The sequence below is a fragment of the Pseudomonas sp. LM13 genome, from assembly GCF_041381355.1.
Classification (GTDB): domain Bacteria; phylum Pseudomonadota; class Gammaproteobacteria; order Pseudomonadales; family Pseudomonadaceae; genus Stutzerimonas; species Stutzerimonas frequens.
The window spans coordinates 1-53,366 of record NZ_JACBXH010000033.1; the positions used below are offsets into that span (position 1 = coordinate 1).

Annotated in this window: 55 protein-coding genes and 1 pseudogene; 34 read left to right on the forward strand and 22 right to left on the reverse strand. The window is 62.4% G+C overall.

What is annotated here, in order from left to right; genetic code table 11:
* Window positions 1-74 precede the first annotated feature (74 nt).
* Genes HZR81_RS17830 through HZR81_RS17840 form a run of 3 tightly spaced genes read left to right on the forward strand, consistent with a single transcriptional unit; the run spans window position 75 to window position 1,837 of the window.
* Entirely contained in the window at window positions 75-1,058 is a 984-nt protein-coding gene (locus HZR81_RS17830; RefSeq protein WP_500128878.1) for a M23 family metallopeptidase, read from the forward strand.
* Window positions 1,039-1,395 carry a hypothetical protein gene (locus HZR81_RS17835; RefSeq protein ID WP_152480882.1) on the forward strand — a complete coding sequence of 119 codons (357 nt, stop codon included), beginning with the start codon at window positions 1,039-1,041 and terminating at the stop codon, window positions 1,393-1,395. The genes HZR81_RS17830 and HZR81_RS17835 overlap by 20 nt, the downstream gene beginning before the upstream one ends.
* A gap of 16 nt (window positions 1,396-1,411) precedes the next feature.
* Window positions 1,412-1,837, forward strand: a complete 426-nt coding sequence (locus tag HZR81_RS17840; protein ID WP_063544365.1) for a bactofilin family protein — start codon at window positions 1,412-1,414, stop codon at window positions 1,835-1,837.
* A gap of 40 nt (window positions 1,838-1,877) precedes the next feature.
* Here the strand turns inward: HZR81_RS17840 and HZR81_RS17845 are convergent, their stop codons facing one another.
* The 6 genes from HZR81_RS17845 to gatC all read right to left on the reverse strand — a co-directional run bounded on the left by HZR81_RS17845 (window position 1,878) and on the right by gatC (window position 7,885).
* Window positions 1,878-2,963 (reverse strand): calcium/sodium antiporter, encoded by a 1,086-nt coding sequence (locus tag HZR81_RS17845; RefSeq protein WP_500128879.1) that lies wholly within the window; start codon window positions 2,961-2,963, stop codon window positions 1,878-1,880.
* Window positions 2,964-3,000: 37 nt separating this feature from the next.
* Window positions 3,001-4,086, reverse strand: a complete 1,086-nt coding sequence (locus HZR81_RS17850; protein ID WP_270052626.1) for a calcium/sodium antiporter — start codon at window positions 4,084-4,086, stop codon at window positions 3,001-3,003.
* Between the two features lie 63 nt (window positions 4,087-4,149).
* Complete coding sequence (locus tag HZR81_RS17855; RefSeq protein ID WP_102840560.1) at window positions 4,150-4,551, reverse strand: septal ring lytic transglycosylase RlpA family protein; 402 nt, start codon at window positions 4,549-4,551, stop codon at window positions 4,150-4,152.
* A gap of 123 nt (window positions 4,552-4,674) precedes the next feature.
* Window positions 4,675-6,120, reverse strand: a complete 1,446-nt coding sequence (gene gatB, locus HZR81_RS17860; protein WP_125868257.1) for an Asp-tRNA(Asn)/Glu-tRNA(Gln) amidotransferase subunit GatB — start codon at window positions 6,118-6,120, stop codon at window positions 4,675-4,677.
* Window positions 6,121-6,131: 11 nt separating this feature from the next.
* A complete protein-coding gene (gene gatA / locus HZR81_RS17865) occupies window positions 6,132-7,583 on the reverse strand; it encodes an Asp-tRNA(Asn)/Glu-tRNA(Gln) amidotransferase subunit GatA (protein ID WP_500128880.1) in 1,452 nt (483 codons plus the stop codon).
* A 14-nt stretch (window positions 7,584-7,597) separates the two neighbouring features.
* Entirely contained in the window at window positions 7,598-7,885 is a 288-nt protein-coding gene (gatC, locus tag HZR81_RS17870) for an Asp-tRNA(Asn)/Glu-tRNA(Gln) amidotransferase subunit GatC (protein WP_063544381.1), read from the reverse strand.
* A 318-nt stretch (window positions 7,886-8,203) separates the two neighbouring features.
* Here gatC and mreB point away from each other — a divergent pair, with 318 nt between their 5' ends.
* From mreB to tldD, 9 genes are all read left to right on the forward strand, one after another.
* Window positions 8,204-9,241: a rod shape-determining protein MreB gene (gene mreB, locus HZR81_RS17875; RefSeq protein ID WP_003292433.1), complete on the forward strand. Its 1,038-nt coding sequence runs from the start codon at window positions 8,204-8,206 to the stop codon at window positions 9,239-9,241.
* 145 nt (window positions 9,242-9,386) lie between these two features.
* Complete coding sequence (gene mreC / locus HZR81_RS17880; RefSeq protein WP_500128881.1) at window positions 9,387-10,325, forward strand: rod shape-determining protein MreC; 939 nt, start codon at window positions 9,387-9,389, stop codon at window positions 10,323-10,325.
* Window positions 10,322-10,810: a rod shape-determining protein MreD gene (gene mreD, locus HZR81_RS17885; protein WP_063544382.1), complete on the forward strand. Its 489-nt coding sequence runs from the start codon at window positions 10,322-10,324 to the stop codon at window positions 10,808-10,810. Before mreC ends, mreD begins: the two co-directional genes overlap by 4 nt.
* Window positions 10,811-11,001: 191 nt before the next feature.
* Window positions 11,002-12,138 carry a PEGA domain-containing protein gene (locus tag HZR81_RS17890; RefSeq protein ID WP_500128897.1) on the forward strand — a complete coding sequence of 379 codons (1,137 nt, stop codon included), beginning with the start codon at window positions 11,002-11,004 and terminating at the stop codon, window positions 12,136-12,138.
* A 94-nt stretch (window positions 12,139-12,232) separates the two neighbouring features.
* Window positions 12,233-12,823 carry a Maf family protein gene (locus HZR81_RS17895; protein WP_102840564.1) on the forward strand — a complete coding sequence of 197 codons (591 nt, stop codon included), beginning with the start codon at window positions 12,233-12,235 and terminating at the stop codon, window positions 12,821-12,823.
* Window positions 12,824-12,909: 86 nt separating this feature from the next.
* The gene (rng, locus tag HZR81_RS17900) at window positions 12,910-14,367 is read left to right on the forward strand and encodes a ribonuclease G (protein WP_063544389.1); all 1,458 of its coding nucleotides are present in this window, start codon (window positions 12,910-12,912) and stop codon (window positions 14,365-14,367) included.
* A 49-nt stretch (window positions 14,368-14,416) separates the two neighbouring features.
* On the forward strand, window positions 14,417-18,223 hold the full coding sequence (locus HZR81_RS17905; RefSeq protein ID WP_500128882.1) for a YhdP family protein: 3,807 nt from the start codon (window positions 14,417-14,419) through the stop codon (window positions 18,221-18,223).
* A gap of 43 nt (window positions 18,224-18,266) precedes the next feature.
* Window positions 18,267-19,112 (forward strand): carbon-nitrogen hydrolase family protein, encoded by an 846-nt coding sequence (locus tag HZR81_RS17910; RefSeq protein WP_500128883.1) that lies wholly within the window; start codon window positions 18,267-18,269, stop codon window positions 19,110-19,112.
* Window positions 19,113-19,114: 2 nt separating this feature from the next.
* Window positions 19,115-20,557, forward strand: a complete 1,443-nt coding sequence (gene tldD, locus HZR81_RS17915; protein ID WP_102840567.1) for a metalloprotease TldD — start codon at window positions 19,115-19,117, stop codon at window positions 20,555-20,557.
* Between the two features lie 42 nt (window positions 20,558-20,599).
* Here the strand turns inward: tldD and yjgA are convergent, their stop codons facing one another.
* On the reverse strand, window positions 20,600-21,121 hold the full coding sequence (yjgA, locus tag HZR81_RS17920) for a ribosome biogenesis factor YjgA (protein WP_125868261.1): 522 nt from the start codon (window positions 21,119-21,121) through the stop codon (window positions 20,600-20,602).
* A gap of 113 nt (window positions 21,122-21,234) precedes the next feature.
* Between yjgA and pmbA the strand changes: the two genes are divergently transcribed.
* Entirely contained in the window at window positions 21,235-22,581 is a 1,347-nt protein-coding gene (gene pmbA, locus HZR81_RS17925) for a metalloprotease PmbA (protein ID WP_063544398.1), read from the forward strand.
* Window positions 22,582-22,628: 47 nt separating this feature from the next.
* Here the strand turns inward: pmbA and HZR81_RS17930 are convergent, their stop codons facing one another.
* The 10 genes from HZR81_RS17930 to HZR81_RS17975 all read right to left on the reverse strand — a co-directional run bounded on the left by HZR81_RS17930 (window position 22,629) and on the right by HZR81_RS17975 (window position 29,635).
* Window positions 22,629-22,901, reverse strand: coding sequence for an HPr family phosphocarrier protein (locus tag HZR81_RS17930; protein ID WP_063544400.1), 273 nt, complete (start codon window positions 22,899-22,901; stop codon window positions 22,629-22,631).
* 13 nt (window positions 22,902-22,914) lie between these two features.
* Entirely contained in the window at window positions 22,915-23,772 is an 858-nt protein-coding gene (gene rapZ, locus HZR81_RS17935) for an RNase adapter RapZ (protein WP_500128884.1), read from the reverse strand.
* 15 nt (window positions 23,773-23,787) lie between these two features.
* Entirely contained in the window at window positions 23,788-24,252 is a 465-nt protein-coding gene (ptsN, locus tag HZR81_RS17940; RefSeq protein WP_063544404.1) for a PTS IIA-like nitrogen regulatory protein PtsN, read from the reverse strand.
* A gap of 9 nt (window positions 24,253-24,261) precedes the next feature.
* Window positions 24,262-24,570: a ribosome hibernation-promoting factor, HPF/YfiA family gene (gene hpf, locus HZR81_RS17945; protein ID WP_063544406.1), complete on the reverse strand. Its 309-nt coding sequence runs from the start codon at window positions 24,568-24,570 to the stop codon at window positions 24,262-24,264.
* Window positions 24,571-24,643: 73 nt separating this feature from the next.
* On the reverse strand, window positions 24,644-26,152 hold the full coding sequence (locus tag HZR81_RS17950; RefSeq protein ID WP_063544408.1) for an RNA polymerase factor sigma-54: 1,509 nt from the start codon (window positions 26,150-26,152) through the stop codon (window positions 24,644-24,646).
* A 146-nt stretch (window positions 26,153-26,298) separates the two neighbouring features.
* On the reverse strand, window positions 26,299-27,024 hold the full coding sequence (gene lptB, locus HZR81_RS17955; RefSeq protein ID WP_500128885.1) for an LPS export ABC transporter ATP-binding protein: 726 nt from the start codon (window positions 27,022-27,024) through the stop codon (window positions 26,299-26,301).
* Window positions 27,024-27,569 carry a lipopolysaccharide transport periplasmic protein LptA gene (gene lptA / locus HZR81_RS17960; protein ID WP_063544412.1) on the reverse strand — a complete coding sequence of 182 codons (546 nt, stop codon included), beginning with the start codon at window positions 27,567-27,569 and terminating at the stop codon, window positions 27,024-27,026. The genes lptB and lptA overlap by 1 nt, the downstream gene beginning before the upstream one ends.
* Complete coding sequence (lptC, locus tag HZR81_RS17965; protein ID WP_063544413.1) at window positions 27,556-28,128, reverse strand: LPS export ABC transporter periplasmic protein LptC; 573 nt, start codon at window positions 28,126-28,128, stop codon at window positions 27,556-27,558. The genes lptA and lptC overlap by 14 nt, the downstream gene beginning before the upstream one ends.
* Window positions 28,129-28,136: 8 nt before the next feature.
* Entirely contained in the window at window positions 28,137-28,661 is a 525-nt protein-coding gene (locus HZR81_RS17970) for a KdsC family phosphatase (RefSeq protein ID WP_063544415.1), read from the reverse strand.
* Window positions 28,661-29,635, reverse strand: a complete 975-nt coding sequence (locus HZR81_RS17975; RefSeq protein ID WP_063544417.1) for a KpsF/GutQ family sugar-phosphate isomerase — start codon at window positions 29,633-29,635, stop codon at window positions 28,661-28,663. The genes HZR81_RS17970 and HZR81_RS17975 overlap by 1 nt, the downstream gene beginning before the upstream one ends.
* A 279-nt stretch (window positions 29,636-29,914) precedes the next feature.
* Between HZR81_RS17975 and HZR81_RS17980 the strand changes: the two genes are divergently transcribed.
* From HZR81_RS17980 to hisC, 11 genes are all read left to right on the forward strand, one after another.
* On the forward strand, window positions 29,915-30,730 hold the full coding sequence (locus HZR81_RS17980; RefSeq protein ID WP_063544419.1) for an ATP-binding cassette domain-containing protein: 816 nt from the start codon (window positions 29,915-29,917) through the stop codon (window positions 30,728-30,730).
* Window positions 30,723-31,520, forward strand: a complete 798-nt coding sequence (gene mlaE / locus HZR81_RS17985; RefSeq protein ID WP_102840572.1) for a lipid asymmetry maintenance ABC transporter permease subunit MlaE — start codon at window positions 30,723-30,725, stop codon at window positions 31,518-31,520. Before HZR81_RS17980 ends, mlaE begins: the two co-directional genes overlap by 8 nt.
* Window positions 31,520-31,978 carry an outer membrane lipid asymmetry maintenance protein MlaD gene (mlaD, locus tag HZR81_RS17990; RefSeq protein WP_500128886.1) on the forward strand — a complete coding sequence of 153 codons (459 nt, stop codon included), beginning with the start codon at window positions 31,520-31,522 and terminating at the stop codon, window positions 31,976-31,978. The genes mlaE and mlaD overlap by 1 nt, the downstream gene beginning before the upstream one ends.
* An 11-nt stretch (window positions 31,979-31,989) precedes the next feature.
* Window positions 31,990-32,637 carry an MlaC/ttg2D family ABC transporter substrate-binding protein gene (locus tag HZR81_RS17995; RefSeq protein ID WP_063544426.1) on the forward strand — a complete coding sequence of 216 codons (648 nt, stop codon included), beginning with the start codon at window positions 31,990-31,992 and terminating at the stop codon, window positions 32,635-32,637.
* On the forward strand, window positions 32,630-32,944 hold the full coding sequence (locus tag HZR81_RS18000; RefSeq protein WP_102840575.1) for an STAS domain-containing protein: 315 nt from the start codon (window positions 32,630-32,632) through the stop codon (window positions 32,942-32,944). The genes HZR81_RS17995 and HZR81_RS18000 overlap by 8 nt, the downstream gene beginning before the upstream one ends.
* Before the next feature lie 15 nt (window positions 32,945-32,959).
* Complete coding sequence (locus HZR81_RS18005) at window positions 32,960-33,451, forward strand: phosphate-starvation-inducible protein PsiE (protein WP_500128887.1); 492 nt, start codon at window positions 32,960-32,962, stop codon at window positions 33,449-33,451.
* 91 nt (window positions 33,452-33,542) lie between these two features.
* Window positions 33,543-33,782 carry a BolA family protein gene (locus HZR81_RS18010; RefSeq protein ID WP_013981933.1) on the forward strand — a complete coding sequence of 80 codons (240 nt, stop codon included), beginning with the start codon at window positions 33,543-33,545 and terminating at the stop codon, window positions 33,780-33,782.
* 103 nt (window positions 33,783-33,885) lie between these two features.
* Window positions 33,886-35,151, forward strand: a complete 1,266-nt coding sequence (murA, locus tag HZR81_RS18015) for a UDP-N-acetylglucosamine 1-carboxyvinyltransferase (protein WP_063544432.1) — start codon at window positions 33,886-33,888, stop codon at window positions 35,149-35,151.
* Window positions 35,152-35,232: 81 nt separating this feature from the next.
* Window positions 35,233-35,865, forward strand: coding sequence for an ATP phosphoribosyltransferase (gene hisG / locus HZR81_RS18020; protein ID WP_500128888.1), 633 nt, complete (start codon window positions 35,233-35,235; stop codon window positions 35,863-35,865).
* Window positions 35,866-36,034: 169 nt separating this feature from the next.
* Window positions 36,035-37,342 (forward strand): histidinol dehydrogenase, encoded by a 1,308-nt coding sequence (hisD, locus tag HZR81_RS18025; RefSeq protein ID WP_125877178.1) that lies wholly within the window; start codon window positions 36,035-36,037, stop codon window positions 37,340-37,342.
* Between the two features lie 112 nt (window positions 37,343-37,454).
* A complete protein-coding gene (hisC, locus tag HZR81_RS18030; RefSeq protein WP_125850622.1) occupies window positions 37,455-38,501 on the forward strand; it encodes a histidinol-phosphate transaminase in 1,047 nt (348 codons plus the stop codon).
* Between the two features lie 46 nt (window positions 38,502-38,547).
* Here the strand turns inward: hisC and algW are convergent, their stop codons facing one another.
* Window positions 38,548-39,699: a Do family serine endopeptidase AlgW gene (gene algW, locus HZR81_RS18035; RefSeq protein WP_500128889.1), complete on the reverse strand. Its 1,152-nt coding sequence runs from the start codon at window positions 39,697-39,699 to the stop codon at window positions 38,548-38,550.
* A gap of 155 nt (window positions 39,700-39,854) precedes the next feature.
* Between algW and HZR81_RS18040 the strand changes: the two genes are divergently transcribed.
* The 3 genes from HZR81_RS18040 (at window position 39,855) to cysN (ending at window position 43,634) form a co-directional block, all read left to right on the forward strand.
* Entirely contained in the window at window positions 39,855-40,613 is a 759-nt protein-coding gene (locus HZR81_RS18040; protein ID WP_444816475.1) for a Nif3-like dinuclear metal center hexameric protein, read from the forward strand.
* A 192-nt stretch (window positions 40,614-40,805) separates the two neighbouring features.
* The gene (gene cysD, locus HZR81_RS18045; RefSeq protein ID WP_110777989.1) at window positions 40,806-41,723 is read left to right on the forward strand and encodes a sulfate adenylyltransferase subunit CysD; all 918 of its coding nucleotides are present in this window, start codon (window positions 40,806-40,808) and stop codon (window positions 41,721-41,723) included.
* 12 nt (window positions 41,724-41,735) lie between these two features.
* The gene (cysN, locus tag HZR81_RS18050) at window positions 41,736-43,634 is read left to right on the forward strand and encodes a sulfate adenylyltransferase subunit CysN (protein ID WP_500128890.1); all 1,899 of its coding nucleotides are present in this window, start codon (window positions 41,736-41,738) and stop codon (window positions 43,632-43,634) included.
* 99 nt (window positions 43,635-43,733) lie between these two features.
* Here the strand turns inward: cysN and HZR81_RS18055 are convergent.
* Window positions 43,734-44,152 (reverse strand): annotated as a pseudogene (locus tag HZR81_RS18055) (REP-associated tyrosine transposase).
* Between the two features lie 656 nt (window positions 44,153-44,808).
* The gene (locus HZR81_RS18060; protein ID WP_500128891.1) at window positions 44,809-45,294 is read right to left on the reverse strand and encodes a pilin; all 486 of its coding nucleotides are present in this window, start codon (window positions 45,292-45,294) and stop codon (window positions 44,809-44,811) included.
* A gap of 226 nt (window positions 45,295-45,520) precedes the next feature.
* Here HZR81_RS18060 and pilB point away from each other — a divergent pair, with 226 nt between their 5' ends.
* The 5 genes from pilB (at window position 45,521) to yacG (ending at window position 50,250) form a co-directional block, all read left to right on the forward strand.
* A complete protein-coding gene (gene pilB, locus HZR81_RS18065; RefSeq protein ID WP_500128892.1) occupies window positions 45,521-47,224 on the forward strand; it encodes a type IV-A pilus assembly ATPase PilB in 1,704 nt (567 codons plus the stop codon).
* A gap of 1 nt (window position 47,225) precedes the next feature.
* Window positions 47,226-48,443, forward strand: coding sequence for a type II secretion system F family protein (locus tag HZR81_RS18070; RefSeq protein ID WP_200600129.1), 1,218 nt, complete (start codon window positions 47,226-47,228; stop codon window positions 48,441-48,443).
* A gap of 2 nt (window positions 48,444-48,445) precedes the next feature.
* Window positions 48,446-49,315, forward strand: a complete 870-nt coding sequence (locus HZR81_RS18075) for a prepilin peptidase (protein WP_500128893.1) — start codon at window positions 48,446-48,448, stop codon at window positions 49,313-49,315.
* Between the two features lie 132 nt (window positions 49,316-49,447).
* Complete coding sequence (gene coaE, locus HZR81_RS18080) at window positions 49,448-50,056, forward strand: dephospho-CoA kinase (protein ID WP_500128894.1); 609 nt, start codon at window positions 49,448-49,450, stop codon at window positions 50,054-50,056.
* Window positions 50,053-50,250, forward strand: a complete 198-nt coding sequence (yacG, locus tag HZR81_RS18085; protein ID WP_500128895.1) for a DNA gyrase inhibitor YacG — start codon at window positions 50,053-50,055, stop codon at window positions 50,248-50,250. The genes coaE and yacG overlap by 4 nt, the downstream gene beginning before the upstream one ends.
* 24 nt (window positions 50,251-50,274) lie before the next feature.
* Here the strand turns inward: yacG and HZR81_RS18090 are convergent, their stop codons facing one another.
* Together HZR81_RS18090 and HZR81_RS18095 are read right to left on the reverse strand one after the other, a co-directional pair.
* Window positions 50,275-50,955: an energy-coupling factor ABC transporter permease gene (locus HZR81_RS18090; protein ID WP_500128896.1), complete on the reverse strand. Its 681-nt coding sequence runs from the start codon at window positions 50,953-50,955 to the stop codon at window positions 50,275-50,277.
* A 38-nt stretch (window positions 50,956-50,993) separates the two neighbouring features.
* A complete protein-coding gene (locus HZR81_RS18095; RefSeq protein ID WP_102840590.1) occupies window positions 50,994-52,031 on the reverse strand; it encodes an NADP(H)-dependent aldo-keto reductase in 1,038 nt (345 codons plus the stop codon).
* 444 nt (window positions 52,032-52,475) lie between these two features.
* Here HZR81_RS18095 and rplM point away from each other — a divergent pair, with 444 nt between their 5' ends.
* Together rplM and rpsI are read left to right on the forward strand one after the other, a co-directional pair.
* Window positions 52,476-52,904 carry a 50S ribosomal protein L13 gene (gene rplM / locus HZR81_RS18100; RefSeq protein WP_063544471.1) on the forward strand — a complete coding sequence of 143 codons (429 nt, stop codon included), beginning with the start codon at window positions 52,476-52,478 and terminating at the stop codon, window positions 52,902-52,904.
* 14 nt (window positions 52,905-52,918) lie between these two features.
* Complete coding sequence (gene rpsI / locus HZR81_RS18105; RefSeq protein WP_013981948.1) at window positions 52,919-53,311, forward strand: 30S ribosomal protein S9; 393 nt, start codon at window positions 52,919-52,921, stop codon at window positions 53,309-53,311.
* Window positions 53,312-53,366: the final 55 nt, after the last annotated feature.

Below are 53,366 nucleotides of genomic sequence, written 5' to 3' on the forward strand. Positions count from 1 at the left end.
CCCGTTTGCGTCAAATTGTCCCGATCGATCAACGGCTTGCCTGACAGGGGCCGTTCAGCGCTTCGGAAACTGCCATGTCCTTCTTCAAACCTTCGAACCGCTCGTTGACGCGGGACGGTATACGTATTGTCAGCCCACGCCGACTGCTGACCCCTGGGCTCGCATTGCTGCTGAGTCTGAGTGCTGGTGGATTCGCCTGCGGCGTCTGGGTAGGCGTCGAGCTGGGGGCACAACCAGCCGTGCAGGTGGCGGATGAAGCTGTGCTTGGCAACGAAGGACGGTTCGCCATTGCCCGCGTCGGCGAGGTCGTCGGGCGGCTGAAGTCGCTGGAGTCCGATCTGCTTGCCCTGCAGCGACTGATGGACGAGCAGCGCACGCTGCAGACCCAGCTGTCTGCGCTCGATCCTGCGCTGCTACCGGTGCTTGTGCCGGAACGCGAGAAGCAACCGCGCAATACAGGGCAGGGTGGTGTGTTGCTTCCCCCGCTCGGCTGCTCGGCAACCAGGCTAGAGCGCCCCGGCGTGACGCTGAGCGACCTGGAGAACACTGAGGCCTCGGCGCGCTGCATGCGGATCATGCTCGATGCGCTGTTGCAGCGTGCGGCCGAGCGCAACGCCGCGTTGATGGCCATTCCCTCTCGCCGCCCGGTAGGCGAAGCCCGCCTGGGCTCCGCCTTCGGCAATCGCATCGATCCCTTCCGCAAGACGCTGGCGTTCCATTCCGGTGTGGACTTCGCCCTGAAGTCCGGTTCCGACGTCGTCGCGGCGGCAGGCGGCCGGGTGCGCTTCGCGGGTTATCGCGGCGCCTATGGCAAGCTGGTGGAAATCGATCATGGCAACCGCTTGGTGAGTCGCTATGCGCATCTGTCGCGGCTCGACGTGCAACAGGGCGAGGTGGTCACCCCGGCGCAACGCATCGGAGCGGTCGGCTCCACCGGCCGCTCCACCGGCCCGCACCTGCATTTCGAAGTGCTGCACAAGGGGCGCTTCGTCGACCCGCAACGCTTCCTGGCCTTGAACGATCTGGAGCGCGTCGGCGATGGTCTGGCTGACGACTAGACGACCCACGACTCGCGAGCTGGTCCGCGCCGAGCACCGGCCACGGGCTGCGGCGGCCGGCGGCGTCGGTCGCTGGTGCATGCTCGCACTGCTATGCGTGATCGGTGCCCTGGTTTATCTGCGTGGCCACGAGCACGCGGTCCATGCACAGCGAATCGCTGAACTGCGGGAGCAGAGCGAAGCGCTCAACGCTGCGCTCGAGCGCAGCCGATTGCAGCGCCAGGAAACCCAGGCCACCGAAGAGCAGTTGCTAAAGCGTATTGCCACGCTGTCAGCGCAGGTCGAGCGCCTGCACACCGAGCTGGCCTTCTTCCGACAGCAGAAGAAGGCTCGTTAACCCTTTGGAGCAAGCGATGTTCAGCAAGAAGAAACCGGTGGCTCGCGTCACCATCGACCAGTTTTCCAGCCTGATCTCCGGCAACCTCACAGTGGCGGGGGACGTGACGTTCGAAGACGGCCTGAAGGTGAGTGGCGAAGTACGCGGCAATGTCCGTCACAAGCCGGGCTCGCACAGTCTGCTCGCGCTCAGTGCCGAAGGGCGGATCGAGGGTAATGTCAGCAGCCATGATGCGCTGATCGACGGTACCATCGTCGGCGATCTGACCGTGGAGCATCTACTTGAACTGCACTCCAACGCCCGGGTGCAGGGCAACATTCGCTATCGCCAGTTGAGCATGGAAAATGGCGCGGTGGTCGATGGAACGCTGAGTCGGATGGGTGACGAGGAAGAATCGGCGCAGGTCTTCGAGCTGCCGCGCCCGCAGCAGCGTGAAGGCTGAGCGATGAGCGCGCGGAACTGCGCGCCCGTCGCCTCGCCGCTTAGCGCTGGGTTTTCCAGGCGCGGCCAGCGATGACCAGCAGGGTGATGGCGGTCAACGGCAGGGCATAGCCGATCATCGCATCACCAAAGGTTTCGGCGAATGGCCGACCGGTGCTGGCCAGCACCAGGTACAGCGTGTACGCCACGTAGTAGGCCAGAAACAGCGCGCCTTCCCAGCGCTTGATGCAGTAGCCGGCGAAGAAGATCGGTAGGCAGGCCACAGCGACTGCGATCATCACTGGGAAGTCGAAAGCCAGTGCGTTCGACGACACCCCGATCGCCTGCGGCGAAACCAGCGAGGCCAGGCCGAGCACGCAGAGCAGGTTGAAGATGTTGCTGCCGACGATGTTGCCCACCGCGATGTCACGCTCGCCGCGGAAGGCCGCCATGATCGAGGTGGCCAGTTCCGGCAGCGAAGTGCCGACCGCGATCACGGTGAGGCCGATGACCAGTTCCGACAGGCCGAGCGCGCGTGCCAGCGCGACGGCACCCTCGACCAGGAAGTTGGACCCGACGACCAGCAGTACCAGTCCAGCGAGCACCAGGCCGGCATTGATCAGGCCGGCATGGGGTTTGGCCGGTTCGTCCAGGCCGAACTCCTTGGCGAACTCATCGTCGGCTTCCGCGGCCTTTTCGCGGCGACTGCTGATGATCAGGAACAGCGTGTAGGCCACAACCGCGGCGAACAGCAGCGCACCGTCGATACGGCTGAGTTCTCCGTCCCACGCCAGGCCGAAGGTGACCAGGCTGGCGCCGATCATGATCGGCACGTCGAGGCGGATCAACTGGCGCGACACCACCAGCGGCGCAACCAGTGCGGTCATGCCGAGAATCAGCAGTACGTTGGCGATGTTGCTGCCCACGACGTTACCGATCGCGATGTCACCGCTGCCATTGAGTGCGGCCTGCACGCTGACGGCCGTCTCCGGCGCGCTCGTACCGAAAGCGACCACCGTAAGACCGATGACCAGTGGGGAAATACCGAACTGGGCAGCGAGTTTGGCTGCGCCTCGCACCAGCACCTCCGCGCCGGCAACGAGCAGCACCAGGCCGGCAATGAGATAGACGAACGTCATCAGGGTCACGATAGAGGGCTCCGCAAGAGGCTGAAGAAACGGTGGATCAACGCTGGCGTTGCCAGGCGCGCAGGAAGATCACCAAAAGCGTCACGGCCGTCAAGGGGAAGGCGAACCAGAGCATCGCATCGCGGAGCAGGTCAATGGCGCCAAGGCCGGTCGCGAACATCACCAGATAGAGGGTGTAGGCCAGGTAATAGGCGAAGAACAGCAGGCCTTCCCAGCGGCGGATGCAATATCCGGAAAAGAAAATCGGCAGGCAGGCGACGAACACCGCCAGCATCACCGGGAAGTCGAACGCTTGCGCGTTCGGTGATATCGACAGGCCCTCGGCTGACACCGCGGCGCCAGCGCCGAGCACCAGCAACAGGTTGAATATGCAGCTGCCGACCACGTTGCCCACCGCGATGTCGCGCTCGCCCTTGATTACCGCGAGCACCGAGGTGGCCAGCTCCGGCATCGAGGTTCCGACCGCGACCACGGTCAGGCCGATGATCAGTTCCGACAGGCCCAGTGCCCGCGCCAGATCGACCGCCCCTTCGATGAGCAGATTCGAACCGCCGACCAGCAGGCTGAGGCCGAGCAGGATCAGTAGAAGCTGCCACACCCAGGCGAAGGGCTTGTCGCTATCGCCGGGGCCGAACTCGGTGGCGAACTCATCCACCCCCGCCACGGCTTTTTCCTTTTGACTGGCGATGACCAAGAACACCGTATAGCCCACCAGGGCGGCCAGCAGCACGGCGCCATCCAGCCGACTGATGCTGCCGTTCCAGGCCAGTGCGTAGCAGAGCAGGCCGGCACCGATCATCACCGGCACGTCCAGGCGGATCAGCTGGCGAGACACCAGCAGCGGTGCGATGAGCGCCGAGAGGCCGAGGATCAACAGGATGTTGGCGATATTGCTGCCGATCACGTTGCCCACCGCGATGTCGCCGCTGCCGCTCAGGGAGGCCTGCACGCTGACCGCCGTTTCCGGTGCGCTGGTGCCGAAGGCGACCACGGTCAGGCCGATGATCAGCGGTGGAATGCCAAAGCGGCTGGCCAGCCGGGCGGCGCCGCGGACCAGGGCTTCGGCGCCGACGACGAGCAGCACCAAGCCGCCGATGAGATAGGCGAAGGTCATCAGCGACATGCTGCCGCTCCAGTCGCAATAAGGTTGTTCGCAGGCGTCATGCAGCCTCGGTATTGGCTTGGTTCATGGGAGGGTTTCGATGCGGACGCGGACCACGCCACGCTCCAGCATGTCCAGTTGCGCAGCCGCGGCGCGGGACACATCGATGATGCGGCCACGACGAAATGGTCCGCGGTCGTTGATGCGCACGATCACTTGCTTGCCGTTCTGCTGGTTGGTCACCCGCACGCGCGTGCCGAACGGCAGGCTGCGATGGGCTGCGACCAGTGCGTTCTGGTCGTGCGTTTCGCCATTGGCCGTGCGCTGCCCGTGGTGCATGCGCGCGTAATAGGACGCCTTGCCGCTCTGGGTGAAGCGTTCCTGGGTGGTGGCTGGTGCTTGCGGTGGCTGCGTTGGCTGGCGTTCGGCACAGCCCGCGGCCAGCAGAATCAGTGTCAGCAGGGTTACGAGGCGAGGCATTCGCATGAAATGTCCTTCCGTTGGGCAATCGCTTGGACGACAACCCGCGGCAGGCATGGCGAAGTACTGGCGGTGCCGGAAGCGATCATGGGGCACTGCGCGGCTCGACCGCGCAGTGCCGTGCTCAGCTTAGCCTTCGAGCTTCTTCTTCAGCAGTTGGTTCACCTGGCCGGGGTTGGCCTTGCCCTTGGAAGCCTTCATCGCCTGGCCGACGAAGAAGCCGAACATCTTGCCGCGCTTGGCTTCGTCGCTGGCCCGGTACTGCTCGACCTGCTCGGCGTTGGCCGCCAGCACCTCGTCGAGCATCGCTTCGATGGCGCCGGAGTCGGTGACCTGCTTGAGGCCCTTCTTCTCGATGATCTCGTCGGCCGAACCTTCGCCGGCGGCCATGGCCTCGAAGACCATCTTGGCAATCTTGCCGCTGATGGTGTTGTCCTTGATGCGCAGGATCATGCCGCCCAGCTGTTCGGCTGTTACCGGCGACTGCTCGATTTCCAGGCCTTCCTTGTTGAGCAGGCTGGACAGCTCGCCCATTACCCAGTTGGCGGCCAGCTTGGCATCGCCGCAGGTGGCATTGACCTGTTCAAAGTAGTCGGCCATCTCGCGACTGGCGGCCAGCACCGTGGCGTCATAGGCCGACAGGCCGAACTCGCGCTCGAAGCGTTCGCGCTTCTGCACCGGCAGCTCCGGCAGGCTGGCGCGCACCTCGTCGAGGAAGCTCTGCTCGATCACCACCGGCAGCAGGTCGGGGCAGGGGAAGTAGCGGTAGTCGTTGGCTTCTTCCTTGCTGCGCATGGAGCGCGTCTCGTCCTTGTTCGGGTCGTACAGGCGGGTTTCCTGCACCACCTTGCCGCCGTCCTCGATCAGTTCGATCTGCCGCTGCACCTCGTGGTTGATCGCCTTCTCGATAAAGCGGAAGGAGTTGACGTTCTTGATCTCGGCGCGGGTGCCGAACTCGGCCTGGCCCTTGGGCCGTACCGAGACGTTGCAATCGCAGCGCAGCGAACCTTCGGCCATGTTGCCGTCGCAGATACCCAGGTAGCGCACCAGCGCGTGGATCGCCTTGACGTAGGCGACCGCTTCCTTGGCGCTGCGGATGTCCGGCTCGGAGACGATCTCCAGCAGCGGCGTGCCGGCGCGATTCAGGTCGATACCGCTCATGCCGTGGAAGTCTTCGTGCAGGCTCTTGCCGGCGTCCTCTTCCAGGTGTGCACGGGTGATACCGATGCGCCGCGTGCTGCCATCTTCCAGAGTGATGTCCAGGTGGCCCTTGCCGACGATGGGATGATCCATCTGGCTGGTCTGGTAGCCCTTGGGAAGATCAGGGTAGAAGTAGTTCTTGCGCGCGAAGACGTTCTTCGGCGCGATCTCGGCGTCGATCGCCAGGCCGAACTTGCAGGCCATGCGCACGGCTTCGGCATTGAGCACCGGTAGGGTGCCGGGCATGCCGAGGTCGACCAGGCTGGCCTGGGTGTTGGGCTCGGCGCCAAAGGTGGTGGCGCTGCCGGAAAAGATCTTCGACTGGGTCGCGAGCTGTGCGTGAATCTCCAGCCCGATCACGGTTTCCCATTGCATCTTCAATCTCCTCAGAATCCGGCCGGGGCGCGCATGTGCCAATCGGTGACTTGTTGATACTGGTGCGCCACGTTGAGCAGGCGCGCTTCCTGGAAGTACGGCGCCAGCAGTTGCACACCCACCGGCAGGCCATCGATGAAGCCGGCCGGCATCGACAGTCCGGGGATGCCCGCCAGGTTGGCGGTGATGGTGTAGATGTCTTCCAGATAGGCGGAAACCGGATCGGCGTTCTTCTCGCCCAGCTTCCAGGCCAGGTTCGGCGTGGTCGGGCCGAGAATCAAATCGACCTCATCGAACGCGCTGACGAAGTCGTTCTTGACCAGTCGGCGAATCTTCTGCGCCTTGAGGTAGTAGGCATCGTAGTAGCCGGCCGACAGCGCATAGGTGCCGACCATGATGCGCCGCTTGACCTCGTCACCGAAGCCTTCGGCGCGCGAGCGCTTGTAGAGGTCGGTGAGGTCGGCCGGGTTCTCGCAGCGATAGCCGAAGCGCACACCGTCGAAGCGCGACAGGTTGGAGCTGGCCTCGGCCGGCGCGATCACGTAATAGGAAGGGATCGCGTGCTGCATGTTCGGCAGGCTGATGTCCTTGACCGTGGCGCCGAGCTTCTTCAGTTCCTCGACGACCGCCATCACCGCGTCGGCGATCTTCGGGTCGAGGCCGGCACCGAAGTATTCCTTCGGCAGGCCGATGCGCAGGCCGGCGAGCGGCTGGCTCAGTGTTGCGAGGTAGTCGTCCAGTGGCTGGTCGACGCTGGTCGAGTCTTTCGGGTCGAAGCCGGCCATTGCCGAGAGCAGCAGCGCGCAGTCTTCGGCGGTGCGCGCCATCGGACCGCCCTGGTCGAGGCTCGAGGCGTAGGCCACCATGCCCCAGCGCGAGACGCGTCCATAGGTCGGCTTGAGACCGGTGAGGTTGGTCAGCGCGGCCGGCTGGCGGATCGAGCCGCCGGTGTCGGTGCCGGTCGCGGCGGGCAGCAGGCGCGCCGCAATGGCCGCGGCGGAACCGCCGGAAGAGCCGCCCGGTACCCGGGTCAGGTCCCAAGGGTTCTTCACCGGGCCGTAATAGCTCGACTCGTTGGCCGAGCCCATGGCGAATTCGTCCATGTTCAGCTTGCCGAGGGTGACCGTGCCGGCCGCTGCCAGTCGTTCCACCACGGTGGCGTCATAGGGCGCCTTGAAACTGTCGAGGATCTTCGAGCCGCAGCTGGTGCGAATGCCCTGGGTGCAGAACAGGTCCTTGTGGCCGATCGGCGCACCGAGCAGCGCGCCGCTCTCGCCGGCGGCGCGGCGTGCATCGGCAGCCTGGGCTTGGGTGATGGCGAGCTCACTGGTGACGCTGATGAAGCTGTTCAGCTGCGGATCGAGCTGCTCGATACGGGTGAGCAGGGTGCGCGTCAGCTCTTCGGCCGAGAAGCGCTTTTCGCTGAGGTTGCGGGCGATCTCGGCAAGTGTCAGGTTGTGCATGTCGGTGTCCTTCATCACTCGATCACCCGCGGGACCAGATAAAGTCCGTTTTCCACCGCCGGGGCGATGGCCTGATAGGCGTCGCGCTGGTTGCGCTCGGTGACCTCGTCGGCACGCAGGCGCTGCGTGGTTTCCAGCGGGTGGGCCAGCGGCTCGATGCCGGTGGTGTCCACTGCCTGCATGCGGTCGATCAGGCCGAGAATGTTGTTGAGGGTTTCGGTGGTGCGAGGCAGGTCGGCTTCAGACAGGCCCAGGCGGGCCAGATGAGCGATCTTTTCCACCTCGGTGCGTTCAAGCGCCATCGGATATCTCCAGCGGAAAGCGAATCGGGCTGCGCCTTCCGTCGACTGGACGGGGCGCATGGCGGCACAGGGCGCGCCGCGGCAAGGGCTTTCAGGCCCGGAAAAGCCATCAATCTTACATGCCCGGGGCGTCGACCGGTAGCGCGGGGCGCGGCGAGACGCGCCTGATTGCGGCTTGAGCCCTGGCTTGCAGGCGATGCGCGCAGTGGCTCACGTCTGGCGCTATGCAGGCAGACTCGCGCCTTGCCCTAAGTTCGCACCATTGTTAGAGTTTGCGGCACTTTTTTCCCCACGCGTTTGCCCCAGGGCCCTTTTCCCATGTTCAAGAAACTGCGTGGCATGTTTTCCAGTGATCTGTCGATCGACCTGGGCACTGCCAATACCCTTATTTATGTGCGCGATCGCGGCATCGTTCTCGACGAACCCTCTGTAGTTGCCATTCGCAGCCACGGCAACCAGAAGAGCGTCGTCGCTGTTGGTACCGAGGCCAAGCGCATGCTGGGCCGCACCCCGGGCAACATCAATGCGATCCGTCCGATGAAGGACGGTGTGATCGCCGATTTCAGCGTCTGCGAGAAGATGCTGCAGTACTTCATCAACAAGGTGCACGAGAACAGCTTCCTGCAGCCCAGCCCGCGCGTGCTGATCTGCGTGCCTTGCAAGTCGACTCAGGTCGAGCGCCGGGCCATTCGTGAATCTGCACTCGGTGCCGGTGCCCGCGAAGTGTTTCTGATCGAGGAGCCGATGGCTGCGGCGATCGGTGCCGGTCTGCCGGTCGACGAGGCGCGTGGCTCGATGGTCGTGGACATAGGTGGTGGCACCACCGAGATCGCACTGATCTCCCTCAATGGCGTGGTCTATGCCGAATCCGTGCGAGTCGGTGGCGATCGTTTCGATGAGTCCATCGTCACCTATGTACGCCGTAACTACGGCAGCCTGATCGGCGAATCCACCGCCGAGCGCATCAAGCAGGAAATCGGTACCGCATTCCCAGGTGGCGAGCTGCGCGAGGTCGATGTACGTGGTCGCAACCTGGCCGAAGGCGTACCGCGCAGCTTCACGCTGAACTCCAACGAGGTGCTCGAGGCGCTGCAGGAGTCGCTGGCAACCATCGTCCAAGCGGTCAAGAGCGCGCTGGAGCAGTCGCCGCCGGAGCTGGCTTCTGATATCGCCGAGCGTGGCCTGGTACTCACCGGGGGCGGTGCCTTGCTGCGTGATCTGGACAAGCTGCTGGCGCAGGAAACCGGCCTGCCGGTAATCGTCGCTGAAGAGCCGCTGACCTGCGTAGCCCGCGGCGGCGGCCGTGCGCTGGAGATGATGGATCGGCACGCGATGGACCTGCTGTCCACCGAGTGAGGCGCTGCGCGCCGTTGATGACAAGCCGAAAGATCCGGTCACGCCGGCTTTCGGCTTGTCGCGTTCAGTCTGAAGCTTCAGCCGCGAGGTAGTCGCAATCAAGCCGCTATTTGCCAAGGGACCTCTGCTCGGTGGACGCCTGCTGGTGTTCGTCGTGCTCTGCGTCGCGCTGATGGTGGTGGATGCACGTTTCGATGCGCTGAAGATGGTGCGCAGCCAGATGGCGCTGGTGCTGACCCCGTTCTACTGGGTCGCCGAAATGCCGGTGCGTATCTGGAGGGGTGCAACCGAACAGATCGCCAGCAGTAGCAGCCTGATGGCCGAGAACGAGAAGCTCAAGGCCGAGGCATTGCTGATGCAGCGGCGCCTGCAGAAGCTGGCGATGCTGACCGAGCAGAATGTGCGCCTGCGCGAATTGCTCAATTCCGCGGCGCTGGTGGATGACAAGGTCATCGTCGCCGAGCTGATCGGGCTCGACCCAAACCCGTTCACCCATCGCATCCTGATCGACAAGGGCGAGAGGGACGGCGTCTTCATGGGGCAGCCGGTGCTCGATGCCAGTGGGCTGATGGGGCAGGTTGTCGAAGTGCTGCCCTATGCGGCGCGGGTATTGCTGCTCACCGATGTGACCCACAGTATTCCGGTGCAGGTCAACCGCAACGGGTTGCGTGCAATCGCCGTGGGTACCGGCAATCCAGACTACCTGGAACTTCGCCACGTGGCGGAAACCGCTGATATCAAGGAAGGTGACCTGCTGGTCAGCTCCGGCCTCGGTCAGCGCTTTCCCAGCGGCTATCCAGTGGCTCAGGTGACCGAGGTGGTGCATGGCTCCGGTCAGCCATTCGCGATCGTTCGTGCGGTGCCTACGGCGATGCTCAACCGCAGCCGCTATCTGATGCTGGTCTTCAGCGACTCGCGTACGCCAGAGGAGCGCGCCGCCGCAGCTGCGCAGGCGCAGGTGGATGCCGACCGAGAAGCGGCTGCCGACGCTGAGGTGGCTCCTCCTGCCGCGGAGCAGGCGGCCGGTAATGCCGCTGCGCTGGGTGATGCCCCGGCGCCCTCGCCAGTCGAGGAGGCGCAATGATCAGTGGACGGCCGAACAATGGGTGGGTGATCTGGTGCAGCCTGACGATCGCCCTGTTGCTCAGCATCGCTCCCATGCCGGGCAGCGCGGAGCTGGCTCGCCCGCTGTGGCTCGGTCTGGTAATCGCCTTCTGGTCGCTGACGCTTCCGCATCGCGGGGGGCTTGGCGTCGCATTCTGCTTCGGCCTGGCTCAGGACGTGCTGGCGGGCACGCTGTTCGGTCAGAGTGCCTTGCCACTGATCCTGATTGCCTTCCTGGTGTTGAGTCTCCAGCAACGCCTGCGCATGTTCCCGCTGTGGCAACAGAGCATGGTGCTGCTGGTGGTGCTGGGTCTCGCGCAGCTGGTTCAGCTATGGCTCAACACGCTGACGGGCAATCGTCCTCCTACGCTGCTGTTCCTCGTGCCGGTGCCGATCAGTGCCTTGCTCTGGCCGTGGCTGTTCGTCGCACTGCAAGGGTTGCGGCAACGCTTCGCCGTCTACTGAAATTGCTGTTTCACTACTCCCGCGCCGGCAGAAAGCGAAAGTCATGAGTTTCGTGTGGATTTGCGCGGAGCGGCACGGCCTATGCCTTGCTGCTCCGGGGCAATTCTGAAATCATGCGCCCCTCATGGCGTTCAGCCATTACTGTGATCTGCTTCAGACAAACGACAAGCACAACAGCACGGGCGATGAGTATGGAAGCTGGCGTTTCGATTCTTTCCACGCGGCGATGGGGGCGGGGTGTGCGCACCGTGCTTGTAGCGAGCGCAGCCGCCTCGCTGCTGCTGGCGCTGATTGCGAGCAGCGACTACTCCCAGGCCGACAGCGCACCGCAGGCCACCCGGCCGGCCCAACCTGCGGCTTCCGATGCGCCCGCCGCGGCGCCCGGCACCATCGATTCCTCCCGCAGCGAGCAGCTGGCCAGCAAGCTCGCCGAGCTCGACGCCATTGTGCTGGAGAAGCAGAAGCTCGAAGAGGCCTTGCGTGCGCAGAAGAGCGAACTGGCCGCGATCCAGTTGCAGCTGGCGAACACCAAGAAGCTGATCCAGGCCGAAGTTGACGATTTCCTCGGACAGGGCATCGAGCGCGAGCGACTCGACGAGTTGCTCGACGAGCACAAGCGTAGCGCCGATGCCGCGGCTGCTATTGGTGAGCGTGTCGAGGCTCTGGAAAAGGATCTGGGCAGCCAGCATCTGAAGCTCTCCCTGGCGAGCCGTGATGCGGAGCGCCTCAAGGCCCAGCTCGCCGCCGAGGCTCGCGAACGCAACAGCAAGAACATCCAGGCGATTGCACGCAAACTGGACAAGACCATCCGCTTCGATCAGGACGTCTCGTTCCGCTGCTCGGCGAGCAAGAGCCTGGCCGCCTGTCTGGCCGAGTTCCGCGGCGACAGTCAGATGTCACAGTGGGTGCTGGGCCACTATCAGCGGGTCCTGGCCGAGGACATCCGTGATCAGGTGGCGGAGCTGGCGTTGGATACTGCCTGGTACCGCTATCGCACACGTACGGACTTCGCGCAGGCAAGCATGAGCCTGGACGGCACCGTTCATGCACGGATGAATATCGAGGCGACCATCACCGCGAAGAAGATGATGCCCTGCGCGATCCTCGATGTGCCTTACGAGCAATGCGACAGTCAGACGCATTCCCTGATCGTGCGCAGCAACAAGTACGACGACCGGGTTCGTATCAATGACCAGGACCACGGCGCGACGCCGGTGTCGCTGGTGCTGGATAGCGGTGTCTACGACATCCAGGTGACCTCTGGCGGTATCACCCAGAAGCGTACCCTGTCACTGAAGGGCGATCAGGTACTCAACTTCAGGTTCTGACAGCCCCGCGCCGGTGTGCCGCCAAGCCCTCCGCGCCTTTCTCGACGCCCCCTGAATATGCGACGCTGTCGCTTATTCACGTTGAGGACTTGCCATGGGCACTCTGTTTCTCGCCTCGGCATCACCCCGCCGTCGCGAACTGCTCGCGCAGATAGGCGCTCCGTTTTCCCTGATCAGCGTCTCCGTCGACGAGACGCCTTCACCGACCGAATCCCCAGAGGCCTATGTCGAGCGTGTTGCGCGGGACAAGGCCCTCGCCGGATTGGCAGTGCTGGGTGAGCGCGATGGCTGCGTGCTGGGCGCCGACACCAGCGTGGTGCTCGATCAGCGCATCCTTGGCAAGCCGGTCGACCGCAATGAAGGCCTGGCAATGCTGGCGGCACTTTCGGGCCGTACCCACCGGGTGATGACCGCGGTGGCGCTTGCCAGTCGCTCGGCCTGCGAAGCGCGTGTGGTCATCAGCGAAGTGACCTTTCGCAGCATCGATGAAGCGGAGGCCGAGCGCTACTGGAACAGTGGCGAGCCGCTGGACAAGGCGGGCGGCTATGCCATCCAGGGTTGGGGCGCTGCCTTCGTCAGCCAGCTGCATGGCAGCTATTCGGCGGTGGTCGGCCTGCCGCTGTGCGAAACCACGCAGCTGCTCGATGTGTTCGCTCTCCCACGTTGGACCAAAGGCTCACGCTAGAGCCTGTGGCTTCGACGCGCCGGGCGGTTAGAATCGACCGGAACCATCAGCTAGCGCTGCACATCAAGCCACCGCCGAGAACAACAATGAGCGAAGAAATCCTGATGAACATCACCCCCATGGAGTCGCGGGTGGCGGTGGTGGAGAACGGTGTCTTGCAGGAGGTGCACGTCGAGCGCACCCAGCGCCGCGGCATCGTTGGCAACATCTACAAGGGCAAGGTGGTGCGGGTGCTGCCAGGTATGCAGGCGGCCTTCGTCGACATCGGGCTGGATCGCGCCGCGTTCATTCATGCCTCGGAGATATCCAGCCGCGAAGGCAACGCCGTCGAGCCGATCAATGCACTGGTGCATGAGGGCCAGAGCCTGGTGGTGCAGGTCACCAAGGATCCTATTGGCACCAAGGGCGCACGCCTGACCACGCAGCTGTCGATCCCCTCTCGCTACCTGGTCTACATGCCGCGTACCAGCCATGTCGGGATCTCCCTGCGTATCGAGGATGAAGCCGAGCGCGAGCGACTCAAGCAGGTCGTAGCCGAATGCGTGGCGGCCGAAGGCATTCAGGAGGCCGGCGGTTTCATCCTGCGTACCGCGGCAGAAGGTGCCGGCAGCGAAGAGATCCTGATGGATATCCGCTATCTGCGCCGCCTGTGGGAGCAGATAGCGAGCCAGATCAAGACCGTCGAAGCGCCGACGGTGATCTACGAAGATCTCTCTCTGGCCATGCGCACGCTGCGTGATTTGGTCAACCCGCGGATCGAGAAGATCCGCATCGACTCGCGGGAAAATTTCCAGAAGGTCAGGCAGTTCGTCGGCGAGCTGATGCCCGAGCTGGGCGATCGTCTCGAGCATTACCCGGGCGAGCGCCCAATCTTCGACCTTTATGGCGTCGAGGACGAGATCCAGAAGGCGCTGGAGCGCAAGGTCATGCTCAAGTCCGGCGGTTATCTGATCATCGATCCGGCCGAGGCGATGACCACCATCGACGTCAACACCGGCGCCTTCGTCGGCCACCGGACGCTGGAAGAAACCATCTTCAAGACCAATCTCGAGTCGGCCACCGCCATCGCACGCCAGCTCCGGCTGCGCAATCTGGGCGGCATCATCATCATCGACTTCATCGACATGGAGGACGAGGAGCATCGTCGCCAGGTCCTGCGCACGCTGGAAAAGCAGCTGGAGCGCGATCACGCCAAGACCAACATCATCGGCATCACCGAACTTGGCCTGGTGCAGATGACCCGCAAGCGCACCCGCGAAAGCCTCGAACAGGTGCTGTGCGAACCCTGCATGTGCTGTCAGGGGCGTGGCAAGCTGAAGACGCCGGAGACCGTCTGCTACGAGATCTTCCGCGAGATCCTGCGGGAGGCGAGGGCCTATCAGGCCGAAGGCTACCGGGTGCTGGCCAATCAGAAGGTGATCGATCGTCTGCTCGACGAGGAGTCGGGCAATGTCGCCGACCTGGAGGCCTTTATCGGTCGCTCGATCAAGTTCCAGGTGGAAAGCATGTACTCCCAGGAACAGTACGACGTGGTGTTGCTCTGAACAAAGGTAGACCGGGCCGCAAGGCCCAGGATGACCGGAGCGCATCCAGATGAACCGCCTCGCTGCTTTCCTCCTGACACTGTCGCGCCAGCTGTTCTGGATAATTGCGTTTGGCCTGATTCTGGCCGCGTTCTACGTCAGCCTGGGGCGGCAGCTGGTGCCCTTGGTCGCCGAATACCGCGCCGAGGTGCAGGAGAAAGCGCAGGCGGCGCTGGGCATGCCAATCACGCTGGGCAGGCTCGAAGGTCGCTGGGAGGGCTTCGCGCCGCGTTTGCTGGCGCATGACGTGCTGCTCGGTGAAGGGGACAGCGCGATGCGCCTGGACCGTATCGCTATCGTGCCGGACCTGGCGGGCAGCCTCTGGGCCCGAGCATGGCGGCTGAACCAATTGGAACTCAGCGGCGTGCAGCTGTCTGTCGCTGAAGATGCCGAGGGCAAGTGGCGGGTGGAAGGCTTGCCGACCCGTGCCGAGCAGAAACCGCCCGAGCCACAGAAGATGCTCGAGTCGTTGCAGCGGGTACGTGGGTTGGTGGTGCGCAACAGCCAGATCACGCTGGAACCATTCGGTGAGTCGCCGCTGACCTTGAGCTACACCGATCTGAGCTTGCGCGTCGACGGCGAGCGGCTCCGCTTGGACGGGCGCAGTATCCTGCCAGATGGTCAGCCGCTGGCCTTGAACATTCAGGGGAGGGTGCAGCCGCAACGCTGGCAGCACGCCGAGGCGCAGGTTTACCTCAGCCTGCCACAAAGCGATTGGGCCGCCTGGTTGCCACGCCGGCTGACTGCCGATTGGCATCTGCAGACGCTGAAGATGGGTGGCGAGCTGTGGGTGAGCTGGCGCGAACAGGCGCTGGAGCGTGCTGTTCTACGGCTGAACGCGTCGCAGCTGAGCATGTCCTTTGCCGATCGTGCGCCCGTTCAGCTCGAGGACCTGGGGGGCGAGGCGTATATCGATCGTAACGAGCAGGGCTACCGGCTGCTGCTGGACCGGCTGGCATTCGATCTCGACGGCGAGCGCTGGGGCGATGCGCGAATCCAGCTTCAGCAGGATCAGGCCCAGCAGTACTGGCGCCTGCAGGCGGATCGGCTGGCTATCGCGCCGATCGCCACGCTCGTTCGTGCACTGGCGCCGTTGCCGCCGACTGCCGCCGAGACGCTGACGGCGCTGCAACCCAACGGAACATTGCGCAACCTGCAGCTCGACTACTACCCGCAGATGGAGTCGCCGCAGCGCCTGCAGTTCGCTGCCAATCTGGACCGCATCAGCATTGCTGCGCAGAACTGGATACCGGCGGTGGGGAACGCGAGTGGCAGCATTCGTGGTGACCTGGGCGGCGGCGAGTTGCGCGTGGACAGCGACGACTTCAGCCTGCAGCTTGCGCCACTTTATCCCGAGCCGTGGCACTACCGACACGCCGGCGGGCGCCTGACCTGGGCGCTGGATGAGCAGGTCTTCACGCTGGCGGCGCCCTATCTGCGCATCGACGGCGAGGAAGGCAAGATCGCCGGAGATTTTCTCATCCGACTGGCTCGGGACCCCGCTGCAGAAGATTACATGGACCTGCGGGTCGGCTTGAGCGAAGGCGATGCGCGCTTCACCGAGAAATACCTGCCGACACGCTCGCCGGCGTTGAGCCCGGCGCTGGTCAGCTGGCTCAGGGAGGCGATCCGCAGCGGGACGGTCGAGCAAGGTTATTTCCAGTACCAGGGGGCATTGAACAAGGGCGCTTCCGATAGCGCGCGCGCCCTGAGCCTGTACTTCAAGGTGCGTGATGCGGAGCTGGCGTTTCAGCCCGGCTGGCCCCTGCTGCAACAGGGCCGCGGCGAGGTGCTGATCGAAGACAGTGGGGTGCGTGTCCGGCTCGCGGAAGGGCGGATCCTCGACAGCCAGGTGCGGGATGCGACAGCGGAGATACCTCGCGCCGGGGCCGGAAACGTGCCGCAGCTGGCGGTGAAAGGACAGGTCAGCAGCAGCCTGGCGGACGCCTTGAAGCTGCTGCAGGAGGCGCCGATCGGGACTGCCGAGCTGTTCGCCGGCTGGCAGGGGCAGGGTGCGCTCAGCGGCACGCTTGACCTGCAGATCCCGCTGGGCAAGGGCACTCCGCGGGTCATCGTGGATTTCGCCAGCGACGATGCGAAACTGAAGATTCCCGAGCCGGAGCTTGCCTTCGAGCAGCTCAGCGGCAATTTCCGCTACGACACCGCACGGGGCTTGAGCGCAGAGGCCATCCAGGCGCGTCTGTTCGGCGCTCCGGTCAAGGGCAAGGCGGTCGCGACAGGCGCGCCCGGCAAGCCAGCCTCTCGCCTGGAGGCACAGGGCACCGTGGGGTTGCAGCGTCTGGTTGAGTGGCTCGCTATCGGGCAATCGCTGCCCGCCAGCGGTGAACTGCCCTATCAGTTGCGTCTGGATCTGGCGGGTGAGGATAGTCAGCTGCAAATCGACTCGTCGCTACAGGGGCTGCGCATCGATCTGCCAGCGCCGTTCGGCAAGTCTGCCGGCGAGCGCCGCGATACCTCGTTGCGGATGTCTCTGCAAGGGGCCGAGCGTCACTACGGCGTCCAGCATGGGGCGCTCGCCGCGCTGGCGTTCGCCGCGCCGCCGGGTGCCTGGGCGCAGGGTCGCGGTGAGCTGCGTCTGGGCCCCGGTGCGGCTAATCTTCCGGCCCGTGCCGGGCTTTACGTCAGAGGCCGCCTGCGGGAACTCGACTTGAAAGCCTGGCAGGCTGTGCTCGAGCAACATGGCAAGGCGGACGCGCAGCAGACGACTGGCTCGCTGCTGCGCCGTGCGCAGGTCGATATCGGTCGTTTCGATGGTTTTGGCACCCGGATCGACGACCTTGGCTTGGACCTGCGGCGACTGAGCGATGCGTGGGACCTTGGCCTTCGCAGTTCGACCATCGGCGGCTCGGTTCGTCTGCCGGATGCCGAGGGTGGCACCATCGTTGCTGATCTCCAGCACCTGCGCCTGCCGGCTCCGGCGCAAACCGGCGAAGCAGCATCCAAGGCGCGGCCTGATCCGCTGGCCGATGTCGACCCGCAGAGCCTGCCGGCGATGGATGTCGCCATCAAACGGATATCCCTGGGCGACGATGTGCTTGGCGCCTGGACGTTGAAGCTGCGGCCGGTCAGCGCCGGAATCGAGTTCCGCGACATCGCTCTGGACCTCAAGGGCCTGAAGATCACCGGAAGTGGCGGTTGGGACGGCGCGCAGACCTGGTACAAGGGCCGCCTCGAAGGGCGCAACCTCGCCGACGTACTGCTTGCCTGGGGCTTTGCGCCCTCGGTGACCAGCGACAGTTTTCGCCTGGATGTGGATGGGCAGTGGCCCGGCTCACCAGCCTGGTTCGCCATGGCGCGCTATTCCGGCAGCATGCAGCCACGGCTGCGCAAGGGACAGTTCGTCGAGGTCGACGGCAGCGCCCAGGCGCTACGGGTGTTCGGCGTGCTCAATTTCAATTCGATAGGGCGTCGCCTGCGACTGGATTTCTCCGACCTGTTCAGCAAGGGGCTCAGTTATGACCGGCTGGATGGTCGGCTGCTGGCCAAGGAAGGCGTGTTCAACACTCGCGAGCCCATCACCGTCAGCGGTCCGTCGACCAACCTCGAGCTGGATGGCACGCTGGACATGGCTCGCGACCAGATCGATGCGAAACTGCTGGTCACGCTGCCGATCAGCAACAACCTGCCGCTGGCTGCGCTGATCGTCGGCGCGCCAGCGATTGGCGGGGCACTTTTCGTTGTCGACAAGTTGCTGGGCGACCGTGTGGCGCGCTTCGCCAGCGTACAGTATGACGTCAAGGGACCTTGGCAATCGCCGAAGATCAGTTTCGACAAGCCGTTCGAGAAGCCCAATTGACTGGCCGGTGTCGCGCGGCCATCGCAATTCGACGGGAGCATTCATGTCGCTGTCGGTAATCCAGATGACCAGCCAGGCCGATGTCACCGGCAATCTAGCTGCCGCCCGGCGCCTGCTCGAGCAGGCTGCCGCGGCCGGGGCCCGCTTGGCGGTGCTGCCAGAGAACTTCGCCGCCATGGGCTGCAGTGACCCACAGCAGCTGGGGCGCGCCGAAGCGGAAGGCCAAGGGCCTGTTCTGCCCTGGTTGAAACGTACCGCGCGCGACCTCAGATTGTGGATTGTCGCTGGAACCGTGCCGCTGCCACCCGACGACCGTCCGCAGGACAGGCCCAATGCCTGTTCGCTGCTTATCGACGAGCACGGACAGCGGGTCGCGCGTTATGACAAGGTGCACCTGTTCGACGCCGATGTGGCCGACAGTCGGCAGCAGTACCGCGAATCCGATACCTACGGGGCAGGGCAGCGGCTGGTCGTGGCCGACACGCCGGTTGGACGGCTGGGCATGACCGTCTGCTACGACTTGCGCTTTGCCGAGTTATACATGGCGCTGCGCGACGCAGGGGCCGAACTGATCAGTGCGCCCTCTGCCTTCACCACCGTGACCGGTGAGGCACACTGGACGACTCTGATCCGCTGCCGCGCCATAGAGACGCAGTGCTACGTACTGGCTGCCGCTCAGGTCGGTACGCACGCCGGCGGTCGCGTCACTTATGGGCATTCGTCTATCGTTGACCCCTGGGGTCGGTTGTTGTGCGAGCAGGCGGCTGCTGAGACAGCGCTGCTCGCCGAACGAGATGTGCCCGAGCAGGCGGCCATCCGCCAGCGCATGCCGGTGCAGCGCCACCGCCGTTTTTCCGTCCCGTGCTTGATCACGGACTGTCTGGAGTGAATATGAGTGAACTGCTGTTACCCGTAACCGAGCGTCTGCTGACGCCGGGTGGCCTGACCATCGACGATCTCCCAGCGCTGCTGGGCGAGCTCGCCGGTCCTGGCGTGGATGCTGCTGATCTGTATTTTCAGGATCAGGTATCCGAGTCCTGGGTACTGGAAGATGGCATCGTCAAGGAAGGCGGTTTTCACATCGAACAGGGCGTCGGCGTTCGGGCGCTTTCCGGTGAGAAGACCGGGTTCGCCTACAGCAACGCGATCACGGCCGATGCCTTGCGTCAGGCGGCCCAGGCCGCGCGGTCGATTGCCCGCAGCGGCAAGCAGGGGCAGGTCGGTGTGCTGTCCCGGGCAGCATTCGAGCCGCTCTACGGCCGCGATAATCCGCTCGACGGTCTGAGCCGGGGCGAAAAGGTGGAGCTGCTCAAGCGCATCGATGTCGCGACGCGAGCGCTCGATCCGCGGATCAAGCAGGTCACGGTGAGCCTGGCGGGTGTCTGGGAGCATGTTCTGGTTGCCGCGCTGGACGGCGGCATGGCTTCGGATATCCGCCCGCTGGTGCGTTTCAACGTCAGCGTGATCGTCGAGCAGAACGGCCGTCGCGAGCGCGGTGGGCAGGGTGGCGGCGGACGTACCGGCTACCAGTATTTCCTCGATGAGGATCGCGCCATGGGCTATGCGCGCGAAGCGCTGCGGCAGGCGCTGGTCAATCTCGAGGCGGTGCCGGCGCCTGCTGGGTCACTGCCGGTGGTGCTCGGCCCCGGGTGGTCTGGTGTACTGCTGCACGAGGCGGTCGGCCATGGGCTGGAGGGTGATTTCAATCGCAAGGGCAGCTCGGCCTACAGCGGCCGGATCGGGCAGAAGGTGGCGTCCAGCCTGTGCACCATCGTCGATGACGGCACCCTGGCGGATCGCCGGGGTTCGCTCAGCGTCGACGACGAAGGCACGCCGACGCAATGCACCACGCTGATCGAGAACGGCATTCTCAAGGGGTATATCCAGGACAAGCTCAACGCCCGGCTGATGGGCGTCGCGCCGACCGGCAACGGCCGTCGCGAATCCTATGCGCACCTGCCGATGCCGCGCATGACCAACACCTACATGCTGGCCGGCGAGAGCGATCCGCAGGAAATCATCCGCTCGGTGAAAAAGGGTATCTACTGCGCCAGCCTCGGCGGCGGCCAGGTCGACATCACCAGCGGCAAGTTCGTCTTCTCCACCAGCGAGGCCTATCTGATCGAGGATGGCAAGATCACCGCGCCGGTTAAGGGCGCGACGCTGATCGGCAACGGCCCTGAAGTGATGAATCGGGTGTCGATGGTAGGCAACGACCTGGCGCTGGATAGCGGTGTCGGCACCTGCGGCAAGGATGGCCAGTCGGTGCCGGTGGGCGTCGGTCAGCCGACGCTGAAGATCGACGAGATCACCGTGGGAGGGACGGGCGCTTGAGCAGGCGCGCGTCGGATCGTGACCGGTGGCCTGGAGCTGACTTCAGCGCAGGCCGCGCTTGGTCTCATCCAGGTCACGGATGTATTTGAAGATCTTCCGGCTCGCCGCCGGCGGCTTGTTGCGTGCCGCTTCATGCTGCGCATGGCGGATCAGGCCGCGCAGGTGCTGGCGGTCGGTCTCCGGATACTCGGCGACGAAGGCTTCCAGGGTGCTGTCGTCGCCAGCGATCAGGCGGTCACGCCAACGTTCCAGCGCATGGAACCGTTCGTTGTACTGGCGGGTCGAGGCGTCGAGCTGGTCGACCAGGGCCAGGATCGCGTCGACGTCCTGGTCGCGCATTAGTTTGCCGATGTATTGGATATGCCGTTTGCGTGCGATGTGTGCCTTGTGTTTGGGCGCGTCGGCCAGCGCTTTTTGCAGTGCGTCGCTGAGCGGCAGGCGAGCAATGAGATCGGGCTTGAGCGTGGTCAGACGCTCGCCGAGTTCCTGCAGCGCCAGCAGTTCGCGCTTGACCTGGGATTTGCTTTTTTCGTCGAAGCCGTCGACGTCGGAGTGTTCAGACATGGGGATGGTCCACTAGGAAATGCCGCCATGATAACAGCAGCCCCGGCAGCCGGCTCAGCGTAGCTGATGTCGGGCTGCTACTTGAATAGATTGCAGTGGTTTTGGGAGAGCTTATGAGTGAAGTAGAGGGCATCGGACCGCATGCGCTGCCCGGCTTGCGCGATAAGGTCGAGCGCATCATCGAAGAGGCGCGTCGGCAGGGCGCCAGCGCCAGTGAGGTTTCGGTCTCGATGGAGCAAGGCCTGTCCACCACGGTGCGTCAAGGCGAGGTGGAAACGGTCGAGTACAATCGCGACCAGGGCTTCGGTATTACGCTCTATGTCGGCCAGAGCAAGGGCTCGGCCAGCACCACCGGCAGCGGAGATGCCGCCATTCGGGAAACCGTGGCGGCCGCCTTGGCCATTGCCAGACATGCGTCGGAGGACGAGTTCGCCGGCCTGGCTGATGCCTCGCTGATGGCGCGCGAGCTACCCGAACTCGACCTCTACCACCCGTGGGCGATCACTCCCGAACAGGCGATCGAGCAGGCGCTGAGCTGTGAAGGTGCGGCCTTCGCCTTCGACCAGCGGATTCGCAACGCCGACGGCACCAGCCTCAACACCCATCAGGGCTGCCGGGCCTACGGCAACAGCAACGGCTTCATCGGCGGTTATTGCAGCAGCCGGCACAGTCTGAGCTGCGTGATGATCGCTGAAAGCGATGGGCAGATGCAGCGGGACTATTTCTATGACGTGAACCGGATCGGCGAGGCGCTGATCGATCCGCTGACCATCGGTCAGCGTGCGGCTGAGCGAGCAGTTCGGCGGCTGGGCGCGCGTCCGATCCCGACCTGCGAGGTGCCGGTGCTGTTCGCGCCGGAGCTGGCTACCGGGCTGTTCAGCCATTTCATCGCAGCGATTTCCGGTGGCAACCTCTACCGCAAGGCATCGTACCTGGAAGGCGCGCTGGGGCAGACGCTATTCCCCGAGTGGCTGAGCCTGGACGAGCGCCCTCACATCCCGCGGGCGCTGGGGAGCGCCGGTTACGACGGCGATGGCTTGGCGACCTATGCCAAACCCTTCGTTGAGGGTGGCCGCCTGCTGTCGTACGTGCTGTCGACCTACTCGGGACGCAAGCTGGGCATGCCGAGCACGGCCAATGCCGGCGGCGTGCACAACCTGTTCGTCAGTCACGGCGACGAGGATCAGGCGGCACTGATCCGTCAGATGGGGCGCGGGCTGCTGGTAACGGAACTGATGGGGCAGGGGCTGAATCTGGTGACCGGGGACTACTCGCGCGGCGCAGGCGGCTACTGGGTCGAGAATGGCGAGATTCAGTTCCCGGTGCAGGAAGTGACTATCGCCGGCAACCTGCGTGACATGTTCCGTCAGATCGTCGCGGTAGGTTGTGATATCGAGACGCGTGGCAATGTGCGCACCGGCTCGGTGCTGATCGAGCGGATGACGGTGGCGGGCAAGTAGCCTCGCCCAGCCGGCGTGGTCATCATCCGCGCCGGCCGCTCGAGGCCTTATTCGCCTTCTTCGAAGTAGTCGTCGATCAGTGCGACCAGGGCTGCCAGGGCTTCGTGCTCCTGCTCGCCTTCGGTGTGCAGGTGCAGGGTCGAGCCCTTGCTGGCGGCAAGCATCATGACCGCCATGATGCTCTTGCCGTCCACCAGCGTGGCCGGGCAGCGGCCGACACGGACGGCACACGGATAGCGGTTGGCAACGCCGACGAACTTGGCCGCCGCGCGCGCATGCAGACCGAGCTTGTTGATGATGGTGACTTCGCGGGCAGGCATGGGGCAGGTATTCCTAGGCGAGGTCCCGGTGACGGACCTGCAGATTCTTCAGCGGCTCCCTGAGCGCTTGGCCCAGGCGCTCAGCCAGATAAACCGAGCGATGATGGCCGCCGGTACAGCCGATGGCGATGGTTACGTATGCGCGGTTGCTGGCGGCGAAGCGGGGCAGCCATTTGCTCAGGTAGGCATGGATGTCCTCAAACATCTCCTCTACGTCGGGCTGGGCGGTCAGATAGTCGATGACCGGTTGATCGAGCCCGGAGAAGTCGCGCAGCTCGGCTTTCCAGTAGGGGTTGGGCAGGCAGCGCACATCGAACACCAGGTCGGCGTCGACCGGCATGCCGCGCTTGAAGCCGAACGACTCGATGAGAAATGCGGTGCCGGGTTCGGGTTTGTTCAGCAGGCGCAGCTTCAGGAAGTCGCGCAGCTGGTAAAGATTCAGGTGCGTGGTGTCGATCTTCAGGTCGGCATGGTCGATGATGGCTGCCAGTAGCAGCTCCTCGTCGCGGATCGCCTCGGCGAGGGAGCGGCTCTCGTTGGTCAGCGGATGACGCCTGCGGGTTTCCGAGAAGCGCTTGAGCAGGGTTTCGTCGTCCGCGTCCAGATACAGCACGTCGCACTGGATATGCCTGGCGCGAACCTCTTCGAGCAGTTCCGGAAAACGCTTCAGTTGACTGGGCAGGTTGCGCGCGTCGATGGAAACGGCGACCTGCGGATGCAGCAGCTCGGTGTGCAGCAGCGCGCGTTCGGCAAGCTCGGGAAGCAGACCCGCCGGCAGGTTGTCGATGCAGTAGAAACCGTTGTCTTCGAGCACGTTCAGCGCGGTGCTCTTGCCCGAGCCCGAACGGCCACTGACGATGATCAGCCGCATCTGGCCCCCACTCCGCTAGGCGCCATTCTGGACGTCGACGACGACCTGATAGAGGCTCTCATTGGTGGGTGCCTGGCGCAGTCGCTGGCGCACCTCTTCACGGTCAAGCATGCTGGCGATCTGGCGCAGCAGCTCGAGGTGCTCGTCGGTGGCCGCTTCCGGTACCAGCAAGACGAACAGCAGGTCTACCGGTGCGCCGTCGATGGCGTCGAAGTCCACCGGCGTTTCCAGGCGCAGCACGGCGCTCAGCGGGGCGTTACAGCCGACCATGCGGCAGTGAGGGATGGCGATGCCGTTGCCAAATCCGGTCGATCCCAGCTTCTCGCGGGCAATCAGGCTTTCGAATATGGTCTGGGAGTCGAGGTCTGTGAGGTCCTGGGCGATGACCTTGGCGATCTGTTCCAGGACGCGTTTCTTGCTACCGCCCGGGACGTTCACCAGGGAACGTCCGGGGGTCAGGATGTTTTCGAGTCGGATCATGTCTGGGAGTCAGCGGGAGATGGCGCCCTGGGTATGGTCGAGCTGCTTTTCCTTGTGCTTGATCAGCTGGCGATCGAGCTTGTCGACCAGCAGGTCGACGGCAGCATACATGTCTTCGTGTTCCGAGTTGGCGACCACTTCGCGGCCAGCGACATGCAGCGTCGCTTCGGCTTTCTGCTTTAGCTTCTCGACCTGCAGGATCACCTGGACGCTGATGATGCGGTCGAAATGACGGGCAAGCCGATCGAATTTCTCCTCGATGTAGTCACGCAGGGCATTGGTTACTTCCAGATGAACACCGCTGATATTGACTTGCATACTGCTATCTCCTTTGCCTTGTGCGAAGAGCAGGTCCGAAGCCCTGCCGCCGGGACGTTTCGGCCTTGGCCGATCACAGTAATCGTTTGCGCTCGCTGGATGGCGCGATACCGAGCGACTCCCGGTATTTGGCGACTGTGCGGCGGGCTACCTGAATGCCCTGCGCTTCCAGTAAACCAGCGATCTTGCTGTCGCTCAACGGCTTTTTCTGGTTTTCCGCCGCAACCAGCTTCTTGATGATCGCGCGGATCGCGGTGGACGAGCATTCCCCGCCTTCGGCCGTGCTGACGTGGCTGGAGAAGAAGTACTTGAGTTCGTAGATGCCGCGCGGTGTGTGCATGTATTTCTGGGTCGTCACGCGCGAAATGGTCGACTCGTGCATGCCCACCGCTTCGGCGATGTCGTGCAGCACCAGCGGTTTCATGGCCTCGTCACCATGCTCGAGAAATGCACGCTGGTGCTCGACGATCTGCGTGGCGACCTTCATCAGCGTTTCATTGCGGCTGAGCAGGCTCTTGATGAACCAGCGTGCTTCCTGCAGCTGGTTGCGCATGAAGGTGTTGTCGGCACTGGAGTCGGCACGTTTGACGAAGCTGGCGTACTGCGCATTGACGCGCAGGCGTGGCATGGCGTCCTGGTTCAGCTCTACCAGCCAACGGTCGTTGTGCTTGCGGACGATCACGTCAGGCACCACGTATTCCGGCTCGCTCGCTTCGATCTGAGAACCAGGGCGCGGGTTGAGCGTCTGGATCAGCTCGATCACCTGGCGTAGCTCGTCCTCCTTGAGCTTCATCCGGCGCATCAGCAGGTTGTAGTCGCGGCTGCCGAGGACATCCAGGTAATCGCTGGCCAGGCGCTGCGCTTCGCTCAGCCAGGGAGTTCGCTCGGGCAGCTGACGCAGTTGCAGCAGCAGACACTCGCGCAGATCGCGCGCGCCGATCCCGGCGGGTTCGAACTGCTGGATGCGATGCAGCACGACTTCGACTTCGTCGAGTTCGATCTCCAGTTCTGGGTCGAACGAGTCAGTGATTTCCTCGAGCGATTCTTCGAGATAACCCTGGTCGTTGATGCAGTCGATCAGCGTGGTGGCGATCAGTCGATCGGTATCGCTCATCGGCGCGAGATTGAGTTGCCAGAGCAAGTGGCTCTGCAGGCTGACGCCAGGTGACGTGCGGCTGGTGAAGTCCCACTCGTCATCATCGTTGCTGGGCAGGCTGCTGGCGCTGGTCTGGTAGATGTCCTCCCAGGCGGTGTCGACCGGCAGCTCGCTGGGAATGCGTTCACCCCAGTCAGCGTCGTCGAGGCTTTCGCTGCCGTGCGCTGGCTCGTCGTAGGTGCTGTCCTGTGTGGCGCTTTTCTCGCTGGTGGCCTCACCTGGGCGGTCGGCAGCTTCAGCCATCGGGTCGGAGCTGTCGAAGTCGTCGCCGTCTTCCTCGCGCTCGAGCATGGGGTTGGAATCCAGCGCTTCCTGGATCTCCTGTTGCAGATCGAGGGTGGATAGCTGGAGGAGGCGTATGGCCTGTTGCAGCTGCGGTGTCATCGTCAGCTGCTGGCCCATCTTCAGGACTAGCGATGGTTTCATGGCAGAGGACTTCAAACCTTTTATGCCGGCGCAACCGCGCCCGTTCCGACATGTGGCGCGCCAGGCGCCAACAGAAAGCAAATTATATGCCTGCCGAGGAAGCCTTTGCCTAGGGCCGATTTGCCGAGCTGCGCAAAAAAACGGCTCTACAGACGGAATTCGTAGCCCAGATAGACTTCCTTGACCAGTTGGTTGCTCAGGATTGTTTGGGCGTCGCCCTCGGCGATCAGTTGGCCATCGTTGACGATGTAGGCGGTTTCGCAGATGTCCAGGGTTTCACGGACATTGTGGTCGGTGATCAGTACGCCGATGCCCTTGGCCTTGAGGTGGTGGATGATCTGTTTGATGTCGCCCACCGATATCGGATCGACGCCAGCGAAAGGTTCGTCGAGGAGGATGAATTTGGGCGCAGTAGCCAACGCACGGGCGATCTCCACGCGGCGACGTTCGCCGCCGGACAGGCTCATGCCGAGGCTGTTGCGGATATGGTTGATGTGGAACTCCTGCAGCAGGCCTTCCAGCGCCTGCTGGCGGCCGCTACGGTCCAGATCCTTGCGGGTCTCGAGAATCGCCATGATGTTATCGGCGACCGAGAGCTTGCGGAAGATCGAAGCCTCCTGCGGCAGATAGCCGATCCCGGCGCGCGCGCGACCGTGCATCGGCAGATGGGTCACGTCGTTCTGATCGATCAGCACTCGGCCCTGGTCGGCATTCACCAGGCCGACGATCATGTAGAAACACGTGGTCTTGCCAGCCCCGTTGGGGCCGAGCAGGCCGACGATCTGCCCACTTTCGATGGACAGGCTGACATCACGGACGACCTGGCGGCTCTTGTAGCTCTTGGCCAGATGCTGGGCTTTGAGGACGGCCATTACTCCGCCTGCTCCGCTGCCTGCCCGTTCTTGCGCGGCTGGATGACCATGTCCACACGTGGGCGCGGCGTGGTCACATCGGCGTTGGTGGCGCGGCCAGCATTGACGATCTGGCGACGGGTGTCATAGACGATCTTCTCGCCTTCGAAGGTGTTGCCTTCCTGAACGACCTTGGCCTGATCGATGAGCACGATCCGCTCGTTGGCGGCGAAGTACTGGATGGTCAGGCCGTAGGCTTTGACGATTTCCTTGTCCGCCGCAGGCTTCTGCTCGTAGTAGGCCGGTTTGCCGATGGAGGTGAAGACTTCGACGTCGCCGTTCTCGTCCTGAGTGATGGTCACCGTGTCGCCGGTGATCTTCATCGTGCCCTGGGTGATGACCACGTCGCCGCGGTAGACCGCCACGCCCTGTCGGTCGTCCAGCTCGGCGGTGTCGGCTTGAACGCGGATTGGCTGTTCACGGTCCTCGGGAAGCGCCCACGCGCTGGCGCCTAGCCAGAATGCGCTCAAACCGAGCAGGAGGGGGAGAGTCTTAACGCAGCTCATGCTGGCCTCTTACGTTGGACAGCAGGAGCATCCTGCCGTCATCCATGTACGCTTTCATGCCGGTTGCCGTGGTCACGCCATTGGCGGCCTCGATTCTAACGGCTTGCTTTGTCTCGGCATAATCCTTCTCCGGCCACACCGTCAGGCGGCTGGTGGTAAGGATCGTCGGGCGGCCCTTGGCGTCGGTGCGCTCGACCTTGACCTGATCGATCAGCAGCACTTCGTCGCCTTCGGCCGATACTTCGCCGCGCTCACTACGCACGTGCCACGGCAGTTCGGTGCCGCGATAGGACAGCAGATCCGGCTTGGTCAGCAGACTGATGTCGCTCGCCTTGATGTGCTCGAGCTTGTCTGCGGTCAGTTCGTAGTTACGCTTGCCGTCGGGCTGATATTGCACCGTGCGGGAATTGATCACGTAGAAGTCGACATCAGGCGTTGCGCCGCTGGCGACGGATGGCTCCTGCATGAAACTTTCCGGGCGGATGTTCCAGTAGCCGACCGCCACCAGCAGGGCGGCGATCAGCGTAAGCAGGACAGCGAAGCGCATTTTGCGAAGCATGCAGACCTCTACAGATATGCGTTTTGCGCGGCGGCCAGAGTGCCCTGCGCGCGCATGATCAGTTCGCAGAACTCACGCGCCGCCCCCTCGCCACCGCGGGCCTGGGTAACGCCGTGGGCGTGCTCGCGGACGAAGCTGTCGGCGCTGGCCACAGCCATGCCGAGGCCAACCCGGCGAATCACCGGCAGGTCGGGCAGGTCGTCGCCCAGATAGGCCACTTCAGAGTAGTTCAGCCCGAGTTCGGCCAGCAGCTCGTCAAGCACCACCAGCTTGTCTTCGCGACCCTGATACAGGTGCTGGATGCCCAGGTTCTGTGCCCGTCGCTCCACCACTGGCGTCTTGCGGCCGCTGATGATGGCGGTGCGTACGCCCGAGTTGATCAGCATCTTGATGCCGTGGCCGTCCAGCGTATTGAAAGTCTTGAACTCGCTGCCGTCGGTCAGAAAGTACAGGCGCCCATCGGTCAGCACGCCATCCACATCGAAGATGGCCAGGCGGATGTCGCGTGCGCGCTGCAGAAGATGTTCGTGCATTACATGACCCCCGCACGCAGCAGGTCGTGCATGTTCAGCGCGCCGATGGGCAGCTCCTGCTCATCGATCACCACGAGCGAGCTGATCTTGTGGTCTTCCATGATCTTCAATGCCTCGGCTGCCAGCATCTCGGCATTAGCGGTCTTGCCGTGAACGGTCATGACTTCATCGATACGGGTCTCGCGCACGTCCACGCCCTTGTCCAGCGCGCGGCGCAAGTCGCCGTCGGTAAAAATGCCGGCCAGGCGGCCATCGGCCTCGACGATCACCGTCATGCCCAGCCCCTTCTGAGTCATCTCCAGCAGTGCGTCGCGCAGTGAGGTACCGCGTTGCACTTTGGGCAGGCGACCGCCGGTGTGCATCACATGCTCGACCTTGAGTAGCAGGCGCCGACCCAGTGCGCCGCCGGGGTGGGAGAAGGCGAAGTCCTCGGCGGTGAAGCCGCGGGCCTCGAGCAGGGCGATCGCCAGGGCATCGCCGAGCACCAGGCTGGCGGTAGTGGAGGAAGTCGGTGCGAGGTTCAGCGGGCAGGCCTCGATGGCCACGCTGGCATCCAGGTTCACCGCGGCGGCCTTGGCCAATACCGAGTTGGGGTTGCCGGTCATGCTGATCAGGGTAATGCCAAGGCGCTTGATCAGTGGCAGCAGCGTGACGATCTCGCTGGTGGTGCCGGAGTTGGACAGGGCAAGAACGACATCGTCCTGGGTAATCATGCCCATGTCGCCATGGCTGGCCTCGGCGGGATGCACGAAGAATGCGGCGGTGCCGGTGCTAGCCAGGGTGGCTGCGATCTTGCGGCCGATGTGGCCGGATTTGCCCATGCCGACCACGACGACCCGGCCCTTGCACGCAAGGATCAGGTCGCATGCCTTGACGAAAGAGGCATCGATCCGTGCGTTCAGCTGCTCTACTGCCTCGATTTCCAGGCGAATGGTGCGTTGCGCGGTTTCGATCAGTTGGCTGCTCTGGCTCATGGCTGGCGGGGTCGTCCGATTAAAAGGCGTGGATTATAGCGAGAAACCGTCTGTGGCTCATCGAAAATGTCGGTGCTGCTCGGCTACGTTCGGTTGATTCGATCATTGTTGGCTGAACCGAAGCTGAACGAGTCGTCGCCAGGTCATTGCTGGAAGCGCTCCTCGGTTGGGCGCTTTCGGGCGCGGTGCTATAGTGCGCCGCCGAAAACGGTCAGGGCAGAAAGTATCCCGGCGTCATCGGGAGCCGTCTGTTTCGCAGACTGCATGCAAGGAGACCAGATGAGCGCCTGCAACGACTACGCGGTCGAGCTGAAGGGAGTAACCTTCATGCGCGGCGAGCGGAGTATCTTCAATAACGTCGATATCGCCATTCCGCGAGGGAAGGTAACGGCCATCATGGGGCCGTCGGGATGCGGAAAGACGACGCTACTGCGGCTGATCGCCGCCCAGCTGATGCCTTCGCGCGGTGAGGTCTGGGTGACCGGGCAGAACCTGCCGAGCCTCTCGCGCAGCGAGCTGTTCGACATGCGCAAGCAGATGGGCGTGCTGTTCCAGAGCGGTGCGCTGTTCACCGATCTCGATGTGTTCGAGAACGTCGCATTCCCGCTGCGCGTTCATACCCGGCTGCCGGACGAAATGATCCGCGACATCGTGCTGATGAAGCTGCAGGCCGTCGGCTTGCGTGGTGCCATCGAGCTGATGCCGGACGAGCTGTCCGGTGGCATGAAGCGACGTGTTGCGCTGGCGCGGGCGATTGCCCTCGATCCGCAGATTCTGATGTATGACGAGCCTTTCGCCGGACAGGACCCGATCGCGATGGGGGTCTTGGTGCGCCTGATCAGGCTGCTCAACGATGCGCTGGGAATAACCAGTATCGTGGTATCGCACGACTTGGCAGAGACTGCCTCCATCGCCGATTACATCTATGTCGTGGGTGATGCCCAGGTCCTGGGGCAGGGTACGCCGGCGGAGCTGATGGAATCGGATAATCCGCGTATCCGGCAGTTCATGAAAGGTTCGGCGGATGGCCCGGTTCCATTCCATTTCCCTGCGCCGGCCTACGCTGATGATCTGCTGGGAGGTGGTGATGCGTAAGCGTTCGCTGTTGGATCGGATTGCTCTGCTCGGGCGTGCCGGTCTTGATGTCGTGGCGGCGTTGGGGCGCTCGACGCTTTTTCTCATGCACGCCCTGTTCGGTCGCAGCGGGCTGCGCAACGGATTTTCCCTGCTGGTCAAGCAGCTCTATTCGGTGGGGGTGCTGTCGCTGGCTATCGTGGTGGTGTCCGGTATCTTCATCGGTATGGTGCTGGCGCTGCAGGGCTACAACATCCTCAGCAGCTACGGGTCCGAGCAGGCTGTCGGTCAGATGGTCGCGTTGACGCTCCTGCGTGAGCTGGGGCCGGTAGTGACTGCATTGCTGTTCGCCGGTCGCGCCGGGTCGGCCTTGGCGGCCGAGATCGGCAACATGAAGTCAACCGAGCAGTTGTCGAGCCTGGAGATGATCGGTGTCGACCCGCTGAAATACATCATCGCGCCGCGCCTGTGGGCTGGTTTCATTTCCCTGCCGTTGCTGACGCTGATCTTCAATGTGGTCGGCATCTGGGGCGGAGCGATGGTCGCCGTTGACTGGCTCGGCGTATACGAAGGCTCGTTCTGGGCCAACATGCAGAACAGTGTCGACTTTCACTCGGATGTGCTCAACGGCGTGATCAAGAGCGTCGTATTCGCCTTCGTCGTGACCTGGATCGCTGTCTTCCAGGGCTACGACTGCGAGCCGACTTCCGAAGGGATCAGCCGCGCCACGACCCGAACCGTGGTCTACGCCTCGCTGGCGGTGCTTGGGCTCGACTTCATTTTGACCGCATTGATGTTTGGAGATTTCTGATGCGTATCCGCACTCTGGAGATGGGCGTCGGCCTGTTCCTGCTCGCCGGCCTGCTGGCCCTGCTGCTGCTGTCGCTGCGAGTCAGCGGGCTGAGCGTGGCCGACACCGATACCTATAAGCTGTATGCCTATTTCGACAATATCGCCGGATTGACGGTCCGATCAAAGGTGACCATGGCTGGCGTAACCATCGGCAAGGTCACCGCGATCGATCTGGACCGCGACAGCTATACCGGACGGGTGACCCTGGAAATCCAGGAGGATGTGAACATCCTGCCGGCCGATTCCACGGCCTCGATCCTGACGGCCGGCCTGCTCGGAGAGAAGTATGTCGGAATCAGCGTGGGCGGCGACGACGAAGTGCTCAAGGATGGTGACACCATTCAGGACACCCAGTCGTCGCTGGTGCTCGAGGACCTGATCGGCAAGTTCCTGCTCAATTCAGTTAATAAAGAGTAAAGGAGAAGCGAATGATGACTGCCCTGCGTCGCGGCCTGCTGGTTCTGCTGGCCGTATTGCCCATGTTCTCCCATGCCGCGCTGAGCGCGCATCAGGTGATCCAGAAGACCACCGACGAACTGCTGGCCGACCTGAAGGCCAACAAGGAGCAGTACCGTAACGATCCGTCGGCGTTCTACGATTCGCTCAATGAGATTCTCGGTCCGGTAGTCGATGCGGACGGCATCTCTCGCAGCATCATGACCGTCAAGTACTCGCGCAATGCCTCGCCCGAGCAAATGAAGCGTTTTCAGGAAAACTTCAAGCGCAGCCTGATGCAGTTCTATGGCAATGCCTTGCTCGAGTACAACAACCAGCAGATTCGCGTGCTGCCGCCCAGCGGCAAGCAGGACCCCAAACGCACCAGTGTCGGCATGGAAGTGGTGGGGCGGCAGGGCGAGATCTATCCGGTGTCCTACACCATGGTCAACGATGGCGAGTGGCGCGTGCGCAACGTGATCATCAATGGCATCAACATAGGCAAGCTGTTCCGTGACCAGTTCGCCGACTCGATGCAGAAGAACGGCGGCGATCTGGACAAGACCATCGATGGCTGGGCCGAAGTGGTGGCGCGGGCGAAGGAAACCGAAGCCGGGCAGCAGGCGGCTGGTGATGAGTGAGGCGCAGATCGAGCGCTCTGGCGAGGCCGAACTGCGCCTGCGCGGCGTGTTGGATTACCGCAGTGGACCGGCCTTGCGTGAAGCCGGCCGGTCGCTGATCGCTGGCGGCCGCTCGCCGCTGACGCTCGATTGCTCCGCCGTGGAGCGCTCCAGTAGTGTCGGGCTGTCGCTGCTTCTGGCTTTCATGCGCGATGCCAGGGCGGCTGGCGTCGAGCTGCGTGTCACTGGTTTGCCGGACGACATGCAGAAGATCGCCAGGGTGTCCGGCCTTATGGATATCCTGCCGCTGGACGCTTCCCCGGTCTGACAAGGAGACAGCCGTATGAAACTGCGCTGGGCGGAAAACCTGCGCGATGGCGTGCATGGGCTCGCTGAATCGCTTGGCAATTTGCTGGTCGAGAGCTTCCACTACTTGGCGCTGTTTGCCATCGGCGCAGTGACGGCCTGGGCTGCGGTCATGGCCTTTCTCGACATGGTCGAGAAGGGCCACATATCGATAGATGACATCCTGCTGCTGTTCATCTATCTCGAGCTGGGCGCGATGGTCGGGATCTATTTCAAGACCAACCACATGCCGGTGCGCTTCCTGATCTATGTGGCGATCACCGCGCTGACCCGCCTGCTGATTTCCGATATTTCCCATCACCACCGTCCGGACATGGGCGTGGTCTATGTGTCGGGCGCGATCCTGCTGCTGGCGCTGGCGATCCTGGTGGTGCGCTTTGCCTCCTCGCGCTTCCCGGCCGTGCAGAGCGACAGCGGGCTGTCGCGGCATCGGCGCGAGCGCGATCAGGGGGCCGAAACGCTGGATTGAGATCTGCGCGCGAGGTTCGGGGTTCGCAGCCTTCGGGCTTTTTTGTATGATGGCCGGCCCGTGCGCGTCCTGCGCCCGATCGAGGTAGAACATGCAGGCCCTAGAAGTGAAGAATTTCCTGGAAGCGAAGATTCCGGGAACCCAGGTGGAAGTGGAAGGCGAAGGCTGCAACTTCCAGCTCAACGTGATCAGTGATGAACTGGCCGCCCTGAGCCCGGTGAAGCGTCAGCAGCAGATCTACGCTCATCTCAATCCATGGATCGCCGACGGCAGCATCCACGCCGTCACCATGAAGTTCTTCAGTCGCACAGACTGGGCCGCGCGCGCCTGATCGGTTCCAGCCCGCGCAACCAATCATTCCAGGCAGAGCGCGTCTTGCCGACTGCGCCGCCCCCTTCGACAGTGCTTCGAGCCTGCGGCTTACGGGAATCTCCATGGACAAACTGATCATTACCGGCGGCATTCGCCTCGATGGCGAGATTCGCATTTCCGGTGCAAAGAACTCCGCTCTGCCGATTCTGGCCGCCACCTTGCTGGCCGATACTCCGGTTACGGTGTGCAACCTGCCGCACCTGCACGACATCACCACGATGATCGAGCTGTTCGGTCGTATGGGCGTGCAGCCTGTTATCGACGAGAAGCTCAGTGTCGAAGTTGACGCCAGCAGCATCAAGACCCTGGTCGCGCCGTACGAGCTGGTGAAGACCATGCGCGCCTCGATTCTCGTGCTCGGCCCCATGGTCGCGCGTTTCGGCGAGGCCGAGGTGGCGCTGCCCGGTGGTTGTGCCATTGGATCGCGGCCAGTCGACCTGCACATCCGCGGTCTCGAGGCCATGGGTGCACAGATCGACGTCGAAGGCGGCTACATCAAGGCCAAGGCGCCGGCCGGTGGCCTGCGCGGCGCACACTTCTTCTTCGATACGGTCAGTGTGACCGGTACCGAGAACATCATGATGGCCGCGGCGCTGGCCAACGGCCGCAGCGTGCTGGAAAACGCCGCGCGTGAGCCGGAGGTGGTCGATCTGGCCAACTTCCTCAATGCCATGGGCGCCAAGGTCTCCGGTGCCGGAACCGACACCATCACCATCGATGGCGTCAAGCGCCTCGGTGGTGGTCGTTACAGCGTGATGCCCGACCGTATCGAGACCGGCACCTATCTGGTCGCCGCTGCAGCCACTGGCGGTCGCGTGCGCCTGAAGGATACCGACGCGACGCTGCTCGAAGCCGTGCTGCACAAGCTGGTCGAGGCGGGCGCGCATATCGATACTGGCAGCGACTGGATCGAACTGGACATGAAGGGCAAGCGGCCGAAGGCGGTCAACGTCCGCACCGCGCCGTACCCGGCGTTTCCCACCGACATGCAGGCGCAGTTCATTGCGCTCAATGCCATTGCCGAGGGCACCGGTACGGTCATCGAAACGGTCTTCGAGAACCGCTTCATGCACGTCTACGAGATGAATCGCATGGGGGCGCAGATTCTCGTCGAGGGCAACACCGCCATCGTCACCGGCGTCGATCATCTCAAGGGTGCTCCGGTCATGGCGACCGACCTGCGCGCTTCGGCGAGCCTGGTGATCGCCGGTCTGGTGGCCGAAGGCGATACGCTGATCGATCGCATCTACCACATCGACCGTGGCTACGAGTGCATCGAGGAGAAACTGCAGTTGCTCGGGGCGAAGATTCGCCGCGTTCCCGGCTGATAGCGATCTGCTACGCGAGATCGCAGTTGGTCACATGGTCGCCGCTCAAGGTTGGCCGTTGCCGTTCAAGGAAAACGCTCCATGCTCACCATCGCCCTGTCCAAAGGCCGCATTCTCGATGACACGCTGCCACTGCTCGCTGCCGCAGGCATCGAGCCTACCGAGAATCCGGACAAGAGCCGCAAGCTGATCATCCCGACCACCCAGCATGACGTGCGTCTGCTCATCGTCCGTGCCACCGACGTGCCGACCTATGTCGAGCATGGCGCGGCCGACCTTGGCGTCGCCGGCAAGGACGTGCTGATGGAGTACGGTGGCCAGGGGCTGTACGAGCCGCTCGACCTGAAGATCGCCAACTGCAAGTTGATGACCGCCGGCAAGGTCGGCGCGCCGGAGCCGAAGGGGCGTCTGCGTGTGGCGACCAAGTTCGTCAATGTAGCCAAGCGCTATTACGCCGAGCAGGGTCGTCAGGTCGACATCATCAAGCTGTACGGCTCCATGGAGCTCGCGCCACTGGTGGGGCTGGCCGACAAGATCATCGACGTGGTCGACACCGGCAACACGCTACGTGCCAACGGCCTGGAGCCCCAGGAACTGATCGCGCACATCAGCTCGCGCCTGGTGGTGAACAAGGCTTCGATGAAGATGCAGCACGCGCGCATCCAGGCGCTGATCGATACGCTGCACGCGGCCGTTGAGCAACATCAGCATTGATATCTCACGCGGCTGCGGCCGCGCCTGCCTATTCGTGCCATAGCTGAAATTCTCAGGTGCCCGCACGGTGGGCTTGATATTCTAGCGGCGCCTGAGAGCCCGGCCTGCGCTTCGTGCGGTTGCAACGAAGCCGGCTGCTTCCGATGCCTAGCCAACCAAGAGGCCCGCTATGACCGCTCCCTCCGCCATTCGCCGACTCAACGCTGCCGATGCCGACTTCGCTCGTCATCTGGACCATCTGCTGAGCTGGGAAAGCGTCTCCGACGACGGCGTTAACGCGCGGGTGCTGGAGATTATCAAGGCCGTGCGCGAGCGCGGCGATGCAGCGGTCGTCGAGCTGACCCAGCGTTTCGACGCGCTGGAAGTCGCCTCCATGGCCGATCTGATCCTGCCGCGCGCGCGTCTGGAACAGGCGCTCGAGCGCATCACCCCGGAGCAGCGCGAGGCGCTGGAAATCGCTGCCGAGCGCGTGCGCAGCTATCACGAGCGGCAGAAACAGGACTCCTGGACCTACACCGAGGCCGACGGCACTGTGCTCGGTCAGAAGGTCACGCCGCTGGATCGCGCCGGCCTCTACGTGCCGGGCGGCAAGGCTTCCTATCCGTCTTCTGTGCTGATGAACGCCATTCCGGCCAAGGTTGCCGGCGTGCCGGAAGTGGTCATGGTGGTGCCGACGCCGCGTGGCGAGGTCAACGAGCTGGTGCTGGCTGCGGCCTGCATTGCCGGCGTCGACCGGGTCTTCACCATCGGCGGGGCGCAAGCCGTCGCGGCGTTGGCCTACGGCACCGAGAGCGTGCCGCCGGTGGACAAGATCGTTGGGCCGGGCAACATCTACGTCGCTACCGCTAAGCGTCACGTGTTCGGCAAGGTTGGCATCGACATGATTGCCGGGCCATCGGAAATCCTCGTGGTCTGTGATGGCCAGACCGATCCGGACTGGATCGCCATGGACCTGTTCTCCCAGGCTGAGCACGATGAGGATGCGCAATCGATCCTGGTCAGCCCGGATGCCGCGTTCCTCGATCGCGTCGCCGAGAGCATCGCCCGCCTGCTGCCGACGCTGGAGCGTGCCGACATCGCCCGCACCTCCATCGAAGGTCGCGGCGCGCTGATCCAGGTGGCCGACATGCAGCAGGCCATCGAGGTGGCCAACCGCATCGCCCCTGAACATCTGGAGCTTTCGGTCGCCGAACCGGAGCAGTGGCTGCCGCAGATTCGCCATGCCGGCGCGATCTTCATGGGGCGCTACACCGCCGAGGCGCTGGGCGACTATTGCGCCGGCCCCAACCACGTGCTGCCGACTTCGGGGACTGCACGTTTCTCCTCGCCGCTGGGTGTGTATGACTTCCAGAAGCGCTCGTCGATCATCAATTGCTCGGCCGAGGGGGCCTCGACGCTGGGCAAGGTGGCATCGGTTCTGGCTCGTGGTGAATCGCTGACCGCTCACGCGCGCAGCGCCGAGTATCGGATCAAGTAAGCCGTAAGGTGGGAGCGAGGCCGCCGGCCCCTTCCGCCTGATGTTACTGGTGGAAAGCGTCACGCGATTTCCACCCTACGCCAAGCAGATCGAATTCGAGGAGAGAAGGGCGGTGAGCAAATTCTGGAGCCCCTTCGTCAAGGACCTGGTGCCCTATGTGCCGGGCGAGCAGCCCAAGTTGAGCAAGCTGGTCAAGCTCAACACCAATGAGAATCCCTATGGCCCGTCGCCGCGGGCAATCGCCGCCATGCAGGCGGAAATCGACGACGGCCTGCGGCTCTATCCTGACCCCAACGGCGAGCGCCTGAAGCAGGCTGTGGCGGACTACTACGGTGTGCAGATGGCGCAGGTGTTCGTCGGCAACGGCTCGGACGAAGTGCTGGCGCATGCCTTTCACGGCCTGTTCCAGCATGGCCGCCCGCTGCTGTTTCCGGACGTGACATACAGCTTCTACCCGGTCTATTGCGGCCTGTACGGCATCGACTACCAAACCGTTGCGCTGAACGAGCAGTTCCAGATCGACGTGGCGGATTATCAGCGGCCGAACGGCGGCATCATCTTTCCCAACCCGAACGCCCCGACTGGTTGCCTGCTGCCGCTTGAGGCTATCGAGCGATTGCTGCAGGCCAATAGCGAGTCCGTCGTGCTGGTCGACGAGGCCTATGTGGACTTCGGTGGCGAGTCGGCGATTGCGCTGGTCGATCGCTATCCGAACCTGCTGGTCACCCAGACGCTTTCCAAGTCACGCTCGCTGGCCGGTCTGCGGGTCGGCCTGGCGGTAGGACATCCGGACCTGATCGAGGCGCTGGAGCGGATCAAGAACAGCTTCAACTCCTACCCGCTGGACCGCATCGCCATTGCCGGCGCGGCTGCAGCGTTCGCGGATCGTGAGTATTTCGAGCAGACCTGCCGGCAGGTCATCGCCAGCCGCGAGGCGGTGGTGGCGGCGCTTCACGAGCGCGGCTTCGAGGTGCTGCCGTCGGCAGCGAACTTCATTTTCGCGCGTCACCCTCAGCGCGACGCCGCCGCCATCGCCGCAGCGCTGCGCGAGCAGGGCGTGATCGTGCGTCACTTCAAGCAGCCGCGCATCGAGCAGTTCCTGCGCATCACCATCGGCACGCCGGAACAGAACCAGGCTCTGCTCGAGGCGCTCGGCTAACGCAGGGCGCGCGCGTCCTCCGGTGGTTTTTCGGGGGCGTCCCGGGTTACTTCGGCGCCACTGGCGGGCGCATGCCCACTTCCGCCGTCAACGTCAGCGGTTTGCCGTTGCGCAGAATGTCGATATCGATCTTCTCGCCTGGGCGGGCGCGGGCAACCTGGTTCATCGAGCTGCGTCCGTCGGCCGACTGTACGCCGTCGATGCTCAGGATCAGATCGCCCGGCTGCAGCCCGGCACGAGCAGCCGGACCGTCGCGGTAAACGCCCGCGACGACGATGCCCGGGCGGCCTTCCTGGCCGAACGACTCGGCAAGCTCCTGGGTCAGCGATTGCACCTCCACGCCGAGCCAGCCGCGAATTACCTGGCCATGCTCGATGATCGATTTCATCACCTCCAGCGCAAGCTTCACCGGGATGGCGAAGCCGATGCCCTGTGAGCCGCCGGACTCGGAAATGATCGCGGTGTTGATACCGATGAGGTTGCCGCCGGCATCGACCAGTGCGCCGCCCGAGTTGCCACGATTGATCGCGGCGTCGGTCTGGATGAAGTCTTCGTACGTATTGAGGCCCAGCTGGTTGCGTCCGGTGGCGCTGATGATGCCCATGGTCACGGTCTGGCCGACCCCGAATGGGTTGCCGATTGCCAGCGTGACATCACCGACGCGGATGCGATCGGAGTGGCCAAGGGTTATCGCCGGAAGCTCGGCCAGGTCGATCTTGAGGACCGCGAGGTCGGTTTCCGGATCACTGCCGATCACCCTGGCCAGGGTCTCGCGGCCATCCTTGAGCGCCACGACGATCTGCTCGGCATTGGCTGTAACGTGATTGTTGGTCAGCAGGTAGCCCTCGGGGCTCATGATGACTGCCGAGCCGAGGCTCGACTCCATGCGCCGCTGCCGTGGCAGGTTGTCGTTGAAAAAGCGCTGGAACAGCGGGTCTTTGGCCAAAGGCGGTTGCTGCTCCGTCTTCTCGATGACCTTGGTGGTATAGAGATTGGCAACGGCCGGTGCCGCCGAAGCCACGGCATTGGCGTACGAATAGGGTCCCTGCTGGGAGCCGGCGGCTATTAGGGGCGCCTGCTGGAGACCAATATCCGGTTCGGTGATCCCCACCAGCTGCGGGTAGCGCTGGATGATCAGCAGTGCTACGAGTATGCCGACCAGCAGCGGCCAGCCTAGGAAACGCAGGGCATTGAACATCGCGCGGGAATCCGGACAGAGTTGCGGGCGCGGGGAGCGCGCCTTAAGGTGGCGGCATTATACGAAGCTCGAACTGAAATGCAGCTTCGCATTCATGATTTGCAGCAGCGCACTGGTCATTGCCGCGGGCTCGCTGCAGCGAAGGAGAGGTCGACGTGACTGTTTCGCTTAGCACGCTGGTCCAGGAGGCGGACCGCTATCTGGAGGCCGGAAGGATTGCAGATTACTGTCCCAACGGTCTTCAGGTCGAAGGGCGTCCTCGGGTCGCCCGTATCGTCAGTGGTGTGACGGCCAGCCAGGCACTGCTCGATGCTGCCGTCGAGGCTGATGCCGACCTGGTGCTGGTGCACCACGGCTACTTCTGGAAGAACGAGGATGCGCGCATCGTCGGAATGAAGCAGCGTCGTTTGAAGACATTGCTGGGGCACGACATTTCCTTGCTCGCCTATCATCTGCCACTCGATGTGCACCCCGAGGTCGGCAATAACGTCCAGCTGGGCAAGTTGCTGGGGCTATGCATCGAAGGTGGACTGGAGCCGGAGAATCCGCGTTCGGTCGGGTTGGTCGGGTCGCTGGAGCAGCCGCTGGCGCCGGCCGAGTTCATGCACCGCATACAGCAAGCGCTCGGGCGCCAGCCATTGATGGTCGAAGGCCGGGGTCCGATCCGTCGCGTCGCCTGGTGCACCGGTGGTGCCCAGGGTTATATCGACAAGGCCGTCGCCGCCGGCGTGGACGCCTACATCACGGGCGAAATCTCCGAGCCTACCGCGCACATCGCCCGGGAAAACGGTTTGAGCTTCTTCGCGGCGGGGCACCATGCCACCGAGCGGTACGGGGTTCAGGCGCTCGGCGATTACCTGGCGCGACAGTTCGGAATCGAGCATCGCTTCATCGACTGCCCCAATCCGGCGTGAGCTTATCCGGCTGATGAGGTCTTGTTGGCGCTCGTCGAGTCAGCGGCCTGATGCGGCCGCTTCGTACTCCTGCTCGATATAAATCTATAGCTTTTAGATCTAAAACGCGGCCTGATTAGAATTTAAGGCCGTGTTAGAGTTGCGCCCAATCAACGGCCGGCCGGCCGTCCACCTGCCAAATCGTGAGTAGCCATGGTCGACAAACTGACGCATCTGAAACAGCTGGAGGCGGAAAGCATCCATATCATCCGCGAGGTCGCCGCCGAGTTCGGTAACCCGGTGATGCTCTATTCCATCGGCAAGGATTCGGCCGTGATGCTGCATCTGGCGCGCAAAGCCTTCTTTCCGGGCAAGCTGCCATTTCCGGTGCTGCACGTCGACACGCGCTGGAAATTCCAGGAGATGTACGCTTTCCGCTCCCGGATGGTCGAGGAAATGGGCCTTGAATTGATCACCCACATCAACCCCGAGGGTGTGGCGCAGGACATGAATCCCTTCACCTACGGCAGTGCCAAGCACACCGACGTGATGAAAACCGAAGGACTCAAGCAGGCGCTGGACAAGTACGGCTTTGATGCTGCCTTCGGTGGCGCCCGTCGCGATGAAGAGAAGTCCCGGGCCAAGGAGCGCGTCTATTCCTTCCGGGACAGCAAGCACCGCTGGGATCCGAAGAACCAGCGTCCCGAGCTATGGAACCTCTATAACGGCAAGGTCAAAAAAGGCGAGTCGATTCGCGTGTTCCCGCTCTCCAACTGGACCGAGCTGGATATCTGGCAGTACATCTACCTGGAGCAGATTCCGATCGTGCCGCTGTATTTCGCGGCCGAGCGGGAAGTGGTGGAGCTTAACGGCACGCTGGTGATGATCGACGATGAGCGCATCCTCGAGCATCTGACACCCGAGCAGAAGGCCGGCATCCACAAGAAGATGGTGCGCTTCCGTACCCTCGGTTGCTATCCGCTGACCGGCGCGGTGGAATCCACCGCCACCACTTTGCCGGAGATCATTCAGGAAATGCTGCTGACCCGGACATCCGAGCGTCAGGGCCGCGTCATTGACCACGATGCCACCGGGTCGATGGAAGAAAAGAAACGCCAGGGTTACTTCTAAGGATCGCGCACCATGTCTCATCAGTCAGATTTGATCGGCCAGGACATCCTCGCGTACCTGGCGCAGCACGAGCGCAAGGAGCTCCTGCGTTTCCTCACCTGCGGCAACGTCGACGACGGCAAGAGCACGTTGATCGGCCGCCTGCTGCATGACTCGAAGATGATCTACGAGGACCATCTGGAGGCCATTACCCGCGATTCGAAGAAGGTCGGTACCACTGGCGAGGACGTCGATCTGGCGCTGCTGGTCGATGGTCTGCAGGCCGAGCGTGAGCAGGGCATCACTATCGATGTGGCCTACCGTTATTTCTCCACGGCAAAGCGCAAGTTCATCATTGCCGATACCCCCGGCCACGAGCAGTACACCCGCAACATGGCCACCGGCGCGTCCACCTGCGACCTGGCGATCATTCTGGTCGATGCCCGCTATGGCGTGCAGACTCAGACCAAGCGCCACAGCTTCATCACCTCGCTGCTGGGCATCAAGCACATCGTCGTTGCCATCAACAAGATGGACCTGATGAACTTCGATCAGGACGTCTTCGAGAAGATCAAAGCCGACTACCTGGCGTTTGCCGAGCGCATCGAGCTCACGCCGTCGTCGCTGCACTTCGTGCCGATGTCCGCGCTCAAGGGCGACAACGTGGTCAATCGCAGCGAGCGCGCACCCTGGTACCAGGGGCAATCGCTGATGGAAATTCTCGAGAGCGTCGAGATTGCCGGCGACCGTAACTTCGATGATCTGCGTTTCCCTGTGCAGTACGTCAATCGTCCGAACCTGAACTTCCGTGGTTTCGCCGGCACCCTGGCCAGCGGCATCGTGCGCAAGGGCGACGAGATCGCCGTGCTGCCGTCCGGCAAGACTAGTCGAGTGAAATCCATCGTCACCTTCGACGGCGAGCTGGAGCAGGCCACGCCAGGCGAAGCCATTACTCTGACTCTGGAAGACGAGATCGACGTGTCACGCGGTGACATGCTGGTACATGCCGACAGCCGTCCGCGTATCGCCGATGGTTTCGAGGCAATGCTGGTGTGGATGGGCGAAGAGCCGATGCTGCCGGGCAAGAAGTACGACATCAAGCGCGCCACCAGCTATGTGCCGGGCTCGATTGCCAGCATCACTCACACGGTGGATGTGAACACGCTGGAGAAGGGCGCGGCGAGTAGCCTGCAGCTCAACGAGATCGGCAAGGTCAAGGTCAGCCTGGACGCGCCGATCGCTTTGGATGGCTACGAGCAGAACCGCACCACTGGCGCCTTCATCGTCATCGATCGCCTCACCAATGGTACCGTCGGCGCCGGCATGATCATCGCCGACCCGGTTGCCCATGGTTCGGGTGGTCATCATGGCGCCCTGGCCCACGTCTCTACCGACGAGCGTGCCACACGCTTCGGCCAGCAGCCGGCGACCGTGTTGTTCACCGGCCTTTCCGGCGCTGGCAAGAGCACGCTGGCTTATGCGGTGGAGCGCAAGCTGTTCGATATGGGGCGTGCGGTTTACGTCCTCGACGGCCAGAACCTGCGCCACGACCTGAACAAAGGCCTACCGCAGGACCGCGCCGGCCGTACCGAGAACTGGCGCCGCGCCGCCCACGTCGCACGCCAGTTCAACGAAGCGGGCCTGATCACCCTGGCCGCGTTCGTTGCACCAGACGCGGAGGGTCGCGAACAGGCCAAGGCATTGATCGGCGCTGAGCGTCTGATCACCGTCTACGTCCAGGCCTCCCCGCAAGCCTGCCGCCAGCGCGATCCGCAGGGGTTGTATGCGGCCGGTGGGGATAACATTCCGGGCGAGTCCTTTCCGTACGACATCCCGAGTAATGCCGACCTCGTCATCGACACCGAGTCGCTGAGCGTGGAAGAGGGTGCCAAGCAGGTGATTGATTTGCTGCGTAAGCGCGGCGCGATCTAAGCGAGCCTTCGTTGACGTTTTTGTTTGGGCTGATTTACCGCCATTACAAAGTGCCAAGCAACGTAGGTTGGATTAGCCGAAGGCGTAATCCGACAGAGGCTATGTGTCACGAGGCCCACGCTCTGCGCCAGGGGCGAGAAGCCACGGATCGCCTGCCCAGTCGGCAGGGTAGAGTCCCGCACGCACGTCACGATGAAAGTTGGAATAGGGCCAATCGCATACGCGCCGAACCAGGCCGTACTTGAGTGGATTGACGTGAACGTAATCGACATGCCGACGGAAGTCGCTTTCATCGCGGATCATGTGCTCCCAGTAGCGACGTTGCCAGACACCGCGCTCACCTCGTTGCAGGCGCACCGGCGATCGATATTCGCTAGGAGGCAAAGCGCGGCTGAAGAACGTTTTGATCAGCCGCCACCGCAATACCGCACCAGCAAATCGTTGCCGCGTCGCTCCGGCAGATTCACAGTGAAAAACCAGCTCGCCCCCGAGGCGAGGGCGCGACGGTAGTTAGGCATCCTTGCCTCCCGTGTTGCAGTTGCTTGAAATGTAGGCGAGATCAATCGCAGCCTCCGGCGATTCCATCTTACTAATCGACCAGCCGTACCGAGGTGTGGCTACCAACGCGCACAATGTTGAGTAATCGTAGGGCGGGTGCAACCCGCCGAGCATGGGTCGGCACGGCGCGAAATATCAGCGAGCATCGACCCGATGTCGCCAAGATTGCCCATGAGTGCCGAAGCAGAAAAACCCGGCCTGTTATAGCGGGGTTTGGTGCTTCGATCAGGCGATGTGTAACCGCGCGGCTTGAACGGTGCCAACGCAAACGCAGGGCGGGTGAAACCCGCCGAAAGCGGGTCGGCGCGAAGAGAAACGTCATTGAGGCCGTAAGCATATTTACGTCATGATTGGGGCATTTACCGTCGATGCCCATAAAAAACAAAAACCCCGCCGGTGAGGGCAGGGTTTTGCGCTCCGGTCGGGCGATGTGTAACCGCGCGGGTTTCACCCGCCCTAGAGGGCTACAGGGTTGCGGCCAAACAGCAAAACGCCCCGCACGAAGGCGAGGCGTTTGGTATGCAATGGCGGGCCGGTATTTGAAGGGCGCTGGCTTACGCTTCGTTAAACCATCCTACAAATTGATCCGCCGTGTTACAGGGTTAGACTACAGGTCTTACTGACATCCTGCCGGGCGAAGGTTGGCCGGCGCGGTGGACGCACAGACCCAACCGCCGTTGGCGTCACGAGTCCAAGTCAGAGTCGAAGGGGTCGCTTGAAGGACGGCTGCTGCATTGTTCCCGAACGTGGCGGTGATCACGGTGGTAGCAGTCAAAGGGCTAGTAACAGAAGGGGTGCCCTGGCCAGTCTGAGGGGTGCCCGATACCATTGCGCTAGTACCTGTCGCGGTGGCGAGAAGATTAGATCCGGTTGCGCCTGGATCGCAGTTCCCTGCCGCAGGGCCAACGGTCAAACGACCGTCGTTAATGCAGGCTTCAACCGCAGTTTTCAAGGCGGCAGTCTCCGACATTACTCGTGAAACCTGAGAGCGAGCCACATAGTTCTGATATTGCGGGATCGCAATTGCAGCCAAAATACCAATGATCGCCACAACGATCATCAATTCAATCAGGGTAAAACCTTTTTGCATCTGCGCTTTCATGTGCTTCTCCTTGAGATGTTCAGGCAGTCAGCCTGCTGTGCCTACTGCACTCGGCATGCCAACTTCTTAAGCCGCCTATTTGCGGGGCTCAGCGAGGCAATGCGAACCATGCACGCTGCCTCGATTCGCGCGCTTCTGACAAAGTTTGTCACCTGGTTCGGCGCGGTTTGGCACGTCTGCCTATCTGCGCTATAAGGCGGGCATTAATCCAGACGAATTCTCGCCCATGACTGACAACGTTGCCCTCTCCGGCCTGGCCAAGCAGATGGTGCTGGCCGGCCTGCTCGATGACCGGACGGCTCAGCAAGCACACCAGCAAGCCGTGCGAAACAAACTGTCGTTGGTGACCTATGTGGTCCAGAACAAGCTCGCCAGCGGGCGTGCCGTGGCGGAGCTGGCGGCTGACCAGTTCGGCGTGGCCTATATGGACCTCAATGCACTGGACAAGGAAAGCCAGTTAAAGGATGTGGTATCCGAAAAGCTGGCGCGACAGCATCGGGTGCTCCCTTTGGTCAAACGGGGCCATAAGCTGTTTGTGGCGGTGTCCGACCCTACCAACCATCAGGCCGTAACGGATATTCAGTTCAGCACCGGACTGACCACCGAGGCCATCCTTGTTGAAGATGACAAACTCGGGAATGCCATTGATAAGTTCTTCGAAAGCGCCACGACGGGGCTGGATGACTTAGAGAATGTCGATCTTGATGGGGTTGACGTCCAGACCGTCTCGGATGATGCATCCAGCGATGATGCCGGAGACGCCGCAGACGATGCTCCGGTCGTCCGCTTCGTTAATAAGATGTTGCTCGACGCCATTCGCGGCGGCTCGTCAGACCTGCACTTCGAGCCGTATGAGAAGGCCTACCGGGTCCGCTTCCGCACCGATGGCATCCTTCACGAGATCGCTCGCCCGCCCATCCAGCTCGCGCCTCGCATTTCTGCGCGGCTGAAGGTGATGGCTGGGCTGGATATTTCCGAGCGGCGCAAGCCGCAGGACGGCCGGATCAAGATGAAGCTGTCCAAGACCAAGGCCATCGATTTTCGCGTAAACACGCTGCCGACGCTCTGGGGTGAAAAGATTGTCATGCGTATTCTCGATCCTTCCAGTGCGCAGATGGGGATCGATGCGCTGGGGTACGAGGAAGAACAGAAAGCGCTCTATATGCAGGCGCTTCAGCAGCCACAGGGCATGATCCTGGTAACCGGTCCTACGGGGTCGGGCAAAACGGTATCCCTCTATACCGGTCTCAATATCCTAAATACGGTCGACGTAAATATCTCCACTGCCGAGGATCCGGTGGAAATCAACCTGGAAGGTATCAACCAGGTCAACGTCAATCCCCGTCAGGGGATGGACTTCTCCCAGGCGCTGCGCGCATTTCTGCGGCAGGACCCCGATATCATCATGGTGGGCGAGATTCGCGACCTGGAAACTGCCGAAATCGCCATCAAGGCCGCACAGACCGGGCATATGGTCATGTCGACGCTGCACACCAACAGCGCCGCAGAAACCCTTACACGCCTTCGCAACATGGGGGTGGCAGCGTTCAATATCGCTACGTCGGTGAACCTGATCATTGCTCAGCGACTGGCGCGCAAGCTGTGTAACAGTTGCAAGAAAGAGATCGATCTGCCGCGCGAGGCGCTGTCGGAAGAGGGCTTCCCTGCCGACAAGATCGGGACGTTCAAAATCTATGGCCCGGTCGGCTGCGACGATTGCAAGGGTGGTTACAAAGGCCGTGTCGGTATTTATGAAGTGGTTAAAAACACGCCCGCTCTGCAGCGCATTATCATGGAGGACGGCAACTCAATCGATATCTCCACCCAGATGCGCAAAGACGGCTTCAACGATCTGCGGACCTCGGCGTTGCTGAAGGCCATGCAGGGCGTGACCAGCCTGGAAGAAGTCAACCGGGTGACCAAGGATTAGCATGGCGCAGAAAGCGATTAAAACCAGTGTGTTCACCTGGGAAGGCACCAACAAGCAGGGTGCGAAGATCAAGGGCGAGCTAAGCGGGATCAGCCCTGCGATGGTCAAGGCGCAGCTGCGTAAGCAGGGCGTAAACCCTCAGAAGGTGCGTAAGAAGTCGGCGTCGCTGTTCAGTGCGGGCAAGAAGATCAAGCCGATGGATATCGCCTTGTTCACTCGTCAGATGGCGACCATGATGAAGGCCGGTGTGCCGCTGCTGCAGTCATTCGACATTATTGGCGAGGGGTTCGATAACCCGAACATGCGTAAGCTGGTCGATGATCTCAAGCAGGAGGTCGCGGCGGGTAACAGTTTCGCCACTGCGTTGCGCAAGAAGCCGCAGTACTTTGACGATCTCTACTGCAACCTGGTGGACTCGGGCGAGCAGTCTGGTTCCTTGGAGACGTTGCTCGATCGCGTTGCAACCTACAAGGAAAAAACCGAGGCTCTCAAGGCAAAGATCAAGAAGGCGATGAATTATCCGATTGCCGTTGTGCTCGTCGCGATCATTGTTTCCGCGATCCTGTTGATCAAGGTTGTTCCTCAGTTTCAGGAAGTTTTTGCCAACTTCGGCGCGGAGCTTCCAGCGTTTACGCTCATGGTCATTGGTCTGTCCGAAACCCTGCAGGCCTGGTGGCATTTGGTCCTGCTCGGGTTGTTCCTCGCTGCCTTCGCATTCAAGACCGCCTACGGTAAATCGGAGCGGTTTCGCGACTGGTTCGACCGCTTGCTGCTGAAGATGCCGATCGTCGGCGACATTCTTTACAAATCGGCAGTTGCACGATTCGCTCGGACCTTGTCCACGACGTTCGCTGCGGGTGTGCCTTTGGTGGACGCTCTGGATTCGGTTGCCGGGGCAACCGGTAATGTGGTGTTCCGCAATGCAACGATGAAAGTCAAAAGTGACGTATCGTCTGGCATGCAGCTGAACTTCTCCATGCGCACCACCGGTACCTTTCCAACCATGGCGGTGCAGATGACGGCGATTGGCGAGGAGTCCGGCTCGCTTGACGAGATGCTGGCCAAGGTGGCGACCTTTTACGAGGATGAGGTCGACAACATGGTCGATGGTCTGACAAGCCTGATGGAGCCCATGATCATGGCGGTCTTGGGGGTTCTGGTCGGTGGCTTGATCATTGCCATGTATCTCCCGATCTTCCAACTGGGCGCCGTCGTTTAAGCATGATTCTGATCGATTACCTGGCCAGCCATGTGCTGGCCTTTGTTTTGTCTGCAGCTGTGCTCGGCCTGCTGGTTGGTAGTTTCCTTAACGTCCTCATCTACCGGTTGCCGGTGATGATGCAGCGCGAATGGCGGGTGCAGGCCAGAGAAATTCTTGAGCTGCCATGCGAACCGGTCGGTGAACGATTCAACCTGTTGCTACCGAATTCGCGCTGTCCGCATTGCGCTCATCGAATCCGCGCATGGGAAAACGTTCCGCTGGTCAGTTGGCTGTTCTTGCGTGGCAAGTGTTCATCCTGCCAGGCACCGATCAGTTGTCGTTACCCGCTGGTGGAGCTGGCATGCGGTGTGCTCTCCGGCTATGTGGCATGGCATTTCGGCTTTTCCTGGCAGGCCGCCATGATGCTGTTGCTGACCTGGGGTCTGCTGGCGATGAGCATGATCGATGTCGATCATCAGTTATTGCCTGACTCGCTTGTGCTGCCGTTGTTGTGGCTGGGGTTGATCGTTAACCACTTCGGCTTGTTCACTTCGCTGGAGAGTGCGCTGTGGGGGGCGGTGGCGGGCTATCTGAGTCTTTGGTCGGTGTACTGGCTTTTCAAGCTCGCCACCGGCAAAGAGGGCATGGGCTACGGCGACTTCAAGCTGTTGGCGATGCTTGGGGCCTGGGGTGGCTGGCAGGTGTTGCCGCTTACCATCCTGTTGTCGTCAGTGGTCGGAGCGGTGCTGGGTTCCATTCTTTTGAAGGTCCAGCGTGCAGAAAGCGGCACGCCCATTCCCTTTGGCCCTTATCTCGCGATCGCTGGGTGGATTGCGCTTCTTTGGGGTGACAGGATCACCGAGAGCTATCTGCAGTTCGCCCGCTTCTGATTTGACGCCGCGGTTTGTGGGTGGCGGGATCGCCCGCCGCTTGCCGCAGCATGCACATCTGTTCAAGGCTTGCACTTCAGCCATCGAGTGGTTACTACTGCGCGTCCTGTTCTCGCTCGGGTATAACTGACGATGAAGCCTTGGATTCTCGGATTGACTGGTGGTATCGGCAGCGGCAAGAGCGCAGTGGCCGAGCATTTTGCCAATCTCGGTGTGCATACGGTCGATGCCGATCAGGCCGCGCGCTGGGTCGTTGAGCCTGGGCGTACGGCTTTGTTGCAAATTGCCCAGCATTTCGGCGACGGCGTTCTGTTACCTACCGGTGAGTTGAATCGCGCCGCGTTGCGTGAGCGGATATTTGCCGATCCGGCAGAGCGGCAGTGGCTTGAGCGGCTTCTGCACCCGTTGATACGCAGCGAGATAGCCGACCACCTCGCTCGGGCAGACTCACCCTATGCCATCATGGTTTCGCCTCTGCTGATTGAGTCAGGGCAGTACCGCACCGTCGATCGCGTATTGGTTGTGGATGTGCCAGAGATGCTACAGGTCGCGCGTACCGTCGCACGTGATCAGGCAAGCGAAGGGCAGGTGCGTGCCATCCTGAAAGTACAGGCTGCGCGTGAGGAGCGTTTGCGGCACGCTGATGACGTGCTGGTGAATGATCGCGATCTTAGCTGGCTCCGCTCCGAGGTTGAGCGCCTGCATCATTTTTATCTGCAGTTGAGAGGAGGTCGGGAATGACTGCGACCGTGGTTGAGTGTCCTACCTGCAAGACGCCGGTGGAGTGGGGCGAGCAGAGTCCCTATAGGCCCTTCTGTTCCGAGCGTTGCAAACTAATTGATCTGGGGGCTTGGGCTTCGGAGGAGCATGCCATTGCGGGTAATGAACTGGAAGATGAGCTGTTCTCGGGGGATCTGCCCGGGCGCCAGCATTGACCTTGCTGCAGGGCGTACTCCTCGTTACTTCTCATCCTTCCAAGGCGCCTGCAGGTAGCGGCTCTGGTTGAAGCTTTCCAGCCAGTCGGGATAGAAGACGACAAGTGCAGTCACGGCCGTGCCATTGATAAAGGCCTCGGGGAACATCACCAGCCAGATGTAGCCGGCAAAGTCTTCCAGCCAGGGCGGCATCGGGAAGCGACCGTCGAGCAGAAGTATGCCTAGCGAGGCCAGGATGCATGCCAGCGCTGCTAGCGCGGCCGGGAAGAACCCTGCGAAGAAGATGTAAACGAAAAGATTGCGCGGCTGCGCCCGCTCGACCAGCCGTGCGCATATCACGGTTACCGCTACCGGGATCAGGACCAGCAGCACGCCGTTGATTCCTAGCGCGGCAAGGTGTTGGTGTCCGGTAAGCGCAAGGCCAAGCTGTGCGGCCAAGGCGGCGATGATTGCCAGTGGCCAATCCAGCAGCAGGGTTACGGCGGTCAGGCCTATGAAATGAAATGAAAGCCCGGAATCGAAATCGCGCCGAACCAACCAGAGTAGAAATATGGCGAGCATTGCGCCGAACAGCAGGTGCTGCCGGCGTGTGTCGCTAAACAATTCGACCCAAGGTGCGCGCCATGCAGCCCAGAGGAGGGTGCATGCATAGATCAGCCAGCCGGTGAGCAGGCTTGATGGGGCGAGCAGGTGGGCGGCAATCATCCAGGTGATCCTTTGCTTCGTATCGAGTCCGCTGCGGTTCAGGGGGCTGGATTGGGTTGTTCGACATGGATGGCTTCGATGTGCTCTATCACTTCGTCCGGTAGCCGGATCGTCGAGCTGCGAAGGTTTGAGTCGAGCTGCTCGAGCGAAGTCGCGCCGATGATGTTGCTGGTTACGAAAGGTTGCGCCGTAACGAAGGCGAGCGCCATCTGGGCTGGATCCAGTCCATACTCGCGCGCCAATGCGACATATTTCGAGCAGGCGGTTCGGGCTTGAGGATTGCTGTAGCGGGCAAAGCGCTGAAAGCGGGTGATGCGTGCATCTGCTGGTTGCGCGCCATGTTCGTACTTGCCGCTCAGCATGCCGAAAGCGAGGGGGGAATAGGCAAGCAGGCCGCAGTGCTCGCGAATGCTGATCTCTGCCAGCCCTATCTCATAGCTGCGGTTCAGCAGGTTGTAAGGGTTTTGAATCGAAACTGCGCGAGGCAAGCCGCGCGCCTCGGCCACTTGCAAGTATTTCATCGCTCCCCACGGGGTTTCGTTGGACAGCCCTACGTGGCGAATCCTGCCTGCTTTCACTTCCTGGTCAAGCGCGTCCAGTACTTCTTCGAGCGGTGTGAAGTCTGACTCTTGATGCTGGTAACCCAGCTGGCCGAAAAAGTTGGTGTTGCGCTCCGGCCAATGCAGTTGGTACAGGTCGATCCAGTCTGTCCGAAGCCGGCGTAAGCTGTTGTCCAGCGCGGTGCGGATATGATCGCGATTGAATTTCAGGTGGCCGTCACGGATGTGGCTGATGCCGTTTCCCGGGCCGGCGATCTTGCTGGCGATGATCCAGTCGGCCCGGTTTCCCCGATTCCTGAAGTAGTTGCCGATATAGCACTCGGTGCGTCCACTGGTATCGGGTCGTGGCGGCACCGGATACATTTCGGCGGTGTCCAGAAAGTTGATTCCGGCCGCCTGTGCCCGGTCGAGCTGTGCATGGGCGTCGGCCTCGGTATTCTGCTCTCCCCAGGTCATGGTGCCTAGGCAGAGCGAGCTCACCTTCAAGTCGGTGCGGCCAAGTGGGCGTCGCTGCATGGGTTGCCTCGTGAGGATCTTGCTCGTTCCGGAAGCTTATCGGAGATCGCGCGGTGTTGCGTAAGTTGTGCCAGCGACAGTGACATCATTTCCCAAGGGCTGAGCTGCTCCAGGTGAGCTGGGCAGGTCCCTCGGCGTAGCGCCTGGCCTCGGCTGTAAAGTAGAAATGGATCCCTGCGAGCACGCGGCGGTGCTTCAGGTAAAAGTCGGTTGCTATTTTTTCGGTTATCAGGATAATTCCGCAGCCTGTCGCCGGGGATGCCTAGCCTGTCGACGCAACACCGAGGTGGGGGATGCCTAGCCCACCGAACCATTGCCGTGGCGGACGCGCTGACCCGAGCCCCCGATAGCGTCTGTTTCCGGCTGCCTTGGCCTTGCCAGGGCGAGCACCATTCAGTAAGATTCGCCGTCTTATTTTCAGGGCGGCCCCTGAGGCTATAACGAATGAAGACATTTACTGCTAAACCGGAAACCGTCAAGCGCGACTGGTTCGTCGTCGACGCTGCCGGCCAGACCCTGGGTCGTCTGGCAACCGAAATCGCTAGCCGTCTGCGCGGCAAGCACAAGGCGGAATACACCCCTCACGTTGATACTGGCGATTACATCGTCGTTATCAATGCTGAGCAAGTGCGTGTCACTGGTGCCAAGACCACCGACAAGATGTACTACTCTCACTCCGGTTTCCCGGGTGGCATCAAGTCGATCAACTTCGAGAAGCTGATCGCCAGGGCGCCTGAGCGTGTGATCGAGACTGCGGTAAAAGGCATGCTGCCGAAGAATCCGCTGGGTCGCGACATGTATCGTAAGCTGAAGGTTTACAAGGGTGCTAACCACCCGCACACCGCTCAGCAGCCCCAAGAACTGAAGATTTAACGGAATAGTTCATTATGTCGGCGACTCAAAATTACGGCACTGGCCGTCGCAAGACTGCAACCGCGCGCGTTTTCCTGCGCCCGGGTACTGGCAAGATCTCCATCAACAACCGTGAGCTGGACAACTTCTTTGGTCGCGAAACTGCGCGCATGGTTGTTCGTCAGCCGCTGGAGCTGACCGAGACTGTCGAGAAGTTCGATATCTATGTCACCGTGCTTGGCGGTGGTGTAAGTGGTCAGGCTGGCGCGATCCGTCACGGTATCACCCGTGCCCTGATCTCTTACGACGAAAGCCTTCGCAGCCCGCTGCGCAAGGCTGGCTTCGTTACTCGCGATGCCCGTGAGGTGGAGCGTAAGAAGGTCGGTCTGCGCAAAGCCCGCAAGCGTCCGCAGTACTCCAAGCGCTAATTCACGCTGTTCAAAAGAAGCGCCCAGTCTCGTTCAGGAGCTGGGCGTTTTTTTT

Bases quoted from the DNA above. Each gene is read 5' to 3' on its own strand.
- gatA (WP_500128880.1), bottom strand. From the start codon at position 7,583: ATGCACAACCTGACACTTGCCGAGATCGCCCGCAACCTCAGCGAAAAG.
- rapZ (WP_500128884.1), bottom strand. From the start codon at position 23,772: ATGCGGCTGATCATCGTCAGTGGCCGTTCGGGCTCGGGCAAGAGCACC.
- mlaD (WP_500128886.1), top strand. From the start codon at position 31,520: ATGCGTATCCGCACTCTGGAGATGGGCGTCGGCCTGTTCCTGCTCGCC.
- lptC (WP_063544413.1), bottom strand. From the start codon at position 28,128: ATGCTTCGCAAAATGCGCTTCGCTGTCCTGCTTACGCTGATCGCCGCC.
- tldD (WP_102840567.1), top strand. From the start codon at position 19,115: ATGAGTGAACTGCTGTTACCCGTAACCGAGCGTCTGCTGACGCCGGGT.
- mreB (WP_003292433.1), top strand. From the start codon at position 8,204: ATGTTCAAGAAACTGCGTGGCATGTTTTCCAGTGATCTGTCGATCGAC.
- HZR81_RS17950 (WP_063544408.1), bottom strand. From the start codon at position 26,152: ATGAAACCATCGCTAGTCCTGAAGATGGGCCAGCAGCTGACGATGACA.
- HZR81_RS17980 (WP_063544419.1), top strand. From the start codon at position 29,915: ATGAGCGCCTGCAACGACTACGCGGTCGAGCTGAAGGGAGTAACCTTC.
- HZR81_RS17850 (WP_270052626.1), bottom strand. From the start codon at position 4,086: ATGTCGCTGATGACCTTCGCCTATCTCATCGGCGGCTTGGTGCTGCTC.
- mlaE (WP_102840572.1), top strand. From the start codon at position 30,723: ATGCGTAAGCGTTCGCTGTTGGATCGGATTGCTCTGCTCGGGCGTGCC.
- hpf (WP_063544406.1), bottom strand. From the start codon at position 24,570: ATGCAAGTCAATATCAGCGGTGTTCATCTGGAAGTAACCAATGCCCTG.
- HZR81_RS18095 (WP_102840590.1), bottom strand. From the start codon at position 52,031: ATGCAGCGACGCCCACTTGGCCGCACCGACTTGAAGGTGAGCTCGCTC.
- gatB (WP_125868257.1), bottom strand. From the start codon at position 6,120: ATGCAATGGGAAACCGTGATCGGGCTGGAGATTCACGCACAGCTCGCG.
- rng (WP_063544389.1), top strand. From the start codon at position 12,910: ATGAGCGAAGAAATCCTGATGAACATCACCCCCATGGAGTCGCGGGTG.
- HZR81_RS18060 (WP_500128891.1), bottom strand. From the start codon at position 45,294: ATGAAAGCGCAGATGCAAAAAGGTTTTACCCTGATTGAATTGATGATC.
- HZR81_RS18090 (WP_500128896.1), bottom strand. From the start codon at position 50,955: ATGATTGCCGCCCACCTGCTCGCCCCATCAAGCCTGCTCACCGGCTGG.
- cysN (WP_500128890.1), top strand. From the start codon at position 41,736: ATGTCTCATCAGTCAGATTTGATCGGCCAGGACATCCTCGCGTACCTG.
- hisD (WP_125877178.1), top strand. From the start codon at position 36,035: ATGACCGCTCCCTCCGCCATTCGCCGACTCAACGCTGCCGATGCCGAC.
- HZR81_RS17840 (WP_063544365.1), top strand. From the start codon at position 1,412: ATGTTCAGCAAGAAGAAACCGGTGGCTCGCGTCACCATCGACCAGTTT.
- yjgA (WP_125868261.1), bottom strand. From the start codon at position 21,121: ATGTCTGAACACTCCGACGTCGACGGCTTCGACGAAAAAAGCAAATCC.
- ptsN (WP_063544404.1), bottom strand. From the start codon at position 24,252: ATGATCCGACTCGAAAACATCCTGACCCCCGGACGTTCCCTGGTGAAC.
- pmbA (WP_063544398.1), top strand. From the start codon at position 21,235: ATGAGTGAAGTAGAGGGCATCGGACCGCATGCGCTGCCCGGCTTGCGC.
- HZR81_RS17890 (WP_500128897.1), top strand. From the start codon at position 11,002: ATGGAAGCTGGCGTTTCGATTCTTTCCACGCGGCGATGGGGGCGGGGT.
- HZR81_RS17975 (WP_063544417.1), bottom strand. From the start codon at position 29,635: ATGAGCCAGAGCAGCCAACTGATCGAAACCGCGCAACGCACCATTCGC.
- rpsI (WP_013981948.1), top strand. From the start codon at position 52,919: ATGTCGGCGACTCAAAATTACGGCACTGGCCGTCGCAAGACTGCAACC.
- HZR81_RS18010 (WP_013981933.1), top strand. From the start codon at position 33,543: ATGCAGGCCCTAGAAGTGAAGAATTTCCTGGAAGCGAAGATTCCGGGA.
- lptA (WP_063544412.1), bottom strand. From the start codon at position 27,569: ATGAGCTGCGTTAAGACTCTCCCCCTCCTGCTCGGTTTGAGCGCATTC.
- HZR81_RS18005 (WP_500128887.1), top strand. From the start codon at position 32,960: ATGAAACTGCGCTGGGCGGAAAACCTGCGCGATGGCGTGCATGGGCTC.
- pilB (WP_500128892.1), top strand. From the start codon at position 45,521: ATGACTGACAACGTTGCCCTCTCCGGCCTGGCCAAGCAGATGGTGCTG.
- lptB (WP_500128885.1), bottom strand. From the start codon at position 27,024: ATGGCCGTCCTCAAAGCCCAGCATCTGGCCAAGAGCTACAAGAGCCGC.
- HZR81_RS17905 (WP_500128882.1), top strand. From the start codon at position 14,417: ATGAACCGCCTCGCTGCTTTCCTCCTGACACTGTCGCGCCAGCTGTTC.
- HZR81_RS18070 (WP_200600129.1), top strand. From the start codon at position 47,226: ATGGCGCAGAAAGCGATTAAAACCAGTGTGTTCACCTGGGAAGGCACC.
- HZR81_RS17970 (WP_063544415.1), bottom strand. From the start codon at position 28,661: ATGCACGAACATCTTCTGCAGCGCGCACGCGACATCCGCCTGGCCATC.
- HZR81_RS18000 (WP_102840575.1), top strand. From the start codon at position 32,630: ATGAGTGAGGCGCAGATCGAGCGCTCTGGCGAGGCCGAACTGCGCCTG.
- algW (WP_500128889.1), bottom strand. From the start codon at position 39,699: ATGTTCAATGCCCTGCGTTTCCTAGGCTGGCCGCTGCTGGTCGGCATA.
- coaE (WP_500128894.1), top strand. From the start codon at position 49,448: ATGAAGCCTTGGATTCTCGGATTGACTGGTGGTATCGGCAGCGGCAAG.
- HZR81_RS17830 (WP_500128878.1), top strand. From the start codon at position 75: ATGTCCTTCTTCAAACCTTCGAACCGCTCGTTGACGCGGGACGGTATA.
- yacG (WP_500128895.1), top strand. From the start codon at position 50,053: ATGACTGCGACCGTGGTTGAGTGTCCTACCTGCAAGACGCCGGTGGAG.
- HZR81_RS17835 (WP_152480882.1), top strand. From the start codon at position 1,039: ATGGTCTGGCTGACGACTAGACGACCCACGACTCGCGAGCTGGTCCGC.
- HZR81_RS17930 (WP_063544400.1), bottom strand. From the start codon at position 22,901: ATGCCTGCCCGCGAAGTCACCATCATCAACAAGCTCGGTCTGCATGCG.
- cysD (WP_110777989.1), top strand. From the start codon at position 40,806: ATGGTCGACAAACTGACGCATCTGAAACAGCTGGAGGCGGAAAGCATC.
- HZR81_RS17855 (WP_102840560.1), bottom strand. From the start codon at position 4,551: ATGCGAATGCCTCGCCTCGTAACCCTGCTGACACTGATTCTGCTGGCC.
- HZR81_RS17910 (WP_500128883.1), top strand. From the start codon at position 18,267: ATGTCGCTGTCGGTAATCCAGATGACCAGCCAGGCCGATGTCACCGGC.
- HZR81_RS17995 (WP_063544426.1), top strand. From the start codon at position 31,990: ATGATGACTGCCCTGCGTCGCGGCCTGCTGGTTCTGCTGGCCGTATTG.
- HZR81_RS18075 (WP_500128893.1), top strand. From the start codon at position 48,446: ATGATTCTGATCGATTACCTGGCCAGCCATGTGCTGGCCTTTGTTTTG.
- hisG (WP_500128888.1), top strand. From the start codon at position 35,233: ATGCTCACCATCGCCCTGTCCAAAGGCCGCATTCTCGATGACACGCTG.
- gatC (WP_063544381.1), bottom strand. From the start codon at position 7,885: ATGGCGCTTGAACGCACCGAGGTGGAAAAGATCGCTCATCTGGCCCGC.
- rplM (WP_063544471.1), top strand. From the start codon at position 52,476: ATGAAGACATTTACTGCTAAACCGGAAACCGTCAAGCGCGACTGGTTC.
- HZR81_RS17895 (WP_102840564.1), top strand. From the start codon at position 12,233: ATGGGCACTCTGTTTCTCGCCTCGGCATCACCCCGCCGTCGCGAACTG.
- mreD (WP_063544382.1), top strand. From the start codon at position 10,322: ATGATCAGTGGACGGCCGAACAATGGGTGGGTGATCTGGTGCAGCCTG.
- murA (WP_063544432.1), top strand. From the start codon at position 33,886: ATGGACAAACTGATCATTACCGGCGGCATTCGCCTCGATGGCGAGATT.